The 57671-nt window shown below is 70.0% G+C and carries 46 protein-coding genes, 3 pseudogenes and 1 riboswitch (1 of these 50 only partly in view); of the genes and pseudogenes, 19 read left to right on the top strand and 30 right to left on the bottom strand.

Going from position 1 to position 57671, the window contains the following annotated elements; translation table 11 throughout:
• Together IE136_RS10955 and IE136_RS10950 are read left to right on the top strand one after the other, a co-directional pair.
• Positions 1–17: the final stretch of a hypothetical protein gene (locus IE136_RS10955; RefSeq protein ID WP_158985291.1), read on the top strand. Its footprint begins 178 nt before the window's first position; the window shows 17 of its 195 coding nt (coding positions 179–195); its start codon lies off the left edge, out of view; its stop codon occupies positions 15–17.
• 42 nt (positions 18–59) lie between these two features.
• Complete coding sequence (locus IE136_RS10950) at positions 60–1814, top strand: hypothetical protein (protein WP_158985293.1); 1755 nt, start codon at positions 60–62, stop codon at positions 1812–1814.
• Between the two features lie 77 nt (positions 1815–1891).
• Here IE136_RS10950 and IE136_RS10945 read toward each other — a convergent pair whose 3' ends face one another.
• Complete coding sequence (locus tag IE136_RS10945; protein WP_158985295.1) at positions 1892–3391, bottom strand: SCO1417 family PLP biosynthesis transcription factor; 1500 nt, start codon at positions 3389–3391, stop codon at positions 1892–1894.
• A gap of 64 nt (positions 3392–3455) precedes the next feature.
• Here IE136_RS10945 and yczE point away from each other — a divergent pair, with 64 nt between their 5' ends.
• From yczE to IE136_RS10925, 4 genes are all read left to right on the top strand, one after another.
• Positions 3456–4160: a membrane protein YczE gene (yczE, locus tag IE136_RS10940; protein ID WP_229818751.1), complete on the top strand. Its 705-nt coding sequence runs from the start codon at positions 3456–3458 to the stop codon at positions 4158–4160.
• The gene (locus IE136_RS10935; protein ID WP_158985297.1) at positions 4157–4921 is read left to right on the top strand and encodes a glycerophosphodiester phosphodiesterase family protein; all 765 of its coding nucleotides are present in this window, start codon (positions 4157–4159) and stop codon (positions 4919–4921) included. Before yczE ends, IE136_RS10935 begins: the two co-directional genes overlap by 4 nt.
• Positions 4922–4962: 41 nt before the next feature.
• Positions 4963–6318, top strand: a complete 1356-nt coding sequence (locus tag IE136_RS10930) for an MFS transporter (RefSeq protein WP_189600214.1) — start codon at positions 4963–4965, stop codon at positions 6316–6318.
• Between the two features lie 255 nt (positions 6319–6573).
• On the top strand, positions 6574–6948 hold the full coding sequence (locus tag IE136_RS10925; RefSeq protein WP_026278069.1) for an RNA polymerase-binding protein RbpA: 375 nt from the start codon (positions 6574–6576) through the stop codon (positions 6946–6948).
• Between the two features lie 117 nt (positions 6949–7065).
• On the opposite strand, the gene fxsA is transcribed toward IE136_RS10925, so the two are convergent.
• The 4 genes from fxsA to IE136_RS10905 all read right to left on the bottom strand — a co-directional run bounded on the left by fxsA (position 7066) and on the right by IE136_RS10905 (position 11015).
• Positions 7066–7659 (bottom strand): FxsA family membrane protein, encoded by a 594-nt coding sequence (gene fxsA, locus IE136_RS10920; protein ID WP_189600213.1) that lies wholly within the window; start codon positions 7657–7659, stop codon positions 7066–7068.
• A 47-nt stretch (positions 7660–7706) separates the two neighbouring features.
• A complete protein-coding gene (locus IE136_RS10915; RefSeq protein ID WP_189600212.1) occupies positions 7707–8486 on the bottom strand; it encodes a polyprenol monophosphomannose synthase in 780 nt (259 codons plus the stop codon).
• 455 nt (positions 8487–8941) lie between these two features.
• The gene (locus IE136_RS10910) at positions 8942–10564 is read right to left on the bottom strand and encodes an amidohydrolase (RefSeq protein ID WP_189600211.1); all 1623 of its coding nucleotides are present in this window, start codon (positions 10562–10564) and stop codon (positions 8942–8944) included.
• 10 nt (positions 10565–10574) lie between these two features.
• Entirely contained in the window at positions 10575–11015 is a 441-nt protein-coding gene (locus tag IE136_RS10905; protein WP_158985307.1) for an Lrp/AsnC family transcriptional regulator, read from the bottom strand.
• A gap of 227 nt (positions 11016–11242) precedes the next feature.
• Here IE136_RS10905 and IE136_RS10900 point away from each other — a divergent pair, with 227 nt between their 5' ends.
• Both IE136_RS10900 and IE136_RS10895 read left to right on the top strand, forming a co-directional pair.
• The gene (locus IE136_RS10900; RefSeq protein WP_158985309.1) at positions 11243–11611 is read left to right on the top strand and encodes a hypothetical protein; all 369 of its coding nucleotides are present in this window, start codon (positions 11243–11245) and stop codon (positions 11609–11611) included.
• Between the two features lie 218 nt (positions 11612–11829).
• Positions 11830–12102: a hypothetical protein gene (locus IE136_RS10895; RefSeq protein ID WP_229818750.1), complete on the top strand. Its 273-nt coding sequence runs from the start codon at positions 11830–11832 to the stop codon at positions 12100–12102.
• On the opposite strand, the gene IE136_RS10890 is transcribed toward IE136_RS10895, so the two are convergent.
• From IE136_RS10890 to IE136_RS10880, 3 genes and pseudogenes are all read right to left on the bottom strand, one after another.
• On the bottom strand, positions 12065–13237 hold the full coding sequence (locus IE136_RS10890) for an acyl-CoA dehydrogenase family protein (protein WP_189600210.1): 1173 nt from the start codon (positions 13235–13237) through the stop codon (positions 12065–12067). The genes IE136_RS10895 and IE136_RS10890 overlap by 38 nt on opposite strands.
• A 400-nt stretch (positions 13238–13637) precedes the next feature.
• Positions 13638–13784, bottom strand: a complete 147-nt coding sequence (locus IE136_RS10885) for an SCO1431 family membrane protein (protein ID WP_158985313.1) — start codon at positions 13782–13784, stop codon at positions 13638–13640.
• A gap of 75 nt (positions 13785–13859) precedes the next feature.
• Positions 13860–14000, bottom strand: a pseudogene (locus IE136_RS10880) (peptidase C39 family protein); the annotation flags it as partial.
• 227 nt (positions 14001–14227) lie between these two features.
• Between IE136_RS10880 and IE136_RS35510 the strand changes: the two are divergent.
• Positions 14228–14749, top strand: a pseudogene (locus IE136_RS35510) (transposase family protein); the annotation flags it as partial.
• Between the two features lie 161 nt (positions 14750–14910).
• Here the strand turns inward: IE136_RS35510 and IE136_RS10875 are convergent.
• Positions 14911–16380 (bottom strand): family 43 glycosylhydrolase, encoded by a 1470-nt coding sequence (locus IE136_RS10875; RefSeq protein ID WP_158985315.1) that lies wholly within the window; start codon positions 16378–16380, stop codon positions 14911–14913.
• 51 nt (positions 16381–16431) lie between these two features.
• Positions 16432–17847, bottom strand: coding sequence for a family 43 glycosylhydrolase (locus tag IE136_RS10870; RefSeq protein ID WP_158985317.1), 1416 nt, complete (start codon positions 17845–17847; stop codon positions 16432–16434).
• Between the two features lie 938 nt (positions 17848–18785).
• On the opposite strand from IE136_RS10870, the gene IE136_RS10865 reads away from it, so the two are divergent.
• Positions 18786–19769: an aldo/keto reductase gene (locus IE136_RS10865; protein ID WP_189600209.1), complete on the top strand. Its 984-nt coding sequence runs from the start codon at positions 18786–18788 to the stop codon at positions 19767–19769.
• A 117-nt stretch (positions 19770–19886) separates the two neighbouring features.
• Here the strand turns inward: IE136_RS10865 and IE136_RS10860 are convergent.
• The 5 genes and pseudogenes from IE136_RS10860 to IE136_RS10840 form a co-directional block, all read right to left on the bottom strand.
• Positions 19887–20267 (bottom strand): annotated as a pseudogene (locus tag IE136_RS10860) (transaldolase family protein); the annotation flags it as partial.
• Between the two features lie 157 nt (positions 20268–20424).
• A complete protein-coding gene (yjfF, locus tag IE136_RS10855) occupies positions 20425–21408 on the bottom strand; it encodes a galactofuranose ABC transporter, permease protein YjfF (protein WP_189600208.1) in 984 nt (327 codons plus the stop codon).
• Complete coding sequence (locus IE136_RS10850; RefSeq protein ID WP_189600207.1) at positions 21405–22412, bottom strand: ABC transporter permease; 1008 nt, start codon at positions 22410–22412, stop codon at positions 21405–21407. Before IE136_RS10850 ends, yjfF begins: the two co-directional genes overlap by 4 nt.
• On the bottom strand, positions 22409–23956 hold the full coding sequence (locus IE136_RS10845; protein WP_189600206.1) for a sugar ABC transporter ATP-binding protein: 1548 nt from the start codon (positions 23954–23956) through the stop codon (positions 22409–22411). The genes IE136_RS10850 and IE136_RS10845 overlap by 4 nt, the downstream gene beginning before the upstream one ends.
• Before the next feature lie 78 nt (positions 23957–24034).
• Positions 24035–25009, bottom strand: coding sequence for an ABC transporter substrate-binding protein (locus IE136_RS10840; RefSeq protein WP_229818749.1), 975 nt, complete (start codon positions 25007–25009; stop codon positions 24035–24037).
• A 369-nt stretch (positions 25010–25378) separates the two neighbouring features.
• Here IE136_RS10840 and IE136_RS10835 point away from each other — a divergent pair, with 369 nt between their 5' ends.
• The 3 genes from IE136_RS10835 to IE136_RS10825 all read left to right on the top strand — a co-directional run bounded on the left by IE136_RS10835 (position 25379) and on the right by IE136_RS10825 (position 30591).
• Complete coding sequence (locus IE136_RS10835; RefSeq protein WP_158994053.1) at positions 25379–26431, top strand: LacI family DNA-binding transcriptional regulator; 1053 nt, start codon at positions 25379–25381, stop codon at positions 26429–26431.
• 1225 nt (positions 26432–27656) lie between these two features.
• Entirely contained in the window at positions 27657–29090 is a 1434-nt protein-coding gene (locus IE136_RS10830) for a glycoside hydrolase family 43 protein (protein ID WP_189600205.1), read from the top strand.
• Between the two features lie 106 nt (positions 29091–29196).
• Complete coding sequence (locus IE136_RS10825; RefSeq protein WP_189600204.1) at positions 29197–30591, top strand: glycoside hydrolase family 43 protein; 1395 nt, start codon at positions 29197–29199, stop codon at positions 30589–30591.
• Between the two features lie 185 nt (positions 30592–30776).
• On the opposite strand, the gene araD is transcribed toward IE136_RS10825, so the two are convergent.
• The 3 genes from araD to araB all read right to left on the bottom strand — a co-directional run bounded on the left by araD (position 30777) and on the right by araB (position 34819).
• Positions 30777–31490 (bottom strand): L-ribulose-5-phosphate 4-epimerase AraD, encoded by a 714-nt coding sequence (araD, locus tag IE136_RS10820; RefSeq protein ID WP_158985332.1) that lies wholly within the window; start codon positions 31488–31490, stop codon positions 30777–30779.
• Between the two features lie 38 nt (positions 31491–31528).
• Positions 31529–33037 (bottom strand): L-arabinose isomerase, encoded by a 1509-nt coding sequence (araA, locus tag IE136_RS10815; RefSeq protein WP_189600203.1) that lies wholly within the window; start codon positions 33035–33037, stop codon positions 31529–31531.
• 75 nt (positions 33038–33112) lie between these two features.
• Positions 33113–34819 (bottom strand): ribulokinase, encoded by a 1707-nt coding sequence (araB, locus tag IE136_RS10810; RefSeq protein ID WP_189600202.1) that lies wholly within the window; start codon positions 34817–34819, stop codon positions 33113–33115.
• A gap of 845 nt (positions 34820–35664) precedes the next feature.
• Here araB and chvE point away from each other — a divergent pair.
• The 3 genes from chvE to mmsB are packed head-to-tail and all read left to right on the top strand — an operon-like array spanning position 35665 to position 39634.
• On the top strand, positions 35665–36774 hold the full coding sequence (chvE, locus tag IE136_RS10805) for a multiple monosaccharide ABC transporter substrate-binding protein (RefSeq protein ID WP_189600201.1): 1110 nt from the start codon (positions 35665–35667) through the stop codon (positions 36772–36774).
• A gap of 47 nt (positions 36775–36821) precedes the next feature.
• A complete protein-coding gene (gene mmsA / locus IE136_RS10800; protein WP_189600241.1) occupies positions 36822–38393 on the top strand; it encodes a multiple monosaccharide ABC transporter ATP-binding protein in 1572 nt (523 codons plus the stop codon).
• Positions 38390–39634 (top strand): multiple monosaccharide ABC transporter permease, encoded by a 1245-nt coding sequence (gene mmsB / locus IE136_RS10795; RefSeq protein ID WP_189600200.1) that lies wholly within the window; start codon positions 38390–38392, stop codon positions 39632–39634. The genes mmsA and mmsB overlap by 4 nt, the downstream gene beginning before the upstream one ends.
• A 76-nt stretch (positions 39635–39710) precedes the next feature.
• On the opposite strand, the gene IE136_RS10790 is transcribed toward mmsB, so the two are convergent.
• Complete coding sequence (locus IE136_RS10790) at positions 39711–40778, bottom strand: aldose epimerase family protein (RefSeq protein WP_189600199.1); 1068 nt, start codon at positions 40776–40778, stop codon at positions 39711–39713.
• 696 nt (positions 40779–41474) lie between these two features.
• Positions 41475–42842, bottom strand: coding sequence for a C39 family peptidase (locus tag IE136_RS10785; protein ID WP_158985344.1), 1368 nt, complete (start codon positions 42840–42842; stop codon positions 41475–41477).
• Between the two features lie 314 nt (positions 42843–43156).
• On the opposite strand from IE136_RS10785, the gene IE136_RS10780 reads away from it, so the two are divergent.
• Together IE136_RS10780 and IE136_RS10775 are read left to right on the top strand one after the other, a co-directional pair.
• Entirely contained in the window at positions 43157–43783 is a 627-nt protein-coding gene (locus IE136_RS10780; RefSeq protein WP_189600198.1) for a uridine kinase family protein, read from the top strand.
• A 365-nt stretch (positions 43784–44148) separates the two neighbouring features.
• Positions 44149–46065, top strand: coding sequence for an AAA family ATPase (locus IE136_RS10775; RefSeq protein ID WP_158985348.1), 1917 nt, complete (start codon positions 44149–44151; stop codon positions 46063–46065).
• 58 nt (positions 46066–46123) lie between these two features.
• Here IE136_RS10775 and IE136_RS10770 read toward each other — a convergent pair whose 3' ends face one another.
• The 10 genes from IE136_RS10770 to ribD form a co-directional block, all read right to left on the bottom strand.
• Positions 46124–47275: a hemolysin family protein gene (locus IE136_RS10770; protein ID WP_158985350.1), complete on the bottom strand. Its 1152-nt coding sequence runs from the start codon at positions 47273–47275 to the stop codon at positions 46124–46126.
• A complete protein-coding gene (locus tag IE136_RS10765) occupies positions 47272–48612 on the bottom strand; it encodes a hemolysin family protein (RefSeq protein WP_158985352.1) in 1341 nt (446 codons plus the stop codon). The genes IE136_RS10770 and IE136_RS10765 overlap by 4 nt, the downstream gene beginning before the upstream one ends.
• A 207-nt stretch (positions 48613–48819) precedes the next feature.
• Complete coding sequence (locus IE136_RS10760) at positions 48820–49272, bottom strand: PH domain-containing protein (protein WP_158985354.1); 453 nt, start codon at positions 49270–49272, stop codon at positions 48820–48822.
• Between the two features lie 81 nt (positions 49273–49353).
• Complete coding sequence (gene hisG, locus IE136_RS10755) at positions 49354–50202, bottom strand: ATP phosphoribosyltransferase (protein WP_158985356.1); 849 nt, start codon at positions 50200–50202, stop codon at positions 49354–49356.
• 60 nt (positions 50203–50262) lie between these two features.
• A complete protein-coding gene (locus tag IE136_RS10750) occupies positions 50263–50535 on the bottom strand; it encodes a phosphoribosyl-ATP diphosphatase (protein WP_053643769.1) in 273 nt (90 codons plus the stop codon).
• A gap of 35 nt (positions 50536–50570) precedes the next feature.
• A complete protein-coding gene (ribH, locus tag IE136_RS10745; protein WP_158985358.1) occupies positions 50571–51056 on the bottom strand; it encodes a 6,7-dimethyl-8-ribityllumazine synthase in 486 nt (161 codons plus the stop codon).
• A gap of 61 nt (positions 51057–51117) precedes the next feature.
• On the bottom strand, positions 51118–52395 hold the full coding sequence (locus tag IE136_RS10740) for a bifunctional 3,4-dihydroxy-2-butanone-4-phosphate synthase/GTP cyclohydrolase II (protein WP_158985360.1): 1278 nt from the start codon (positions 52393–52395) through the stop codon (positions 51118–51120).
• Positions 52392–52982: a nicotinamide mononucleotide transporter family protein gene (locus IE136_RS10735; RefSeq protein WP_158994059.1), complete on the bottom strand. Its 591-nt coding sequence runs from the start codon at positions 52980–52982 to the stop codon at positions 52392–52394. The genes IE136_RS10740 and IE136_RS10735 overlap by 4 nt, the downstream gene beginning before the upstream one ends.
• Before the next feature lie 44 nt (positions 52983–53026).
• Positions 53027–53635 (bottom strand): riboflavin synthase, encoded by a 609-nt coding sequence (locus IE136_RS10730; RefSeq protein ID WP_158985362.1) that lies wholly within the window; start codon positions 53633–53635, stop codon positions 53027–53029.
• A gap of 2 nt (positions 53636–53637) precedes the next feature.
• The gene (gene ribD / locus IE136_RS10725; RefSeq protein ID WP_189600197.1) at positions 53638–54720 is read right to left on the bottom strand and encodes a bifunctional diaminohydroxyphosphoribosylaminopyrimidine deaminase/5-amino-6-(5-phosphoribosylamino)uracil reductase RibD; all 1083 of its coding nucleotides are present in this window, start codon (positions 54718–54720) and stop codon (positions 53638–53640) included.
• Positions 54721–54913: 193 nt separating this feature from the next.
• Positions 54914–55043, bottom strand: a riboswitch (FMN riboswitch).
• Positions 55044–55286: 243 nt separating this feature from the next.
• Between ribD and IE136_RS10720 the strand changes: the two genes are divergently transcribed.
• Positions 55287–57656 (top strand): chitinase C-terminal domain-containing protein, encoded by a 2370-nt coding sequence (locus IE136_RS10720; RefSeq protein WP_189600196.1) that lies wholly within the window; start codon positions 55287–55289, stop codon positions 57654–57656.
• The last annotated feature ends 15 nt before the right edge of the window (positions 57657–57671 follow it).

Genomic DNA, 57671 nt, shown 5'->3' with positions numbered 1-57671 from the left:
GCGGGATCAACTTCTGACGCCCCCCATCACAGCCCCTTCCACAACTCCAGGAGTACGACGTGGCCCGGCGACCACTCCCCCGCATTCTGAGCAGCGGCAGCGACCGGATCGCTCGCAGTCGAGAGATCGCGCGCACGGCCGCCGACAGCGCCACCGATGTGCTCCATCCGCTGATCACGATCACGCGTGGTCTGCGGAGGCTCGCCGCGACCGGGCGTGCCAAGTGGGCCGCGACGCCCAAGGAACGGCGCGGTCCCACGCTGTTCCTGGTCGCGGCCTGCGTCCTTGCCGTCGCCCTCGTCCCGTACGGGCCGCTCCTCGCGCTCGTCTCGGTCATGGGCGCGGCGGCGTGGAAGGGGCGTGAGCGCCCGGTCGTGAAGGCGGGGCCCGACGATGCCGAGATCGAGCGGCTCAAGGGCCTCTACGAGGCGCTGGTGCCGTACTTCTCCGTTCCCGAGGACCCGGCCCCGCTGTTCGCCCACGGTGGCGACTGGAGCGGCGCCTTCGAGGAGTACGTCTTCGACGACGCCGGGCGCCTGACGCGGCTGCGGATCAAGTACCCCGCCTACTTCACGGACGGGGAGGCGTCCTCCCGCGCCCGGATCGAGCAGCTGCTGCACGCCAAGTCGGGGCGCGGCCGTGAGTACCTCTTCGACTGGGACGAGGAGGGCAACCAGCTCGTCATGAGCGTGCTGCCCGCCCTGCCCACCACGATCGCCGCCCAGCGTTTCGTCACCGTGCCGGGCGAGACGGTCCTCGGTTTCACCGACGCGGACGCCGTTCAGCGGACCGTTCCGGTCCTCGCCGCCGACGGGGCGAAGGACGCGCCGCCCGTGATCTGGCGCACCGGCCCCCGCTCGACCGAGCCGCATCTGCTCGCCGTCGGCCAGCCCGGCAGCGGCACCACGTCCCTGGTACGGTCCATCGCCCTGCAGGCGCTGACCCACGGCGACGTCCTCCTCATCGAGGGCAGCGGCACCGGCGAGTACGCCTGTCTGATCGGTCGTCCGGGTGTCCTGGCCGTGGAATGCGGTCTGGCGGGCGCGCTGGCCAGCCTGGAGTGGGCGGTCCACGAGACCGAGCGGCGGCTGATCGCCGCCAACCGGGCGCGGCAGGCGGGCCACCCCGCGCCCGAGGACACCAGACGCCCCCTGTGGATCCTGCTCGACCGGCCGAGCGTCCTCGGGCATCTCGCGGCGGCCGCCGGGCGCACCGACCCGCAGGACCTCCTTCAGGTGCCGCTGCGACACGGCAGGGCCGCGCACGTCACGGTCGTGGTGGCGGAGCAGTTCGACAGCGTGGACGCGCTGAACGAGACGGTACGGACGCACACCCGCGCCCGGGTGGTGCTCGGTCCCGCCTCCCCCGAGCAGATCGAGTCGGTCCTCGGGGTCGAGCCGCACACCACGCCGACCCCGGTCGTCCCTCCGGGCCGCGGCTACGCCCGCCTCGGTACGGGCCCGGTCCTGCGGCTGCAGGTTCCGGCGACACCCGACCCGTACGACGACGCGACGAGCGAGGCGCACCGCAGCGCGGTCCTGGAGCTCCTGCCTGAGCGCCAGACCGCCACGGCGGCGGTCGAGGCGGCCCCCGGCTCGGCCCCGGACCCGGGACTAATCCCGGAGTCCACCTCGGGCACGAGCCCCGTCCCGGACGCAGGGCACATCCCCAGCGCCGCCCCGGCCGTGGAGCCCGACGCCGCCCCGCCGGCCACCGCTCCCCTGCCCGTGAACGCATCCTCGCCAGCCGTCTCCGCGTCAGCCCCGGACCCGGGCCCGGTCCCGCGCCACGCCCCGGTTCCCGCGGAGGGCTGAGCACAGGACGCCACCGGGGCGGGTACGGCCAGCGGGCCCGTACCCGCCCCGGTGGCGGGCCGTACCGCGAACCCCCGCTACGCCACGAACGTCCGGTGCCCCTCGACGCCCGCCCCCGCACCGGACTCCACCAGCCGGGCCGCGGCCGCCAGCCGGGCAGCCGCCTCCTCGGCGACGGGGCCGCCGACGGTGAAGGGCAGCCGGACGTACCCCTCGAAGGCTCCGTCCACGCCGAAGCGCGGTCCTGAGGGCACCCGGACGCCGACCCGTTCGCCGACCTCCGCGATCCGCGAGCCCGACAGGCCGCCCGTGCGGACCCAGAGCGTCAGACCACCCCGGGGCACGTCGAACTCCCACTCGGGAAGCTCGGCGCGCACCGCCGCGACCAGCGCGTCGCGGTTCTCCCGGGCCTGGGCGCGGCGGATGGACACGGCCTGCTCCCAGCCGCCGGTCCCCATCAGCCAGTTCACGGCGAGCTGCTCCAGGACCGGGGTGCCGAGGTCCGCGTAGGCCCGCGCCGCCACCAGCGAGCGGATCACGTCCGGCGCGGCCCGGACCCAGCCGATGCGCATGCCCGCCCAGAACGCCTTGCTCGCCGAGCCGACCGTGAGCACCGTGGAGCCCGCCGGGTCGAAGGCGCAGACCGGCTTGGGCATCCGCAGGTCGTCCTCCAGATAGAGCTCCGACATGGTCTCGTCGACGACCAGGACGGTGCCTGCCGAGCGGGCCGCGTCCACCATCTGGCGCCGCTGGTCCTCGTCGGCCAGGGCGCCGGTCGGGTTGTGGAAGTCGGCGACGACGTACGCCAGGCGCGGCGCGGCGTCCCGCAGCACCTGCCGCCAGAGGTTCAGGTCCCATCCGGTCAGGCCCTCGGCCATCGCGATCGGCACGAGACGCGCGCCCGCCGCCCGCATGAGCTGGAGGATGTTGGCGTACGAGGGCGATTCGACGGCGATCCGCTCGCCGCGCCCGGCGAAGAGGTGACAGATCGCGTCGATGGCGCCCATCGCGCCGGTCGTGACCATGATCTGTTCGGGCATGGTGGGGATGCCGCGCCGGGTGTACCGGTCGGCGAGCATCTGCCGCAGCGCGGGCAGGCCGGCCGGGTAGTCCCCGTGCGTGTGGGCGTAGGGAGGGAGTTCCTCCAGGGCACCCTGGACGCTGCGGGTCAGCCACGGCTCAGGGGCCGGCAGGGCGGCGCAGCCGAGGTCGATCATGGAGCCGAGCGATTCGGGCGGCAGCGGTTCCAGTCCGCGCGAGGGCAGCGGGTTCCCTGCCGGTACGGCCGTCCAGCTACCGGCCCCACGCCGCGACTCCAGAAAGCCCTCGGCGCGCAGCGCCTCGTAGGCGGCGGCCACCGTCGTACGGCTGACGGTCAGCGCCACGGCGAGTTCGCGCTCGGCGGGCAGCCGGGCGGCGACCGGAACCCGGCCCTCCAGGACGAGGAGGCGGATGCCGTCGGCCAGCGCGCGGTAGGCGGGCGGCTTGCGCGCGCCCGGCCCCGCGGGGCGGGCCTGCTGCGCCTGGAGCTGGCGGGCGAGCTGCGCCGGCCCGACGGCTGAAGTCCACTGAGCCATGGAATTCAGTCCACCTTCCTCGAATTGGCCATGGTTGGCATCCAATCCCCCGCCACAGAGTGACATGAGTCAGTCCACTATCACCACAGGGGGCAGTCCTTTGTCCATCGCCTCCGGCCTTCGCGGCCGGCATCTGACCCGTCGGCTCACTCAGCTCTACGCCGGTCTCGCGCTGTACGGGATCAGTTCGGCGCTGCTGGTGCGCGGCGGACTCGGTCTGGAGCCCTGGGGCGTTCTCCACCAGGGTCTCGCCGAGAAGACCGGATTGACCATCGGGGTCGTCTCGATCGTCGTCGGCGCGATCGTGCTGCTGCTGTGGATCCCGATCCGGCAGCGGCCGGGCCTGGGCACGGTCTCGAACGTCTTCGTCATCGGCGTCGCCATGGACGGGACGCTGGCGGTGGTCCCGGACGCCCACGGGCTGCTCGCGCGGAGCGCCCTGCTCGTCGTCGGCATCGTCCTCAACGGTGTGGCGACCGGTCTGTACATCGCCGCCCGGTTCGGCCCCGGCCCGCGCGACGGCCTGATGACGGGCCTGCACCGGCTCACCGGCCGCTCGATCCGCCTGGTCCGTACGGGGATCGAGGTCGCCGTGGTCGCCGCCGGCTTCCTGCTCGGGGGCACGGTCGGCCTGGGCACAGTCCTTTACGCGCTGGCCATCGGGCCGCTCGCGCAGTTCTTCCTGCGCCGGTTCGCCGTCCCGGAGCGGGCCGGAAGCAGCACCGTGGTCGCCTCGGCGACACCGAAGCAGGCCATACTGCGGCGGTGACTCGCGTACGCCACCCCTATCTGGACCACCCGTCCCCCATCCCGTTCGCCCACCGCGGCGGCGCGGCGGACGGCCTGGAGAACACCGCGGCCGCCTTCCGGGGCGCCGCCGCGGCCGGGTACCGCTACTTCGAGACCGATGTGCACACCACCGCGGACGGTGCGCTGGTCGCCTTCCACGACTCCACCCTCGACCGGGTCACGGACGCCACCGGGCGGATCCGTGACCTGCCGTGGGACGCCGTCCGGGAGGCACGGGTGGCCGGCAAGGAGCCACTGCCGCTCTTCGAGGAACTTCTGGAGGAGTTCCCACAGGCCCGCTGGAACGTGGATCTCAAGGCGGAGTCGTCGCTCGTGCCGCTCGTCGACCTGATCCGCAGGACCGGCGCCTGGGACCGGATCTGCGTCGGATCCTTCACCGAGGGCCGGGTGGCCCGGGCGCAGCGCCTGGCGGGGGCGCGGCTGGCCACCTCGTACGGCGTGAAGGGCGTCCTCGGGCTGCGGCTGCGCTCGCTCGGCATCCCCGCCGCGCTGCGCGCGGGAGCGGTCGCCGCCCAGGTCCCGGAGAGCCAGGGCGGGATCCCGGTGGTCGACCGGCGCTTCGTGCGGGAGGCCCACTCCCGCGGTCTGCAGGTCCATGTGTGGACCGTGAACGACCCGGACCGGATGAACTCTCTCCTCGACCTGGGGGTCGATGGCATCATGACCGATCATCTGGAGACGCTGCGTACGGTGCTGACCGACCGGGGAGTGTGGGTCTGAGCGCGCGTCCCGCCACGGGGACCAACGAGGGGGCCGCGGCCTTGACCGCCAACACTGCCGAGCCGGAGGCGCACACCGCCGATCCCGCCGACCGCCGTCGCGAACAGCGCGGGTGGTACTTCTACGACTTCGCCTGCTCGGTGTACTCGACGAGCGTACTGACGGTGTTCCTCGGGCCCTATCTGACGTCGGTCGCCAAGGCGGCGGCGGACGCGGAGGGGTTCGTCCACCCGCTGGGGATCCCGGTGCGGGCGGGTTCCCTCTTCGCCTACTCGGTCTCGGTCTCGATCGTGGTGGCGGTGCTCGTGATGCCGCTGGTGGGCGCGGCGGCGGACCGTACGGGCCGCAAGAAGCCGCTGCTCGCCGTCTCCGCGTACACCGGCGCCGCCGCGACGGCGGGCATGTTCTTCCTCAGCGGTGACCGGTATCTGCTCGGGGCGTTCCTGCTCATCGTGGCGAACGCCTCGCTGGCGGTCTCGATGGTGCTCTACAACGCCTACCTGCCGCAGATCGCCGAGCCCGACGAGCGGGACGCGGTCTCCTCGCGTGGCTGGGCCTTCGGTTACACCTCCGGCGCCCTCGTCCTGGTCATGAACCTGGTCCTGTACTCGGGGCACGAGTCCTTCGGGCTCTCGGAGGGCGCGGCGGTGCGGATCTGCCTGGCCTCGGCGGGGCTGTGGTGGGGTGCCTTCACGCTCGTACCGCTGCGGCGGCTGCGCGACCGCCGGGTGCGGCCGCACGGCGAGGGCGCGGTCGGCAGCGGCTGGCGGCAGCTGCGGGAGACGCTGCGGGACATGCGCCGTCATCCGCTGACGCTCTCCTTCCTGCTGGCCTACCTCGTCTACAACGACGGGGTGCAGACGGTGATCTCGCAGGCGTCGATCTACGGCTCGGAGGAGCTGGGTCTGGAGCAGACGACGCTGATCACGGCGGTGCTGCTGGTCCAGGTCCTCGCGGTCGTCGGGGCGCTCGGCATGGGCCGGATGGCGCGTACGTACGGCGCCAAGCGGACGATCCTGGCGTCCTTGGCCGTCTGGACGCTGATCCTGGCCGCCGGCTACTTCCTGCCGTCCGGCGCGCCGGTGGCGTTCTTCTGTCTGGCGGCGGCGATCGGTCTCGTCCTGGGCGGAAGCCAGGCGCTGTCGCGCTCGCTGTTCTCACACCTGGTGCCACGCGGCAAGGAGGCCGAGTACTTCTCGGCCTACGAGATGAGCGACCGGGGCCTGAGCTGGCTGGGGCCACTGGTGTTCGGTCTCGCGTATCAGCTGACCGGCAGCTATCGGGATGCCATCATCTCTCTGGTGATCTTCTTCGCCGCCGGTTTCGTCCTCCTTGCGCGGGTTCCGGTCCGGGCCGCCGTGGCCGCCGCGGGCAACCCGGTTCCGGAACGGATTTAGACGCGGAAGTGAAAGGCCGGTAGTATACGCCTTTGGCCTGCCAGGCGGACCGTTACTGCGCGCTGCTTTAGTTCAAGCGGTGGGTGACATCTGCTGCCAGATGTGACAAACCGGGCACTGGTGGGTAGAACAAGGGGCGGCACGACGGGCGACGCATGACCCGGAACGGGAATCTTTACCGCCGACCGGACGTTGACCGGATGACGACGACAGCGACACCTGTCCTGTGGGCGACAAGCCCGGGAGGCACGATTCATGAGTGAGCGAGCTCTTCGCGGCACGCGCCTCGTGGTGACCAGCTACGAGACCGACCGCGGCATCGATCTGGCCCCGCGCCAGGCCGTGGAGTACGCATGCGAGAAGGGCCATCGTTTTGAGATGCCCTTCTCTGTGGAAGCGGAAATTCCGCCGGAGTGGGAGTGCAAGGTCTGCGGAAGCCAGGCTCTACTGGTGGACGGGGACGGCCCCGAGGAGAAGAAGGGCAAGCCGGCGCGTACGCACTGGGACATGCTGATGGAACGGCGTACGCGTGAGGAGCTGGAGGAGGTGCTGGCCGAGAGGCTGGCAGTCCTGCGGTCCGGCGCCATGAACATCGCCGTACACCCGCGAGACAGCCGCAAGTCCGCCTAGCGGACGGCGCGGCCGAAGCAACGCCGCGGGGCCCGGTACACCTTGTGTGTACCGGGCCCCGCGGCGTTCTCACGCGTCGGTTCGTCCACGGCTGGGTTCGTCCACCGCTGGCTTCGGCTACGGCGTCAGCGGCGGGCGCGGGTCCTGGGGGTCGCGCCGCCCCTGAGGAGCGTCGTCCCGCACCACCTCGCCCTGCACGACCTTGCCGTCCGGGCGGCGCATACGAGCCTGCTGGAAGGCGTCCTGCAGGCTGCTCTGCGGAGCGGCGCTCATCCGGCGCTCCACGGCCTTGTCCGCGGAGCGTCCGAGCATCGAGCGGACGGGCGGGACGAGCAGCAGCAGACCCAGCACGTCGGAGACGAGGCCGGGGACCATCAGCAACAGACCGCCGAGCATCAGGAAGCCGTTGCGGTCCTCCGCCCCGACCCGGTCGGCGGGGGTGGGCGCCACCCCGGACTGCGCCGCCGTCTGCGCCTTCTGGAAGGTCTCCGTGAGGTTTCTGAAGGCCCGTCGGCCCGCCCGCTTGATCACCACGGCACCGAGGACGGCGCCGCCGGCCAGCAGGCCGAAGACGATCAGCCCGCCGACCCCGCCCGCCACCACCGTCAGCAGCCAGATCTCGAGGACCAGCCAGGCGGCGAGGGCGAGCGGGAGGAACGTACGCGCGCTGGAGCGCTTGGGGGCGAGAGGGGGCGGTGCGCCTGTCGTCATGGTCCCCAGTGTGCCTGGAGCCCCGCAGGAACGCCGTAAAGGAGGGATCAGCGCGCGTGCCCGCGGCCGAGCAGCTTGCCGACCTTCCGCGCACGGTCCGTCAGACCCCAGCCGGTGACCCGCCACAACGCCTCGACCAGGATGTCCTTGCTCATCTTGGAGTCGCCGACCTCACGCTCCACGAAGGTGATGGGGACCTCCACGACGTGGAAACCGGCCGCGACCGCGCGGCGGGCCAGGTCGACCTGGAAGCAGTAGCCGGCCGAGGCCACGTCGTCCAGGCCGAGGCCCTCCAGGGTCTCCTTGCGGAAGGCCCGGAAGCCGCCGGTGACGTCACGGATCGGCACGTCGAGCATGAGGCGCGAGTAGAGGCTGCCGCCGCGGGAGATGAGTTCGCGGGACCTGGGCCAGTTCACGATCCGGCCGCCGGGCACCCAGCGGGAGCCGAGCACCAGGTCGGCGCCCTTGAGGGCGGTCAGCAGCCGGGGCAGTTCCTCGGGCTGGTGGGAGCCGTCGGCGTCCATCTCGACGAGGACGCCGTAGCCGTGCTCCACGCCCCAGCGGAAGCCGGCGAGGTAGGCGGCACCGAGCCCTTCCTTGCCGGCACGGTGCAGGACGTGGACGTGGTCGTCCTCGGCGGAGAGCTCGTCGGCGAACTTTCCCGTGCCGTCGGGGCTGTTGTCGTCGGCGACGAGGACGTGCGCCTCGGGTACGGCCGTCCGCACACGCGAGACGATGGGCCTGATGTTCTCCGCCTCGTTGTAGGTCGGGATGATCACCAAGGCACTGCCGAGCGGGCCGTACCGCCTCTGGCCACCGTCGTTCACTACTGCCCCTTCGGACGCCTACGCGAGCCCCCACCATAGCGAGCCGGCGGTGCGGATCGGGGCCCGGCGCCCTTCGGGCCGACCTGGGACCCGCTGGCTGCGGGTCGACCGAGAGCCGTTGTCTACTGAACGTCCGGGCCCCACCCGGGTCGCACCCTCCGCCGGACAAAACCTTCCCTCGCCCCCGAGGCGCGGGCGCTGAACCTGGTTCCCGGGGATGGCGCGCCGGTGCGGCACACCATTCCTTGACCCAGCGGCGTTCGACGACTGCGTGGAGGTTTGAATCCGGTCGGACGTCCTGTGGTGGACGCGCCGAACCTACCGGCCGGTGACGGCTAGCTGTCAACACCCGTTTGACCTGCGAAGATGATCGATACTGCCAGGTCAGTGGGGAAGATCCGCAGGTGATGAACGAGCCGGTTGATCATCGATCGGCGGTACGAAATGTCCCTACGTCACTCGTTCGGCCGTACGAACACCGTTTGTCCGAAGACCACCGTCCGAAGACAGACGGGGAGTTCGCGCCCGGGGGTCAGATCGGGCAGACCGGGCGTTCCGGAGCGCGGGTCGGTCGACCAGCGGGCCACGCGGTCGTCGGGCGCCTGCACCACGAGCTCGTCGGTGCGCCAGATCGCGAAGTCGGCGGGGGCGCCGGGGACGAGTGTCCCCGCGTCGTCGCGTCCGGCGGCCCGCCAACCGCCTCGGGTGTGCGCGGTGAAGGCGGCGCGGACGGAGATCCGGTGATCGGGGGTGCGGTGGAAGGCGGCGGCGCGGATCGTGCCCCAGGGGTCCAGCGGGGTGACCGGGCTGTCCGAGCCGAAGGCCAGCGGCACTCCGGCGCGGAGCAGGGCGGCGTACGGGTTGAGGGTGCGGGCCCGCTCGGCGCCGAGGCGTTCGGCGTACATGCCCTCCTCACCGCCCCAGGCCGCGTCGAAGGCGGGCTGGACGGAGGCGGTGAGGCCGAGTTCGGCGAAAGCCGCGATCGTCTCGGGGGTCAGCATCTCGGCGTGCTCGACGCGGTGCCGCGCGGCCCTGATGCGGGCGAGGCCGAGCTTCTCGGCGGCGGCGCGGACGCCCTCGACGACGGCGGTGACGGCCGCGTCGCCGATGGCGTGGAACCCGGCCTGGAGGCCGGCCTCGGTACAGGCCACGACATGGCTCGCGACAGTCGTGGCGTCGAGGTGGGCGACCCCGGTGTGGGCGGTGTCGGCGTGGTCGGCGTAGGCCTCGTGCAGACAGGCGGTGTGCGAGCCGAGCGAGCCGTCGGCGAAGAGGTCGCCGGCGGCGCCCACCGCGCCGAGGTCGCGGGCCCGGGCGACGTCGAGGTCGGCCCAGTAACCGACGACGCGGGGGCCCGGCTCGTCACGGGCGAGGTCGAGCAGGCCGGTGAAGTCGTCCTCCGAGGAGATCTCGGGTCCGCCGCACTCGTGGAGCGTGCCGATGCCGAGCGAGGCGGCGTGGGCGCGGGCCGCGCGCTGGGCCTCGGTGCGCTGCGCGGGCGAGATCGCCGCGTAGGCGGCGGCGCGGACGGCGTGGTGCGCGTCGCCGGTCAGCGGTTCGCCGTCGCGGAAGCCGGTGAGGTCGCGGACGCCCGGCACGAGGTCGAGCAGCGCGGTGGTGACGACGGCCGAGTGGACGTCGATCCGGGTGAGGTAGAGGGGACGGCCGCCGGTGAGGGTGTCCAGTTCCTCGCGGCGCGGCGCCCGGCGCTCGGGCCAGCGGGAGGCGTCCCAGCCGTGTCCGATCAGGATCCGGTCGTCGGGGCGGGCGGCGGAGTGGGCGCGGATCCGCTCCGCGGCCTCGGCGAGCGAGGCGGCGGAGGAGAGGTCGAGGCCGGTCAGGGCGAGACCGGTGGCGGTGGTGTGCACGTGCGCGTCGACGAACGCGGGGGTGACCAGGGCGCCTTGGAGGTCGATCACCTCGTCCACTCCGGCGGCGAAGGCGTCGGCCGCCCCCTCCGACCCGACCCAGGCGACGTGTCCGCGCTCCACCACCATGGCGGTGGCGAAGGGGTCGGCGGGGCTGTGGACTTCTCCACCGCGCAGCAGCACGGTGCGGTGTTCGTACTCGGTGGTCATGGTGACCAGCCTAGATACGCGGCGGCCGGGCTTCGTACGGGGTCGACAGGACGACCGTGGTCCGGCTGGAGACGCCGGCCTGCGAGCGGATGCGGCTGAGCAGGTGTTCCAGCTCCAGCGGGGTGGCGACGCGCACCTTGAGGATGTAGTTCTCCTCGCCCGCGACGCTGTGGCAGGCCTCGATCTCCGGGATGTCCGCGAGCCGGTCCGGAGTGTCGTCCGGGGCGCTGGGGTCGAAGGGTTTGACCGAGATGAAGGCGGTCAGCGGCAACCCGACGGCCTCCGGGTCGACGACGGCGGCATAGCCGCGGATGACCCCGCGCTGCTCCAGACGGCGGACGCGCTGATGCACGGCCGACGTGGACAGGCCGGTGGCCTTGCCCAGGTCGGTGTAGCTCATGCGCCCGTCTCTGACGAGCAACTCGACGATCTGACGATCCAGCTCCTCCATGCGGTCAACCTATTGCCCAGGGGTCGCATCGGCACAGCCGGGAGGCCGCCTCCTTTGGCCGTCTATGGGCATCCGCGGGGCACCTGCGAACGGCATGTGACGAACGCCACAGGTTTGCGGCCAGGGTCGGACGGGACCTCACGGTTATACGACGGTCCGCATGGGAATTGCTTGTTCTGGTCGAGGCCATACGTACTTGGTCGACCCACCCGAGGGGGAGATTGTCCATGCAGGAGCCTGTTGATTCGGTCGAGGCGGCCGACGAGCTCGACGCGTACGACACCTTTGAGATGTACCGGGTCATCTGCCCGGACTGCGTGCAGCCGATCGCGCTGCTCGCCGACGAGGACGTACTGCCCGAGCACGCGCTGTGCCCGACCCCGTGGAACCCGTTCGTCCTGACGGTCTGCTCGGGCACCGGCCGGGCGGCCTCCGACGCGAGCCCGGCGGACGAGACCCTGGAGGTGCAGGAGCAGGACACGGCGCTCCTGCTGACCCTTCCTCAGGGTCTCGACTGGCGGACGCAGCCCTTCTCGCACGTGGGCGGTCCGGGCTCCCGTCCGATCAAGGTGTCGCAGATGCGGCGCGCGGCCTGAGCCTGTCCCGCGAGGACCGGTCCGCCCCCGCCGTCCTCACCAGTGACGGTCCTGCTCGGCGAGCGGGAGTTGACGGCAGGACAGAACCGGCGCGGGAGGCCGGAGCCGTGCGCGAACCGGGCCCCGGCGGGCGGGCGGCCACCTCCGGGTAGCTACCGAATTCTCGCTCGAATGCGTCCGGCGGTGACCCCGGCCCGGCGGATCGCGTTGGAGCGGGCATGACCTCGCTGTACACCACCCCTGTCGGCAGCGGACGGCGGCGACTCGCCGAGCCGCGGCTTGAAGAATCGGTTCCGCACCCGGCGCCGCACCTGGCCGACCCGCCCATCTACAAGGCGCTGCTCACCCAGTGGGCGAGCCACGGCCGCTTCCTGCCGGGCCGCAGCGACCACGAGTGGAACCGGCTGACCGCGGCCCCCGTCTGGGCGGACCGTACCGTCCGCGTGAGCGGGGTCAGCGGGACTCTGGTCCGACAAGGTGACGCGCGATGACCATCCGCTGGATCTGATTGGTGCCCTCGACGATCTGCAGCATCTTCGCCTCGCGCATGTAGCGCTCCACGGGGAAGTCCGCGGTGTACCCGTATCCGCCGAGCACCTGGACCGCGTCCGTGGTGACCTGCATGGCCGCGTCCGTGCAGAAGAGCTTCGCCATCGCCGCCTGCCGGCCGAACGGCCTGCCCTCGTCACGCAGCCGCGCCGCCTCCAGGTACAGCGCCCGGCCCGCCTCGATCCGGGTCGCCATGTCCGCCAGCAGGAAGCGCAGGCCCTGGAAGTCGGCGATCGGCCGGCCGAACTGCCGGCGCTCGCGGGCGTACTCGACGGCCTGGTCCAGGGCCGCCTGCGCGAGCCCCACCGCACAGGCCGCGATCCCGAGCCGCCCGGAGTCCAGGGCGGAGAGCGCGACGGCGAAGCCCTGGCCCTCCTCGCCGATGCGGCGCGCGTCCGGGATCCGTACCCCGTCGAAGTGGAGCTGCGCGGTGGGCGAGCCCTTCATGCCCATCTTCCGCTCGGGCGCGGCCGCGCTCAGCCCCTCGGCGTCGCCCGGGACGAGGAACGCGGTGATCCCCTTGGGCCCTTCGCCGCCGGTCCGGGCCATCACCGTGCAGAAGTCGGCGATCCCACCGTGCGTGATCCACGCCTTGGTACCGGTCAGCATCCATTCGTCGCCCTCCCTGACCGCCTTGGTGCGCAGGGAGGCCGCGTCGGAACCGGAGGTCGGTTCGGAGAGGCAGTACGCGCCGAGGAGGCCGCCGCCGAGCATCGCCGGCAGATGGGCGGCCCGCTGTTCCTCGGTTCCGAAGCCGGCCAGCGCGTGGCAGGAGAGAGTGTGGACGCTGACGCCGAGGCCGACGGTGAGACGGGCGGCGGCGAGTTCCTCGAGCACCTGGAGGTAGACGGCGTAGGGCTGGTCGCCGCCGCCGTACTCGGAGGCGTACGGGAGGCCGAGCAGCCCCGAGGAGGAGAGCAGCGAGAAGAGCTCCCGGGGGAAGCGGCCCGCGTCCTCCTCCTCGGCGGCACGCGGTGCGATCTCGCGCTCGGCGATGTCACGGACCAGGGCGAGCAGTTCCCGGGCCTCCTCGGTGGGCAGCCGGCGTTCCACGGTCTGCGGGGCGCGGTCGGGCATGGCGGCGCACTCCTTCCCTGTCGGGCGCTGCGGCGACGCGCGCGAGGGGTCGGGCGGCTCCGCCGGTACGCACACGCTGAGCCGATGCTCCCCCGGCGGATCGCGCGAGGGGGCGCCCGCCACCCGTGGCGCAAGGAGTATGCCCGTTCGGCGGGCGCCGGTCACACGTCCGCCGCGCGTGCGGACGGCGGTCACGCGGGTTCCGGTCACGGGGGGCGCCGGTCACGTCCGCGGCCGGCCGGGCCCGCCGTCCGCTCAGGCGTCGTCGGCGTGCGGGGCCGGGTACCGCGGGGAGCCGTGGCCCTGACGATGCGCCCGGCCGTGCTCTGCGACTTCCTGACACGGACCCGTGACGACGGCGAGGAGCTCCTCTACGTGCCGGTCGCGTCGGACGCTCCGGTCACATCAGGCCGATCTGGGTGACGAACATGGCGAGGACGACGACCAGGGTCCAGCCGAGGACGTGTTCGAGAACCTTCGGGCCGTTGTCCTCGGGGCCGCCGGTACGGGCACGGGAACGGGCGATGGAGTGGGAGGTGGCGGTCATGGCCACCACAGTGCCAGCGAGGGGCGGCCCCGGGGTAGAGACGTTCGTCACGGCGCCCGGGGCCGGGGCGGCTCGTCAGCGGATGCCGACGGCCGCCAAGGCCTTGCGCTGGGCGGGTGTGGGGCGGTCGGGGAAGTAGAGGTAGCAGACGCCCCCTGTGCCGGAGGCCACTTTCCCGCTCGCGTTGTAGCGCTTGGTCCGCAGCCAGATGTTCTCCAAATGGGAGGGCGCCATATGCCACGCGGCACCCCCTCGCGCAAACATGCTGGTCAGAGGCGCGGGCCGCGCGAGACACATCGAGCGCAGATGCGCTGGTGCTGACCTGGTGTTGACTTCCGCCGGCGTCCGTTCCGGTCCGTTCGGGTGCGTCGTGCTGGATCCGTGCCGACCCCTCCCCCCACCCGGGGGCGTCCGCCCACTTGATACGGCCGCATTTCCCTGGGGTCCTGGTCGCGCTGGCTCCCAGCCTGGCCGACGCGATGCGGATCGTGAGCCGCCCGACCTTCGTGATCCTCGACGGGACGCTGCTGCCGATCGACCGGATCGCCGCCGACACCCCGTACCACTCGGGCAAACACGAATGTCACGGCATGAACGTCCAGGTCCTCACTGATCCCTTCGGACCTGCTGTGGGTCTGACCCGCGATACCCGGCTCCACCCACGACCTGACCGCAGCCCGCACCCACAGCCGTCGTCGACGCGCTCACCGAGATCGGACTCGAGTGCTGGGCCGACAAGGCGTATCAGGGCGCCGGCGACTCCATCCGGGTTGCCCTTCGGCGGCCGTCGCCTCAAGCGGTGGCAGCGTCGGCACAACAGCACGCACGCCAGGATTCGGAGCCTTGGCGAGCAGGCCATGGCCACGCTGAAGGGCAGGCGCCTCCTGCGGAAGCTCCGCTGCAGCACCGACCGCATCACCGCGATTGTCCAGGCCGTTCTCGTCCTTCACCGCGCGTCAGCGTGAGGTCGGAGAAGGCTCACTGTTCCGATCCCCTCTCGCGAACGAGGGGGGATCGGAACGATACGAACGCGTAGCACGCCTTCAGCGCAAGCGGTCACCTGTACCTGTGTGCACCGCTTACACGAGAAGCGCCAAGGCCCCGTGCGCGCTGAGCGCGTCGAGGGTCAGACGATGTTCCACTGCTGGGCGTTGTTGCTGTTACAGGTCCACTGGCGGACTTCGGAGCCTGGCGCTGTGCCCCAGTTGTAGTTGTCGAGGCACAGACCGCTGTGCCGGTTGACGAGGGTGGAGTAGCCGCCTGCGGTCGGCACCACTCTCCACTGCTGCACGGTTGCGCCGTTGCACGTCCACTGCTGGACGGGGGATCCGGCTGTGGTCGCGAAATCCTTGTTGTCCAGGCACAAGCCGCTGTGCCCGTTGCGGATTTGGTAGTAGCCGTCGGCCGTGGGTGTCAGGGTCCAGTTCTGGACCGCGGCGCCACTGCACGTCCACTGCCGTACCTCTGCCCCCGGCGCGGTCGCCCAGTTGTAGTCGTCCAGGCACAGCCCGCTGTGCCGGTTGCGCAGGGCGACCGGCGCCGCCGGCACAGGGGACTCTCCCGACGGGCCCTGGAGCACGGTCGACGTCGAGACCGGGGTTCCGAGGTTCGGGGTGCCGTCGGCGTTCCAGGAGATCTTCTGCACCCGCGTCGTGCGCGTGGTCCCGCATCCCTGCGACGCTGAGGAGTTCGCGTGGTAGGCGATCCAGGTCTCGGTGCCGTCGGGCGAGGTGAAGAAGGAGTGGTGTCCGGGGCCGAACACCCCGGCGGCGTCATTGCGTTGGAAGATCGGTTGGGGAGCCTTTGTCCACGACGCGGCGGCGAGCGGATCGCCTCCTGTGTACTCCAGCATCCCCAGCTTGTAGTTGGGTCCGTTGCAGTGGCTGGCCGAGTACGTGAGGAAGGTGCGGCCGTTGCGCTGCAGCGCGAAGGATCCTTCGTTGACCGCGCCGTCCTGCCGCTCCCAGGCCAGCGTCGGCGCCGAGATCCGCGTCCCGTGTGCGCTGGCGGTCCAGGGGTTCGACATGGGGGCGATGTACAGCGACTGCAGGTTGTCCGCCGGGGAGAAGGCGGAGAACGTCATGTAGAGAGAACCGTTGAGCCTCAGCAGGCTCGCATCGATGGCCCACCCGTTGTTCGGCATGAGGTTGACGATGCCGCGATATACGTACGGCCCGAGCGGATCGCTGCCGGAGCTCTCCAGGGCATGCGTTCGTCGAGGCCCGCCAGACTGCTCAACCGAGTAGTACAGGTACCAGCGGTCACCGACCTTCTCCAGATGCGGCGCCCACATTCCTGTCCCGGCCGTGCGGAAGACCAGCCGCTCCGGTGCGTTACGCAGACCGGCGATCGTGGGTGAGCGGCGCATCACGATGTCGGAGGACCAGGTCGTCGCGACGTAGTAGTAGAAGCCGCCGTGCTGGACCAGCGTCGGGTCGGCACTGTTGGGCACGTCGACGACAGGGTTGGTGAAGCTTGGGCCGGGCGCGGCCTCAGCGCGTTCCGCTCCGGTCAGGCTGATGCCGATCGCGGTGATGAACGCGATGACGAGAAGGGCCCCTCGTCCTACCGTTCCTCTGCCTTGGATGAAGTGCACGTCTACTCCTTGGGGGACGTCAACCACTTCGAGCTGACGGAGATCCGGAGATCACTGCTGGTAGAAGGTGGCGTCCTGACTGGCGAGCGTGCCGGCGACGGGCTGCACATGGAGCAGGAAGCCGTAGTGCCGGAGATACTGTCCCGGGAAGCGGTAGGCCTCGAACGAAACGCCTGCCGCATCGGCAAGCCCGGGGCGCCGGTAGAAGCTCGCGCTGTCCGCAAAGGCTGTGCTGCCGTCGTTCCTGTCCACCCACACCTCACCGTTCCTGGCACGCAGGTAATGGCCGGGGAAGTTGGCGGATTCCAGGGAGACCGTGCCGCTGCCGGCGAGCCCGCTCACCGTGCGGAACTGCGAGTCGGCAAGGTTGGTGACGTTCGCCTCCAGCTTGGCCCTGTAGTCCCAGTGCCGGAGGTAGTGGCCGGGGTAGTTGTAGGACGACAGCCGCTGGGGGGTGGCGCCGTCGGCGACGGGGATGCCGAAGTTCGGAGTGCCGTCGGCGTTCCAGTAGACCTTCTGGACGCGTGTCCTGCGGTTGGGGTCGTTCAGCGGATCGCCGCTGATGTCCTTGTAGTTGCGATCGTGGTAGACGAGTACGTCGCTCTTCCCGTCTTCGGACGTGGTGAAGGAGTTGTGCCCCGGCCCGTACTGCCCCGTCGCCGCATTGCTGGCGAAGACGGGCATCGGGCTCTTCGACCAGGCCGCGGGGTCGAGCAGATTCGCTGAGGCGGAGGCGGTGAGCATGCCGAGGCAGTAGTTGCTGTCCGTCGCGGACGCGGAGTACGTCATGAACACCTTGCCGCCACGCTGGATGACGGCCGGCCCCTCATTCACCTTGTAGCCGACGGTTTCCCAGCCATACGTGGGCATGCTCAGCCGCACGGGCGTGCCGGTGATGGTCCACGGGTTGGCCAGCCTGGAGATGTAGATGTTGGAGTTGTTGCTGATTTTCGGGTCCTGCTGAGCCCAGCTGAGGTAGCGGGTGCCGTTCACCACGAACGTGGTCGCGTCCAGCGAGAAGCTGTCCATCGGCGTGGCGATACGGCCCTTCTCGGTCCAGCCACCCGTGAGCGGGTTCGCGGCGGAGCTCTCCAGGACGTACATCCGGATTTTCCACACGTCGTCGGCGCGGCCGGCGGCGAAGTAGACGTACCACTTGCCGTCGATGAAGTGGATTTCAGGCGCCCAGATGTGGGCGCCCATCTCCCCGGTCGCGTGCTTCGTCCAGATCACCGTCTCCGGGGCGGCGGAGAGCCCCTGGATGGTGGTGGCTCTGCGCAGGATGATGCGGTCGTACTCCGGGACGGTCGCCGTGTAGTAGTAGAAGCCGTCCGTGTGCTTGAAAATGTGCGGATCGGCTCGCTGGTTCACAAGAGGGTTGGAGTACGAGACTGCCGGTGATTCGGGCGCGGCAGCATGGGCGGGAGACGGCAGCAGCAGAGCTGCCACCAGAGCCGCCCAGGCCATGAGAGCACTGCAGATTCTTCGCGGTCTCACTTCGTTCTCCTCGTGTGGTGGTAGTGAGGCCACTCGGGCACGATGCGCCGCCGACTGACGGACGTTTCGGCTTGCGCGACCTTGGTGCAGCGGATCGGCTGCCGGACCATCGGGCCCTTGCGACCGGCAGGATTCCCTCTCGTGTGGCGGCGAGCGGGTCGGGGTGGGCCGCCGGACACGGTGCCGTGACGAGGAGGACGGGTCTCGTCGCTTCGTACGGCCATGGGCGCTGACGCCCGGGGCGGCCGTGCGATATGGAGCCGACGGCACGCGTCCATACGGTCGCGCCAACTCCGGGTGTACACCGCACGACGAGATTGTTAGCGCTCACACCTGAGGGGTCAAGAACCTTGTCAAAATTGACTTTCACTACGAGCCGTCGGCCTGCGGCGCCGCCAGCGCGGAATCGGGTCGCCCACCCTCTTGAAGTGAGCGCGCACACCTCTCATACTTGCGGGGCCCGAGTCCCCGGCGGCATGCCTACGCTGACGGTAGCGGGCAGGACACCGATCCGGAATCTCCCCGAGCCGCACGGTCGAGGGGCCCCTGAAGCACAGCCGACCCCAAGACCTTTCCCGTCTCGCCGATGTGATCGATAACAACTTTTACCAGCCAACCTTGAGCAGGTCTCCGTCCACCGATGCACCGTCGGCGCACCGGTCAGTCACCATGAGAACCAGGGCGGCGGAGAAGCAGAACTGATGAGACGGCTTCTCGCCCGCACGGTGACGACAGTCCTTGGCCGCTGCGCCACTGCGACAGTGCGCTTGCGGTGGAGACCGTCGGCACCCCGACCGGCCGGCTGGAACGCAACCCACTTCGTAGAAGGTCCCCGAGACGGGTGACGGCCCGACGGGCCGTCACCCCTCCAGACCTGGAGCGAGCAGAGAACAGGAGAGTCGGAGCGCATGGAGCAACGCACCTTCGGCAGGAGCGGCCAGAGAGTCTCCGTAATCGGAACCGGCACCTGGCAGCTCGGAGCCGACTGGGGCCAGGTGAAGGAGGAAGATGCCCTTGCCGTGCTGGAAGCCGCCGTGGAATCCGGGGTTTCGTTCTTCGACACCGCGGACGTGTACGGGGACGGGCGCAGCGAGCGGTTGATCGGCCGGTTCCTGCGCGAGCGTCCGGACGCCGACGTGTTGGTGGCGACGAAGATGGGTCGCCGGGTGCCGCTGGAACCGGCTCTCTACACCCTGGACAACTTCCGCTCCTGGGTGGATCGTTCGCGCCGGAACCTCGGAGTGGACCGGCTGGACCTGGTCCAGCTGCACTGCCCGCCCACGCCCGTGTACTCCTCCCACGCTGTCTTCGACGCCCTCGACACACTTGTCGAGGAGGACCGCGTCGCGGCCTATGGTGTGAGCGTCGAGACCTGCGCGGAGGCGCTGACCGCCATCGCCCGGCCGGGTACGGCAAGCGTGCAGATCATCCTCAACCCGTTCCGGATCAAGCCGTTGGAGACGGTACTGCCCGCCGCCAGTGATGCGGGGGTGGGCATCATCGCCCGCGTTCCGCTGGCAAGTGGTCTGCTGTCCGGGAAGTACACCGAGACGACGGAGTTCCCGAAGGACGACCATCGCTCCTACAACCGCCACGGTGAGGCCTTCGACCAGGGTGAGACTTTCTCCGGGGTCGAGTACGCGACGGGGGTCGAGGCTGCCGTGGAGTTGGCGGCCCTGGTGCCGGAAGGGGCGACTCTGGCGCAGACCGCGCTGCGCTGGATCATTCAGCAGCACGGGGTGTCCACGGTCATTCCCGGAGCGCGCAGCCCTGAGCAGGTCCGTGCCAACGCGCGGGCGGCCGGCCTCGCTCCCCTGCCGGAGAAAACGCTCAACGGCGTGCGGGATCTGTACGACCGCAGGATCCGGGCCCAGATCCACCACCGTTGGTGAACACGTCGGCCCTCGTCAGTTGCTGAAAAGCACAGCCCGACGGCCCCGCGATGCGCGGGAGCCGTCGGTCTGCGGCGTCACGGAGCGGGTTGGCTCCGTGGACTGCGCTCAAGGTGCTTACGCCTCCGAAGGTGCGAGGCGCTCAAGCTCCGCCTCGGTCGACTTGAGCAGGTCGTTCCAGGACGCCTCGAACTTCTCGACGCCCTCGTCCTCGAGCAGCTGCACCACGTCGTCGTACGAGATGCCGAGCTTCTCGACGGCGTCCAGTTCGGCGCGGGACTGCTCGTAGGCGCCGCGCACGGTGTCACCGGTGACCTCGCCGTGGTCGGCGGTGGCCTCCAGGGTGGCCTCCGGCATGGTGTTGACCGTGCCGGGCGCGACCAGGTCCTCCACGTACAGGGTGTCCTTGTACGCCGGGTCCTTCACGCCGGTCGAGGCCCACAGCGGGCGCTGCCAGTTCGCCTGCGCCTTGTCGAGCGCGGCCCAGCGCTCGCCCAGGACCGGTTCTGCGCATGCGCATCCCGAGTCCCGTGCTTGCGGGCCGAGGGCGGGGTTCTCGCAGTTGTGCGGCAGTATCGGGCTGTACGTGGAACGCGCCCGGGGCGCGGGCGGTCCCGTGTTTGAGCACTGGGCCTCAGGCACGGCCCCTTGTTCCTCACTGCCGCTGCCGCACGATGAGACGCTGCAGGACGATGAAGGCCAGCAGGAGGACGCCGATGACGATCTTCGTCCACCAGGAACTGAGCGTGCCCTCGAAGGAGATCAGGGCCTGGACGGTGCCGAGAACCAGGACGCCGGCCATCGAGCCCGCCACGTAGCCGACGCCACCAGCGAGCAGGGTCCCGCCGATCACGACCGCGGCGATGACGTCCAGTTCCATGCCGACGGCGTGCAGTCCGTATCCGGAGAGCATGTAGAGGGCGAAAAGCAGGCCACCCAGAGCCGAACAGAATCCGCTCACCGCGTAGACACCCACCTTCGCCCTTGCGGTGGCCAGTCCCATCAGTCGCGCCGAGGACTCGCTGCCGCCCACCGCGTAGACGGTCCGGCCGAAGCGGGTGAGGTGAAGCACGTAAAGGGCGGCGGCGACGACAGCCAGGGCGACGAGCACGCTGTAGGTCAGTGTGACGCCGCCGGGCAGCGCGAGGGTGCCCGTGGCGAAGGTACGGAAGGATGTGTCGGTGATGGACACCGATTCCACGCTGATGAGGAAGCACAGGCCCCGGGCCAGGAACATCCCGGCCAGTGTGACGATGAACGGCTGCACGTCGAAGTGATGGATGACCAGGCCCATCAGCAAGCCGAGGCCGGTACCGACCACAAGGACGGCAAGGATGGACAGCAGCGGTGGCCAGCCTGCTTTGAGCGTGGCCGCGGCGATCATGGTCGACAGTGCCGCGACAGCACCTACGGACAGGTCGATACCTCCGGTGAGGATGACGAAGGTCATTCCCACGGCAAGCACGATGAGGAAGGCGTTGTCGATGAAGAGGTTGGCCACGACCTGGCCGGAGGCGAAGTCCTGGTAGCGGACGGAACCGATGCCGAAGGTCGCGACGAAGACCACGAGGGTCGCCACGACGGGCAGGAAGCGCTGGGGAAGACGCAGGCGTGTGGAGGCCAGGGTCGACGTACTCATCCGGCGGCCACCTTCTGGGATCGAGGGGCGAGGGTGGGGGACTTGCGCCGACCGCTGACGGCCCGCGCCACGCGCGGCGACTGCAGCAGGCATACGGTGATCACCACCACCGCCTTGAACAGCAGGGTGATGTTGGTCGGCACGCCGATGGTGTAAACGGTGGTGGTCAGGGTCTGGATCACGAGCGCGCCGACGAGCGTGCCGGTGAGGGAGTAGCGGCCGCCGGCGAGCGAGGTACCGCCGATCACCACCGCCAGGATGGCGTCCATCTCGATCCACAGACCCGCGTTGTTCGCATCGGCAGCGCTGACGTTGGAGCTGATCATCAGTCCGGCCACGCCCGCGCAGAGCGCGGCGAAGACGTAGACGGTCCAGGTGATCGTGCGTGAGCGGACCCCTGCGAGTCTGCTGGCCTCGGGGTTGACGCCCACTGCCTCGATCAGCATGCCGAGGGCGGTACGGCGGGTCAGCAGGGCGACCGCGAGGAGGACCGCGAGGCTGATCAGGATGGCGATCGGCAGGATGACGAATCCGGCGCCGATCTGCCGGTAGGTCGGGTTGCTGATGGTGACGATCTGCCCTTCGGTGAGCAGCATCGCGCCGCCGCGTCCGGCCGTCATCAGTACGAGGGTCGCGATGATCGGCTGGATGCCCAACACGGAGACAAGGAAGCCGTTCCACAGTCCGAGCAGGATGCACACGCTGAGGGCCAGCAGGACTGCTGTCGGGGCGTCCCCGCCGTCGGCGATCCACGTACAGCCGATCGCGCCTGCGATCGCGGCGACCGCGCCTACGGACAGGTCGATGCCCCGGGTGGCGATCACCAGGGTCATGCCCACCGCGATGAGCAGCGTCGGTGCGCCGTTGCGGAGGATGTCGACGAGGCTGCCGTACAGGTGTCCGTCCTGGATGCGCAGTTCCAGGAACGACGGGGTGAAGACGACGTTGAGCACGATGAGGCCGGCCAGCGCGATCAGGGGCCAGAGCAGACGTCCGCGTATCACGAGGCCACCGCCACGCCGTTGTGGGCGTTCTCGGCGATGGCCGACATCACGGAGTTCACGGAGATACCGGCACCGGACAGTTCGGCCACCTTGTGCCGGTCACGCAGAACGACGACCCGGTCGGACACGCGTACCACCTCCTCCAGTTCGGCGGAGATGAACAGCACCGCCATGCCCTCGGCCGCCAGTTCGGCGACCACCTTCTGGATCTGCGCCTTGGCGCCGACGTCGATGCCGCGCGTGGGCTCGTCGAGGATGAGGAGCCTGGGCCGGGTCACGAGCCAACGGGCCAGCAGGACCTTCTGCTGGTTACCGCCCGACAGGTTGCCCATGAGGGCGTCAGGATCGGCTGGACGGATGTCCAGTCTTTCGATGTACTCGGCCACCATCGCCTCGGCGGTGCGGCGGGCCACCGGTCGTGCCCAGCCCCGTGCCGCCTGGGTGGCGAGGATCAGGTTGGCGCGGACGCTCAGGTCCTCGACGACGCCCTCGGCCTTGCGGTCCTCCGAGCAGAAGGCAACGCCCTTGGCAATGAGTGAACGCGGTCCGCGGGACCGGATCGTTTCGCCGTCGACCATGAGGGTGCCCGTATCTGCGCGGTCGGCGCCGGACAGCAGCCTCGCGAGTTCCGTGCGCCCGGAGCCCAACAAACCGGCGAGGCCGACGACTTCTCCCTCGTGTATCTCAAGGTCGAAAGGTTCGATCGCACCAGTCCGTCCGAGTCCCTGGGCGACCAGGACGGGGGCGCTTCCGGGGGCCCGTTCCTCGGAGCGGCGCTCGACCTCGTCGAGGATGCCGGCCTCGCGGCCCAGCATGGCTGACACCAGAGCCATGCGGTCGAGGTTCTCGGGGAGGTACTCCCCCACGAGGGTGCCGTTGCGCAGCACCGTCATCCGGTCGGCTATCTCGTAGACCTGGTCGAGGAAGTGGGAGACGAACAGGATCGCCACGCCTTCGTCCCGTAGCACTCGTACGATGCGGAACAGTTCCTCGACCTCGTCACTGTCAAGGCTGGAGGTCGGCTCGTCCAGTACCAGCACACACGCGTCCACCACCAGTGCCCGGGTGATCGCCACCAACTGCTGTACGGCGATGGAGTGGCTGCTCAGCACGGAGGCCGGGTCGATGGAAAGGCCGATGCGAGCCATGAGTTCCGTGGCGCGGGCCCGCATGGCCCTTCCGTCGATGGCGCCCAGTCTGCGTGGCTCATGCCCGAGCAGGATGTTCTCGGCCACCGACAGGTTGGGGCAGAGGTTGACCTCCTGGTAGACGGTGCTGATCCCGGCGTTCCGTGCCTGGCCGGGGGCCGTGAACTCGACCGGCTCGTCCTTCAGGAGGATGGTCCCAGCCGTAGGCCGGTGAACCCCTGTGAGGGCCTTGATCAGGGTGGACTTGCCGGCTCCGTTCTCGCCCATGAGCGCGTGCACTTCGCCGGGAAACAGGCGGAAGTCGACGTCCGCGAGCGCCTTGACGCCGGAGAACTCTACGGTGATACCGCGCATGTCGACGACCGGGTTGTCGCCGGTCGCTGAGGAATCGGTCATGACCAGTGCTTTCGTCAAGAGAAGAAGAGCCCGCCACCGCGGCGTGATCGGCCCGTGATGGCGGGACTGCGGCTCGTGTCAGTACTTCCGGTCCTTGAGGACCTTCTTCGCCTGCTCCGTCGTGAAGCTGGTCTCCTCGGTGACCACGCGCTCAGGGACGCTCTCGCCCTTCACGACCTTCTTGGCAAGATCCATCAGCTGGTCGCCGAGAAGGGGGTTGCACTCGACGATGTAGTTGATCTCGCCGTCCGCCAGTGCCTGCATGCCGGCCTTGACCGCGTCCACTGTAATGATCTTGATGTCGGTGCCGGGCTTCTTGCCGGCCGCCTTGATCGCCTCGATGGCGCCCAGGCCCATGTCGTCGTTGTGGGCGTACACCACGTTGATGTCCGGGTGGGAGCGCAGGAGTGCCTCCATGACCTGCTTGCCGCCCGCCCGCGTGAAGTCGCCGCTCTGCGTGGCCACGATCTTGATGTCGGGCTTCTGGGCGATGGCCTCCTTGAAGCCCTTCTGCCGGTCGATGGCCGGCGCGGCCCCGGTGGTGCCCTGGAGCTCCGCCACGTTGACCGGGCCGTTCGCCGTCTCGGTCAGCCACTTGCCCGCCTTGCGTCCCTCTTCGACGAAGTCGGAGCCGAGGAACGTCTTGTACAGCGAGGTGTCCGTGGAGTCGATCGCGCGGTCGGTGAGGATCACCGGGATCTTGGCGCGCTTGGCTTCCAGCAGGACCGCGTCCCAACCCGTCTCCACGACGGGACTGAAGGCGATCACGTCGACCTTCTGCTGGATGTACGAACGGATGGCCTTGATCTGGTTCTCCTGCTTCTGCTGCGCGTCGGAGAACTTCAGCTCGATGCCTGCGGTCTCAGCGGACTCGCGCACCGACTTCGTGTTGGCGGTGCGCCAGCCGCTCTCGGCGCCCACCTGGGCGAACCCCATGACGATCTTGTCGCCGGCGGCCCCCTTGGAGCCGCCGGCGCTGCCGTCACCGGCCCCGCAGGCCGTCAGTGTGGCCAGCGCGAGGGCGCAACCAATCGTGGCTATCTTCTTGAACACAGCGTCGTCCTCCATCGTGAACCGTGCGGTGCTACCCAGCCGACCGGACGTGATCGGGGTCACGAGCGACAACAGTGAGCGCTAACATTTCTCACGTCAAGCCCTCGGGAAACCACAATTCAGCATCGGTAGACACTGGAGGACTTCTCAGTGTTAGCGCTCACTTCCCGTACGGCTCGGGTAGTATCCCTACGCTGGTGACGGCTGTGCGGTGCGCATCGACGACTCAACAGGCTTCGCCAACGCGCGACGGCGGCAGGCACCCGAGTGAGGCTCCTTCGGCCTGAGGGCCTTACCTTTACAAGGGCACGGCTGACCGTTGCATGCGTATCTCTCGCGGTCCCGACGGGTGGTCGGGGCGGGGCGATCATGTCAGGAGGAGATGGCGTGGAGGACCCCACGGTCACGAGCACAGTGGTGCGAGAGCCGGCGATGACCGATGTCGCCCGGCTTGCCGGCGTGTCCCATCAGACGGTGTCCCGTGTGCTCAACAGCCACCCCAACGTGCGGGAGCAGACCCGGTTGCGGGTACTGGCGGCGGTCAAGGAACTGGGCTACAGGCCCAACCGCGCGGCTCGCGCGCTGGTGACCGGACGGTCGCAGCTGATCGGCGTGATCGCCCAGAACTCCACTCTTTACGGCCCGTCCTCACTTCTGGCCGCTTTCGAGATCTCGGCCGCCCTCCAGGGGTTCGCGGTCAGCGTGCACCGGGTTCACGAACTGGGGCAGTCTTCGATCACTGCCGCCGTCGAGCGGCACCGCGACGAGCGTGTCGCCGGCATCGTCGCCATCGCTCCCACGGCCTCGGCGAACGAGGCACTGGCCGAGGTTCCCGCCGAGGTGCCTCTGGTGACCATCGACGGTGATCCTGAACGGCACGCGCCGATGGTGTCCGTGGACCAGGAGGAGGGCGCGTACCAGGCGACCCGGCATCTGCTGGAGGCCGGCCACGAGACGGTGTGGCACATCTCCGGCCCGCCGGACTGGTTCGATGCCGCGGGCCGAATCCGTGGTTGGCGCAGGGCACTGCAGGAGGCCGGCGCGGAGGTCCCTCCGATCAGCACGGGGGACTGGACCGCGGCTTCCGGATACCGTGCCGGCCAGATGCTGGCGCGCATGCCCGAGGTCACCGCGGTGTTCGCGGCCAACGACCATCAGGCCCTCGGTGCTCTTCGCGCCATGACCGAAAGGGGGCGTTCCGTTCCGGAGGAGGTCAGCATCGTCGGGTTCGACGACGTGCCCGAGGCCCCCTACTACTCTCCTCCGCTGACAACGGTGCGCCAGGACTTCGCCGCGGTGGCCAATGCGACGCTCCACCTCCTGCTCCGTCTGATGAACGAAGGCTCCACCGGCGGCTCTCAGGTGGTCATCGCGCCCGAACTTGTCCGGCGGGCGAGCGTGCAGTCGCCCACGCGCGGCTGATCAGGCGCGTGAGGCCCGGCTGCCAAGCGTGGTCCCGCCGACAGGATCGGGAACCCCGGAGCGGGCTTGGCCGACGGCAAGCAAACAGGGCCGCGGACCCGGCGACCGAGCCTCGGTCGGCCCCATGCTGATCGTGTGCGCGAAGCAGTCGCGACCCGCGCGAGGGCAGCCTCCTGTCGACGCCCGGGCTCCGGGCGACACTTCTGCCAGTAAGCGTGACGCGAAGTGGAGCACCAACCTCTTCCACAGCGAGCGGCAGGCGGCGCGGCCAACGCGGGGGCGGGGCAGATCAACCATGCCGGAAGTATTGATGTGAGCGCGCACACGACTCCATACTTACGGAACTCCAAGGCCCCGACTGCCCGCGGTTCTGCGGCAGTTGCGCCGCCACCCCATCCATACTGTCACCTTCCCCATCCTGCAGCAGAGCACTCTCGCCCCCTTGTAGCTGATCAGTAGTGAAGTCACCCGCTCCGCCCGCCTTCTGTTAACGCTCACATTGGAGGCGCCGAGCACAGACGTCCATGCAGGACGCGATGCGGTCCTCGGACCGCGCAGACGGTGTCGGTCGGATCCCGGATCGACCCTTCCTCACCGCACCTCGCTTCAGCACTGGCCTCTGCCGCTCCCCCACTCACGAACGCAGGAGTACCGATGCGTCATCGAGTACGAGCGCCCGACCTCGTGCCGGTTCTTTTCGCCACAGCTGTCGCCCCGTCGCCGGCCTGGGCGGCGGCCGCGCCCCTTCCCGCCGGGGGCCATGCGCTGAAGTCGCTGAACTGGCGAGGCAGGTTCCTCCGTCACAGCGACGGCGCCCAGGACTTCGGCACAACAGCCGGAGCGAGAGCCTGCACAGCCACAGGCTCCCCGGACGTGCGGGACCCGCCCACCGCAGGGGACACGGCGTTGACGCAGCGGCAGTGCCACGGCGGTCGCCGGCCGGCAGTCGAAGCACGAGCAGTCCGGCGACCACTGCCCTGTCGTCAACCGCCACAGCGGTGAGTGCCTGGCCGTCACCGGCGCCTCCACCGCCGAGGCCCCCCGGCCGGAGCAGCGCACCCGCACAACGGACGGCCACTTCCAGTGACAGGCCTCCTGCCCTACGGCGTCCGGCCCACCCTGTGCACCGAAGTCCTCCCCGTTCCTCGCGCGCGACCACGCCACACGCCCGGACCATCACCGCCGTTCCTTCCGATCACAGCCCCCGCGTCAGACAGGAGAAGCAATGCCTGCGGTACTCACCCGGCTGTCGGCGACACTGGTCGCCGCCTGCCTTCTCATTGCCGCACATGTCCTGGCCACCCCCCAACGGGCGTCCGCGGCCACTTCCGGCTATCTCATGACCCACTTCATCGGAGAGGGAAGTGAAGGCCAACAGATCTACTTCTCCCACAGCACGGACGGCGTGCACTGGAGCGACCTCAACGGTGGCGGGATGACCCTGCGTTCCACGGTGGGAACGCGCGGGGTGCGTGACCCCGCTCTGGTTCGCTCCCCCGACGGGGGCCGATACTGGATCATCGCGACGGACTTGTGCATCGACTGCGGGCAGTCGTGGAGCGACTCCCAGTCCAACGGCAGCCGCAACCTCGTCGTGTGGGAATCGACCGACCTGGTCACGTGGTCAGCGCCGAGGCTGCTCAACGTCGCCGGCGCCATTCCCGACGGGCGCAACGCATGGGCACCCGAAGCGATCTGGAACCCCGAGACCAACGACTACGTCCTGTACTGGGCGACGAACGCGACTCGCAACGGCGTGCTGAAGCACCGCATCTACTCCGCCCGCACCACCGACTTCCGCGCCATCACCACACCTCAGGTCTACATCGACCGCCCCGGCACCCAGAGCATCATCGACACTCAAATCGTGGAAGTCCCCCCAGGAACTGGCGGCTACCGCTACGTGCGCGCTTCCCGTGACGGTCAGATCACGCTCGAAGGCAGTAACTCGATCCTCGGACAGTGGACCGGTCTCGGCAACCTCTCCGGCATCGGCCTGACCGGTTCCCAGGTCGAGGGCCCCATGTGGATGAAGTTCAAGGACCGCGGCGAGTGGGCCCTGTACCTCGACCAGTACGCCACGGGGCGCGGTTACCTGCCGACGCACACGACCGATCCGTCCGGCCCCGCTTCCTACCGGATTCCGGCAGCGGGCAGCTACGACATGGGCGGCGTCAAGAAGCGTCACGGCTCGATCCTCGACCTCACCGCCGCCGAGGAGAGCCGCGTACAGGCGCGGTGGGCCCCCAAGCCGGCCAGCCGACTGCAGTCGCTCAACTACCCGGACCGCTACGTACGGCACGCCGACTTCGACGTGCGCATCGACGCGGGCATCAGCCCCGCCCAGGACGCCCGGTTCCGGCTCCGGCCCGGTCTGGCGGACTCCGGCGCCGTCTCCTTCGAGTCGGTGAACTACCCCGGGTACTTCCTGCGGCACGTGGACAGGGATTTCCGCCTCTCCTACAACGACGGCACCACCGCTTTCGGCCGCAGCGCCACCTTCCGGCAGGTCGCCGGACTGGCCGACCCGGCGCAGGCCTCGTTCCAGGCCCATGACAGCCCCGAGCTGTACATCCGGCACTACGCCTTCCAGCTGCGGCTCGACACCGTCACGACCGCTACGGGGCGCAGCGACGCCACCTTCCGCATAACGAGCTGACCGACGGTCGCCCGTACCGCCCCGACCCCGATCGGCCCTGCCGTGGCACAGCGGAGCCCGATCGGCCAGGACAGGGCCGAACCGCGTGCTTCCCGAAAGGAACGTCATGTTCGCACGATGGATCAGAAGGACCGTCCTGCTCGCCGCCCTCGTGGCGGTCGGTGCGGGAGTGGCCGCGCCCACGCAGGAAGCCCAAGCGGCAGAAGCCGACGCGGCCTATGTGATGGGCTACTTCAAGGAGTCGATCAGCGGGGCCGGCAACGTCAACGCCTTGCACCTGGCCGTGAGCGATGATGGACGGAAGTGGGAGCCACTCAACGGCAACAACGCCGTCCTGACGCCCACGGCCGGTACGAAGGGCATCAGGGACCCGTTTCTGTACCGGCTCCGTGACGGCCGCTGGGCCCTGCTGGCGACCGACATCCCCGCCGGGGGCAGCTTCACGAAGCCGAACCAGTACATCCACGTCTGGACCTCCCCGGACCTCGTGACCTGGTCACCGGACCGCCTCCTCAAGGTCAACGGCACCAACACCAGTTCGTACAGCTGGGCACCGGCACTGCACTGGGATGCCGCGCGCCAGGCGTACGGCATCACGTTCAGCACCGTGCCGCCCGGCTTCTCGCACTCGGTGATCGCCGTTTCGTACACGACCGACTTCGTCAGCGCCACCAACCCCGCGATCTTCCACGACACAGGATCGGGCATCATCGACTCCCATGTGGTCACCGGGGGCGACGGGGCGAACTACCTGTACTACAAGGACCACGCGTCGGGCCGGCTGGCTGGGGCCCGCTCGGCCTCGGTGCAGCCCGGCAGCTTCGCCAAGTACACCGACGGCGTCGCCGAGAACCCGTGCACCGAGGCACCCACGCTGGTGAAGTCGCTGACGTCCTCGACCTGGATGCTGTGGGGTGACACCTACTGCCCCAACGCGAAGTTCGACCTGTGGCAGGGCGACCTGCTGTCCGGCCAGTGGAACAAGGTCAGTCGGCAGGCGTACACGGCGCCGCTCAACGCCAAGCACAACACTGTCCACCCGATCACCGCGGCGGACCGCGATCGGCTGGTCGCCCGGTACGGCACGACGAGCTGGAGCCTTCTGAAGTCCTATAACCATCCTGGTCACTATGTCCGGCACGCGAACCTCGAAGGCCGGATCGGTGAGCTGCCCTTCGACCCGTATCAGGACGCTCAGTGGCGGCTGCGGACAGGTCTGGCGGGCGTTGGCACCGTCTCCTTCGAATCCGTGAACTACCCGGGCCACTACCTTCGGCACCAGGGCTTCGTGGTCGGTCTGGCCCGCAATGACGGTACGTCGGGCTTCGCGGCCGACGCCTCGTTCCAGCGCGTGGCCGGCCTCGCCGATGCGAGCTGGTCGTCGTTCCGTCCGGTGCAGTATCCGACGCGCTATCTTCGGCACTCGTCCTTCTCCCTGCGCATCGACGAGGTCACGACCGCGACAGATCGCGCCGACGCCACGTTCGACGTCGTCCAGTGACCGGTCTCCCGGGCCCGGCGTGCCGGGCCCGGGAGCAGGACGGCCGGCGCTCGTTCATCGGGTATCGGTTGTCTCAGGGGCAACGCGCAAAGGCGGGAGCCTTGTGTCCCATAGGAACTCGGGCTCCCGCCTTTGCGGGGGTCAGCCCCCGCTTCGGGAGCTGACGGTGCGACGCGTCGGTGCGGTCACGCGGCTCCGGGGTTGCCGTAGTAGGCGTCCGGGCCGTGCTTGCGCGTGAAGTGACGGTCCAGGAGGTGTTGCGGTGGTTCGACCGTGCCCAGGGTGATGGTGTGGAGGGCCATCTCGGCCACCGCCTCGCAGATGACGGCGTGCTCCAGGGACTTGGTGGCGTCGGCGCCCCAGGTGAAGGGGCCGTGGTGGGCGACCAGGGCGCCGGGGACTTCCCTGGCCCGGGTGTCGTCGCGGTCCAGGAGGTCCACGATGACCTGGCCGGTGTTGTACTCGTAGTCCGTGGCGCACTGCTGGGGGGTGAGGGCCTCGGTGACGGGGACGGGCCCGTTGAAGGTGTCGGCGTGGGTGGTGCCGAGCACCGGTATGGGTCGTCGGGCCTGGGCGAAGGCGACGGCGTGGGTGGAGTGCGTGTGGGTCACGCCTCCGATGGAGGGGAAGGCGAGGTAGAGGCTGCGGTGCGTCTCCGTGTCGGTGGATGGACGCAGGTGGCCCTCGACGACCTTTCCGTCGGTCAGGGAGACGACGACGAGGTCCTCCTCGGTCAGTGCTTCGTAGGCCACGCCCGAGGGCTTGATGACGAAGACGCCGGCTTGTCGGTCCACGCCGCTCACGTTGCCCCAGGTGAGGGTCGCCAGGCCGGCTCGGGGGATGCGGAGGTTGGCCTCCAGTACCTCTCGTCGTAGTTCCTTGGAAACGGCGGTGCTCACGGAGGGCTCCGTCCTGGTAAGGGTGGTGGCGGGGGTGCTCACAGGCTCTGGGCCAGACGGTGGTAGGCCTGGTTCCAGCGCAGCTCGCGCGTGAAGCGGCGGATGGTGGTGTCCTGGTCGATGACGGCGAGTTCGGTCCGCAGCATCTCGGCGAGGTCTTCGAGCTCCTCGCCGCCGAGGGCGGTGGTCAGAACGGTGTGGTGCGGTGCCCCGGCCGTGAGCCAGGCCTCGGTGGAGGTGCGCAGGTCGGGGCGGGGGCGCCAGACGGCCCGGGCGACGGGGAGCCGGGGCAGCGGCTCGGGCGGGGCGACGACGTCGATGTGGTTGGCGACGAGGCGGAACCGGTCGCCCATGTCGGCGAGGCCGACGACGACGGCCGGACCGGGGTCCGCGTCGAAGACGAGGCGGACGGGGTCCTCGCGTCCGCCGATGCCGAGCGGGTGGATCTCGCAGGTGGGCGTCGCCGTCGTGAGGGACGGGCAGACCTCGAGCATGTGGGCGCCGAGGATGAGCTCCTGGCCGGGCGTGAGGTCGTAGGTGTAGTCCTCCATGAAGGAGGTGCCGCCGGGCAGGCCGTGGGCCATCGCCTTCAGGGTGCGCAGCAGGGTGGCGGTCTTCCAGTCTCCTTCGCCTCCGAAGCCGTAGCCGTCCCCCATCAGGCGCTGCACGGCGAGGCCGGGCAGCTGGCGCAGGCCCCCGAGGTCCTCGAAGTTGGTGGTGAAGGCGCGGAAACCGCCTTCCGTGAGGAAGGTACGCAGGCCGGCTTCGATGCGGGCGGCGTAGCGCAGGGAGTCGTGGCGCTCGCCGCCGGGCCGGAGCTCGGGTGCGAGGGCGTAGAGGTCCTGGTACTCCTTGACGAGCGCGGTGACGGTGTCCTCGTCGGTGGCGTCGACCGCGGCGACGAGGTCGTTGACGCCGTAGGTGTTGACCGACACCCCGAACCGCAGCTGCGCCTCGACCTTGTCGCCCTCGGTGACGGCCACGTCGCGCATGTTGTCGCCGAACCGGGCGAGCTTGAGGGTGGTGAGTTCGGATCGGCCGACGGCGGCGCGGGCCCATCCGGCGATCCGGTCGACGACGTCGGGAGTGGAGACGTGGCCGGCCACGGTCTTGCGCGGGATGCCGAGACGGGTCTGGACGAAGCCGAACTCGCGGTCGCCGTGGGCTGCCTGGTTCAGGTTCATGAAGTCCATGTCGATGGTGGACCAGGGCAGTTGGCGGTTGGCCTGGGTGTGCAGGTGCAGGAGGGGCTTGTTCAGCGCGTCGAGGCCGGCGATCCACATCTTGGCCGGGGAGAAGGTGTGCATCCAGGCGATCAGGCCGATGCAGCGGTCGTCGGCGTTGGCCTCCAGACAGAGCGCGCGGATGGCGGCCGCGTCGGTGAGCACCGGCTTCCAGACGAGACGGACGGTCATCTGCGGCTGGCCGGCGAGGATCTCGCAGATGGCGCGCGACTGGTCGGCGACCTGGGCCAGGGTCTCGTCGCCGTAGAGGGCCTGGCTGCCGGTGAGAAACCAGATCTCGCGGTCGGGCTGGGCAAGCGTCATGTCGAGTGTGCTCCTCGAAGGTGCTGGAGTGGAGGGGGCGGGCCGTGGAGGGGGCAGGCCGTGGAGGCGGACCGGTCAGTCGGTGGTCGCGGTGCGCGCGGTGTTGCGGATCCGCCGCAGGCGGTGCAGGAGGAGGTCCGCGCCGGTGCCGAAGTGGTCGTGCAGGGCGCGGTACTCGTCGAAAAGCGCGTCGTAGGCGTCCGCCCGTGTGGGGTCGGGCACGTACGCGTGGCGCTGGACGCTGCCCATGACGGCGGCGGCGGAGCGGACGTCGGGGTAGGCGCCCGCGGCGACGGCCGCGTGGATGGCCGAGCCGAGGGCGGGTCCCTGTTCAGAAGTGCCCAGGGAGACGGGACGGCGGAGCACGTCGGCGTAGATCTGCATGAGCAGGGCGTTCTTCTTGAGACCCCCGGTGACGATGAACTCCTCGACGGGGACCCCGCCGTCCTCGAAGGCCTCGACGATCATCCGGGTTCCGTAGGCCGTGGATTCGAGCAGGGCCCGGTAGACGTCCTCGGGGCGGGTGTCGAGGGTGAGTCCGGCGATGACCCCGGAGAGGTGGTGGTCGACCAGGGTGGAGCGGTTGCCGTTCATCCAGTCCAGGGCGACCAGGCCGTGCGCGCCGACCGGCTGGCCGGCGGCCTTGCGGGTCAGGAGCTGGTGCAGGTCCTCGCCGGCCGCTGCGGCCTCGGCGCGGTAGTGGTCCGGGACGCCCTGGCGGAGCCACCAGGCGAAGATGTCGCCGACCGCGCTCTGGCCGGCCTCATAACCGTAGGCGCCGTCGACGATGCCGCCGTCGACCACTCCGCAGATGCCGGGGACCTCGGCGAGGGTGGCGCCGTTGAGGACGTGGCAGGTGGAGGTGCCCATGATGGCGAGCATCCGGCCGTTCTCCACGGCGCCCGCCGCGGGTGCGGCGACGTGGGCGTCGACGTTGCCGGCGGCGACGGCGATGCCCTCGGGGAGGCCGGTCCAGTGCGCGGCCCGGCTGCTCAGGGTGCCGACGCGGGAGCCCAGGGGTGAGAGCGGGTGTTCCAGGCGCGTTGCCGGGAAGTCGGCGAAGTCCGGGTGGAGCCGGGCCAGGAAGTCGGGCGAGGGGTAGGTGCCGTCCTGGTGGATGCCCTTGTAGCCGGCGGTGCAGGTGTTGCGCGACTCGGTGCCGGTCAGCTGCCAGACGATCCAGTCCGCCGCCTCGATCCAGCGGGCGCAGGCGGCGTAGACGGCGGGATCCTCCTCCAGGACCTGCAGCGCCTTGGCGTACTGCCACTCGGAGGAGATCTTTCCTCCGTACCGCCCGATCCACTTCTCGCCCCGGGCGTGCGCGAGGGCGTTGATGCGGTCGGCCTGATCCTGGGCGGCGTGGTGCTTCCACAGTTTCGGCCAGGCGTGCCGGCGGCCGGCCCACTCGGGCGTCAGGGCGAGCGGGGTGCCGTCCGGGGTGGTCGGCAGGACCGTGCAGGCGGTGAAATCGGTGGCGATGCCGATGACGTGGGCCGGGTCGACTCCGGCGTCGGCGAGCGCCGCCGGAACGGCGGTACGAAGGACGTCGCGCCAGTCCTCGGGGTGCTGCAGGGCCCAGTCGGGTGGCAGGGGGGCTTCGGCGGAGGGAAGGCGGTCCTCGATGACGGCGTGAGGGTACTCGTGGACCGCCGAACCGAGTTCGGCGCCGTCCCGGACCCTGACCACGACGGCCCGCCCGGACAGGGTGCCGAAGTCGACTCCGATCGTGCAGGCCTCGGGAGGGTGACCGTCGGCGGGGTCGGAAGGGGCGTGTGTGGTCACGATGCGGTCTCTCTCGTCATGGTGGATGGGGTGGCGGTTCGCCCTCGCCGATTGTTAACGTTCACAATCTGATTCGGCAAGGCCTGGGTGGACTTTGGTCGGTCGCGCGGGTGGGCAAGCAGCCGTTCACCTACCGGGTACCGCCCGGGACATCACGCCCAGCGCAGCTACGGCGGGAGGGCGCGGGCAGGATCAGGATCCAGGCGTCGGAGAGGACCCGGCATCACCATGGGCCCGGACGACGGACTTCGGCGGCGGGCCGGTGCTCCATGAGTGCGACCCGCCGGACGGCCTGGATTCCGGGATTCCGGTCGCCTCTGCAGTCGTTGACTGGCCCTGCGACGGGCGCACGACGCCACTTTCGACAGCTGGCCGCTTGTGTGCGCGCACCTCGGGCAGCCGTAGCGAGAAACGCTTCATGTCCCGGGCCACGAGACGGTCGACCGCGACTGCGGGGCATCGCACCTGCCGGGACGCGAACACGCGAGTATGTGGACATCCGGCGCTCGCTCAGGAGGTGCGCCCGGCACGTACAGCGGGCGGCGCCACTGCGTGACGCGCCTCCTCCCCGTGCGCGCGCCGTCACACCGGGGGTAGGCGTCCTGCGGCTCGCGCCGCATTCGCCCCCGCTTTCCCCCTGCTTACGGTTGGGTATCGATGCGAGAAAAAGAGTAGCGACTCTTGAACCAAGTTGATGCGAGCGCTAACAATCAGCTCGACCGAGGCTACTGAATACCGGCCACCCAGCCGGAACAGGGTCGTCCGGCGGCGCGAGGACGAGCGCCGCCCTCCGGACCCGTTCCGGGCAGAGCCGCACTCGACGACGGGATTGTCAGGTAACGCCCATGAAGAAGTTCCGATCCGTATCCGCCCTCCTTGCCCTGACCACCAGTTGTGCCCTGCTCCTGACCGCTTGCGGGCAGAACAGCGAGGGCGGCAGCCAGGAGTCGAAGGAGAAGAAGGACCTGACCATCGGCATCGCCATGCCCACCAAGTCCTCCGAGAGGTGGATCGCCGACGGCCGGAACATGACCGCGAGCCTGAAGAAGGCCGGTTTCTCCACGACCCTGCAGTACGGGGAGGACGACCCCGACCAGCAGGTCGCCCAGATCGAGAACATGATCACCCAGGGCGTCGACGCCCTGGTCGTGGCCGCCATCAACGGCGAGGCCCTGTCCAACGTTTTGCAGCAGGCGGCGGACGCCGACATCCCGGTGATCTCCTACGACCGGCTCATCCTGGGCTCCCCCCACGTCGACTACTACGCCTCCTTCGACAACGAGAAGGTCGGCGAGCTCCAGGCCACGTACATCGTCGAGAAACTGGGACTGAAGGCCGGCTCCAAGAAGGGCCCCTTCAACATCGAACTGTTCGCCGGGTCCAACGACGACAACAACACCAAGTACTTCTTCAACGGCGCCATGAAGGTGCTGAAGCCCTACCTCGACAAGAAGCAGCTGGTCGTGCGCTCGCAGCAGACCCAGCTCAATCAGGTCACCACACTGCGCTGGGACGGCGGGACGGCGCAGAAGCGCATGGACGACCTGCTGACCTCGGCGTACTCCACGGCCCGGGTCGACGCCGTTCTCTCCCCCTACGACGGCATCTCCATCGGCATCCTCTCCGCTCTGAAGTCCGACGACTACGGCAGCCCGGCCAAGCCGCTGCCGGTCGTCACCGGCCAGGACGCGGAGGTCGCGTCCGTGAAGTCGATCATCGCGGGCCAGCAGACGCAGACCGTATACAAGGACACGCGGGCACTCGCGCAGGTCGCCGCTGACATGGTGAGCGCCGTCCTCACCGGCAAGAAGCCCGAGATCAACGACGACACCACCTACCACAACGGCAAGAAGGTGGTCCCGGCCTTCCTGCTCGACCCGGTCAGCGTCGACAAGTCGAACTACCGGAAGATCCTGGTCGACTCCGGCTACATCGACGCCGGCGAGCTGCGGTGACCCCCGTGGAGTCCCCCGCCCCGGCCCCGGGCGGCCCCGTCCTCGAGATGCGGTCCATCGTCAAGACCTTCCCCGGGGTCAGGGCGCTCTCCGAGGTGACCCTGTCCGTGAAGCGCGGCGAGGTGCACGCCCTGTGCGGGGAGAACGGTGCCGGGAAGTCGACGCTCATGAAGGTCCTGTCCGGCGTCCACCCGCACGGGACCTACGAGGGCGAGATCCTCTTCGACGGCGAGCCGTGCCGTTTCAAGGACATCAGGGCCAGTGAGCAGCACGGCATCGTCATCATCCACCAGGAGCTCGCACTCGTCCCCTACCTGTCGATCGCCGAGAACATCTTCCTCGGCAACGAACCGTCCCGGCGGGGGATCATCGACTGGCGCGAGGCGCTGCGGCGGGCCTCCGAACTGCTCAGGCGCGTCGGTCTCGACGAACACCCCGAGACCCGGGTCGCCGACATCGGTGTCGGCAAGCAGCAGCTCGTGGAGATCGCGAAGGCGCTGGCGAAGGACGTCCGGCTGCTGATCCTCGACGAGCCCACCGCGGCACTGAACGACGAGGACAGCGCGAAGCTGCTGCGGCTGATGCGGGAGCTGAAGAGCCAGGGCATCACCTCGATCATCATCTCGCACAAGCTGAACGAGATCGCCCGGATCGCCGATTCCGTCACCATCCTGCGCGACGGGCGGTCCATCGAGACCCTGGACGTCAGGGACCCGGCCACCACCGAGGAGCGCATCATCCGCGGCATGGTGGGGCGGGACCTCGACAGCCGTTTCCCCGACCGCACGCCGTACGAGGGCCCGGCCGACGCGGCCCCTGTCCTGGAGATCCGGGACTGGACCGTGCGCCATCCCCTCGACCGCGGCCGCAAGGTCGTCGACGGGGTCTCGCTCCAGGTCCGCCGCGGGGAGATCGTCGGCGTCGCCGGCCTCATGGGTGCCGGCCGGACCGAACTCGCCATGAGCGTCTTCGGCCGTTCCTATGGCCACTACGAGCAGGGCGCCGTACTCAAGGACGGCCGTGAGGTGCGGACACGTACGGTTCCCGAGGCGGTCGCCCACGGCATCGCGTACGTCACCGAGGACCGCAAGCACTACGGGCTCGACCTCGGCGACTCCGTCAGCCGGAACATCTCGCTCGCCTCCCTCAGCTCCCTCGCCCGCCGGGGCGTCGTCGACGGTCACGAGGAGCGCAAGGTGGCCGAACAGTTCCGGCGGACCATGAACATCAAGGCTCCGAACGTCCTCGAACCGGTCGGCCGCCTTTCCGGCGGCAACCAGCAGAAGGTCGTCCTCAGCAAGTGGATCCTCGCCGGACCGGACGTCCTCATCCTCGACGAGCCCACGCGCGGAGTCGACGTCGGAGCCAAGTTCGAGATCTACACCGTGATCGACCGGCTCGCCGCCGAGGGCAAGGCGATCCTCCTCATCTCTTCCGAGCTGCCCGAACTGCTCGGCATGTGCGACCGCATCTACACCATGGCCGCAGGACGGCTGACCGGCGAAGTCACCCGCGAGGACGCCACCCAGGAAGTGCTGATGCGGCACATGACGCAGGACACCCCCGCACCACCGGCGGTCACCGCAGATGCCGCCTCCAGCGAAGGACACCAGGCATGAGCACCGAAGTCGGCACGAAAACGACCACCCCGGCGCCCCCGGGCAGCGGGTCCCCGTCCACCGGGACACCGGTGGTCCGGGTGTTCCTGGACGGCGTCCGGCGCAACATGCGCCAGTACGGGATGCTCTTCGCGCTCGGCCTGATCGTGCTCCTGTTCCAGATCTGGACGGGCGGCGACCTCCTGCTGCCGCGCAACGTCTCCAACCTGGTGCTGCAGAACAGCTACATCCTCATCCTGGCCATCGGCATGATGATCGTCATCATCTCCGGGCACATCGACCTGTCGGTGGGCTCTTTGATGGCCCTGGTGGGCGGCATCGGGGCGGTGCTCATGGTCGAGCACCAGGTGTCCTGGCCCGTCGCGGTGCTCCTCACCCTGCTCCTCGGAGCGGTCGCCGGCGCGCTCCAGGGCTTCTTCATCGCGTACGTCGGCATACCGTCGTTCATCGTGACGCTCGCCGGCATGCTGCTGTTCCGCGGACTGACGGAGATCTTCCTCAAGGGTCAGACGCTCGGTCCCTTCCCGGACGGGCTGCAGAAGGTCGCCAACGGTTTCCTGCCGGAGGTGGGGCCGGAGACCAACTACCACAACCTGACCCTGCTCCTGGGCCTGGGACTGATCGCCTACGTGGTCTTCCAGGAGGTCCGGGACCGCCGCCGCCAGCGGGAGTTCGCCCTGGAGACGCTCCCCACGGGCCTGTTCGCGCTGAAGGTGACGGCGCTGGTCGCCGCGGTCCTGGTCACGACCCTGCTGCTCGCCAGCTACAAGGGCGCCCCCGTGGTTCTCCTGATCCTGGCCGTGCTGCTGGTCGGTTTCGGTTACGTGATGCGCAACGCGGTGATCGGCCGCCACGTGTACGCGATCGGGGGGAACCTGCCCGCCGCGAAGCTGTCCGGGGTCAAGGACAAGAAGGTCACCTTCGCGGTCTTCCTCAACATGGGAATGCTCGCGGCGCTCGCCGGACTCGTCTTCGCGGCCCGCTTCAACGCGGCCTCACCGAAGGCCGGCGTGAACTTCGAACTCGAGGCCATCGCCGCCGCGTTCATCGGCGGGGCGTCGATGAGCGGTGGCGTGGGCACCGTGCTGGGGGCCATCATCGGCGGCCTGGTCCTCGGCGTGCTCAACAACGGTATGAACCTCGTCGGCGTGGGCACCGACTGGCAGCAGGTCATCAAGGGCCTCGTCCTGCTCGCGGCGGTCGGCTTCGACGTGTGGAACAAGCGAAGGGCAGGCGCCTGACGCCGCTCCGGACATGGCTGTGCCCGCCGGTTCCTCCACCGGCGGGCACAGCCGCGTCGGGGTCTTTCGTACGCGGTCAGTCGCGGGTACTGAACCGCAGGACCGTCCTCGACCCGTACTCCTCCCCGGGGCGCAGCACCGGAGAGGGGTCATCGGGGCGGTTCGGGGAGTCGGGGAAGTGCTGGGTCTCCAGCGCGATGCCGGCGCCCGCCCGGTAGGGCGTACCGCTCTTGCCGACGACGGTTCCGTCGAACTGCCCCGCGGTATAGACCTGGAGTCCCGGCTCGGTGGTCAGCACCTCCATGGACCGCCCCGTGGCCGGCGCGTAGAGGGAGGCGGCGCGGCGGAGCGTGTCGTCGCCGTGCGGGCGCAGTACGAAGTTGTGGTCGTACCCGCCGCCCGCGCCGGGGCGGGACAGGGCCTCGGCGATCCTGGTCGGCCGACGGAGGTCGAACGCGCTGCCGTGGACCGGGCGGTGGTCGCCGTGGGGGATGAGGTCCTCGTCGACCGGCGTGTAATGGGTAGCGTCGACGACCAGTTCGTGGTCGAGGACGTCGCCGGCGCCCTCGCCCTCAAGGTTGAAGTAGGCGTGGTTCGTCAGGTTGACCGGGGTGGGCGCGTCGGTCACCGCCGCGTACGAGAAGGAGAGTTCGTCGTTCCGGCCGATGAGAACGCCGACGGTGACGTCCAGGTTTCCCGGGAATCCCTGGTCGCCGTCGGGGCTGCGCAGGTGCAGGAGCACACCGGCCCACTCCGGGGTGTGCACGCTCTCGGCTTCCCAGAGCCGGGTGTCGAAGCCGTCGGTGCCGCCGTGCAGGCAGTGGCCGTCCTCCTGCGTGGTCAGCTGGTACGGCCTCCCGTCCAGGGTGAACCGGCCGTGTGCGATGCGGTTGGCGTAGCGGCCGACCGTGGCGCCGAAGTAGCGGGCGCCGGTGGCCGTCCGGGCCGGATCACGGGGAGCGAGGACGACGTCCGCCGGGGTGCCGTGCCGGTCCGGCGCCCACAGGCCGTGGAGGCGGGCGCCGCGGGTGTGCACCTCCGCCGTGAGTCCGCCGGGAAAGCCGAAGGTCCATCGTTGCCCGGAGTCCGGGTCGGGACGGCAGGCGGGCGGGCCTCCGGCGAAGAGGGACAGGGAGGAGGTCATGGAAGTTGCTTCAGGCTTATGCACGTCTCATTGTGAGCGCTAACTTGAGCACTCCTCAAGAGGTCGTGGCTCGTCACTCGCCCTTGTTGCGCGGGAGCGCTGCGACGACTGTGCACGTCAAGCGAGAGGCCAGGGCCCACCCGGCAGTTCTCCTGCCAGGGGCAATCAGTCGTCGAGGACCCCGTCGGGCCCCGCCCCGACCGAGAGCTTCTTTCATCAACACCTCTCGTCCGACGAACCGGGCTCCAGTCTCATTCCCGTGACGTTAGCGCTAACACTCGATGTCGCGAACGGTCACGTCGCCCGCGTCGTCGTGACCTCGGTTCGCCGAGTGGCCGAAGGGCGGAGTGTGGGCGAAAGAAGGCGAGTGGCGGGACATACCCGCCTGCCTCCCCTGCGCCGTTCATCGATCGGCTCCCGATCCGCAATGCAAGCTTCGGATTCCGTATCCCGGCCTCCTTGGCAAGGCATGGGACCGGCGCCATCAGGTGGCTCGATCTCCCGCATGTGACCTGCACGTCTTGCGCCACAAACGGACCACCGCGGCCCTGACCGACGGAGTGTCCGTTCACGAAGTATCTCGCCGGCTCGGACATCGTTCGATCAGGGTCACGGTGGACCGGTACGGCCACCTCACGCAGGACGGTCAGGAGCGCTGCCGTCAGGTCGTCGAGACGGCCGTCGGGCCGCACATGCTCACACCAGGTCGAGCGACCGCAGCGCGCGGCGCTGACTTGGTGCTGACCTGACCGGCCAGAAGATGTAGCAGACCCCGCCCGTAGCGCTTCTGACCTTGCCGTTTGCGTCGTACCTCTTCGTACGCAGCCAGATGTTCTCCCACTCGCGCCGCCGGTAGACGCGGCGCACGGCCTCGTTGCCGGGCGAGGCGGGGTCGTTGGCGATCACGTCGCCGTCCGCGGTGAAACCGATGACGGTCATCAGGTGGCCGGCGGTGCCGTAGCCGGCACCGGTCAGCTCCTCCTTGCGGAAGGACTGCGACGTGATGGCCGGAATCCCGGCCCGGATGAGGGTCTCCAGGTCCGTGAGCGAGCGCAGGCGGGTCACCACGGCGTTCATGTCCGGGTAGGTGGCGGCGTAGGCGGCGTTGAAGGGCCAGTTGCCGCAGCCCTCGTACTGGTGGTCGAAGGTGAAGCGGGCCGCGTGACACACCTGGGGGTCGGTGAAGGCCGGGTTCACCCAGGCCAGCTGCTCCGGGCTCGGGCGGCGGCCCCAGTACTCGATGATCATCTGCGAGGAGGTCGGACTGCACCACGCCTCGCCGCCGTTGTCGTACTCGGGGTACCGCCCGACGTGAGTGTTCTGCGAGTAGCGCGGGACGGTCAGCTCGCGGTCGAGGCCGGGCGTCGAGGCGGGCACGGTGAACCGGTCCGGGATGTCGGACGCCATCGCGCCGAGTCGCCACACGGTCGGGGTCAGAGCGGTGCCGGGAGTCCGGTGGAGCGTCAGCCTCAGCTGGTACGAGACGAGCCGCAGCCCGCTCGTGGTGTCGTCCACGGAGAAGGTGTCGGTCCAGACGGAGCTCTTGCCGTCGGTCTGGTCGTCGACGGAGGTACGGCGGATGTCGCCGTCGCCGGCCGCCCAGCGGCCCATCACGTACCAGGGGGTGGTGGTGGCGTCGTTGTACGTGCCGCGCAGCTCGATCTGGATCCAGGTGCCGGGCGGGGTGTCGGCGTTCCAGGAGGCGATGACCTCGGTGGCGGGCACGGTGGAGGTGTGAACCGGGGAGGTCCAGGTCGCGTACTCCCAGGTGGAGGTGCGGCCGGTGTGGGGGTCGGCGTAGTCGAGGCGGCCCGCGGGGGCGTCGATCTCCAGGCCGGGCCGGTGGCCCGCGACGGCCCGGGTCCCAACGGAGGCGCCGCAGCGCCAGTCCGTGTACGAAGTCCAGAAGCGGTTGTCGACGAGACCGGACGCGGCGACCTCGGCGACCTCCTCCGCGTCGGCCAGGGGCCGGGCGGTCGCCGGGGCGGCGGAGGCCGCGGCCGTACCGGCGGCTGCCGCGAGGGCCGCGGCGAGAACGGTTCTGCGCGGGGTGGAACTGGTCATGGGCGGTGACCCCCTGTCGGAGAACGGCGGTGGCGTACGGACGGCGGGTGGGGCGGCGAGGCGCACGGCAGGCATCACCGGGCGGGGTGGAGCGGTGCCCGGGCGTGCTCACTATCGCGGCTCGCGGAGCGCTTCTGCCAGCGATTCGCCTCGCGTCGAGCGACCAATATTGGTCTCGACCAGTGACGGTCCCACCCCGGTCGGCCAGCGGCCGGACAAGATCCAGAAGTCACTCCCCAGGCCGGGTCCGTCACGTCCCGCCCGGCCCGCGGGCAGACGGCGCTTCCTTCCGGACACGACCTAGGCTGGAGTCCATGGACTCCCTCGACCGCGCCGCCGATGCGCTGCGCCGCCGTCCGCCGACCTGTGGGCCGGTGCGGCTGGTCGCGGTGGACGGGCACGCGGGCTCGGGAAAGTCGACCTTCGCCGCGCGGCTCGCCGCCCGACTGGCCGCGCCGGTGCTCCATCTCGACGACCTCGCCTGCCACGAGGAACTGTTCGAGTGGACGGAGCGCATGCGGACGCAGGTGATCGCGCCCCTCGCGCGGGGCGATGTCGCGCGCTATCACCCGTACGACTGGAATCTGCGGAGCTTCGGGCCGCCGAGGGAGCTGCTCCCGGCGCCGGTCGTGCTGGTCGAGGGCGTGGGGGCCGGGCGCCGGGCGCTGCGTCCGTATCTCGCCGCGCTGCTGTGGATGGAGCGGGGGCCCGAGGAGTCCTGGGCACGCGGCCGGCACCGGGACGGACCGGCCCAGTCGGCCTTCTGGGACGGCTGGACGGTGGCGGAGACACGCCATTTCGCCGCGGACCCTTCCCGTCCCTTCGCCGACGCCCTGGTACGGGAGTGCCCAGAGGGTTATGAGTGGCTTCCCGGGCCGCAAGTGACAGCAGGCCCGAACCAGATCATCACGGAACGTGACGGCGCTCGACACATGATCTGAGCAGCCGGAACTCGACGTCCGCAAGTGCCTCAAGTCCGCTTGACCCAAGGGGCGTACAGGTCTTACGTTCTCAATGTGCGGCTTTTCGGAGCCGCCGCGGACACGAAGCCCCCGGTTGTTCCCCCGTGATCGGGGGCTTCGTTCTGCCCCGATCGACCCCTTCACCGGCCCGCCGCGAACCCCTGACGCTTACCCAGGGTCACCGCCGCCGGATCATGCGCTTCTCCTTCGTCGCGCCCCCTCTGCGCAGGTACGATGCCCCTCGGTGGGGTCATATCCCGTCCACGAGAAGGCGGTTCTGTACGGCTTCCGGCGGGCGCCCGCCCGCCGGGACAGCAACGGGGGCACGTTTTGTGGGGGACCCGATGGACATCGGCACGCAGGGCGGACAGACCCCTGCCGAACTCGCCTGGCTGCGGGGGGTGGACGCCTACACGATGGGCGCCTATCCGCAGGCCGAGGAAGAGTTCCGGACCGCGGTACGCGTCGATCCCGGCATGGCGGACGCCTGGCTCGGGCTGCACGCGTTGCGCGTGGACACCACCACGGCGCTGCTGCGGATGTACCGCAATCGCGAGCGGTTCGGCGAACAGCGCGCCCGGCACCGCCGGACCCTGAACTCCTGGTACTGGCTGGGCTGGTGGGTCCAGCCCGTCCTCGAAAGCCCGCGCGACCTCCTGCTCGCGCACGCGTCACACTGGCTGGACGGGCGCCATGTGCCGGAGCTGGATCGGGCCTTGGCGGGGCTGCCGCCGGTCGACACCGATCCGCAGGTTCGCTTCCTGCACGCCTGCCGGTCCTATCTCGTCAAGGACTGGGAGCAGCTGGTGCGGCACACCGAGCCGCTGGTGGACGATCCGCTGCTCGGGATCGAGGCCGGGCTCTTCGGCGGGATGGCCCGCGTCCGCCTGGAGATGTACGGCCAGGCGGAGCCGCTGCTCTCGGCGGCGCTGATGCGCTGCCGCAGCGAACAGCCGCAGCGCAAGGAGCTGCGCTACTGGCTGGCCAGGGCACACGAGGGCACCGGGCGGAGCGCCGCCGCCCTGCCGCTCTACCGGGCGGTGCACCGGATCGACCCGGCGTTCATGGACACGGCCGCCCGGCTGGCGGCGATCACCGAGTACGACGGGTTCGAAGGACCGGAGGACGCGGCCGGGCTCGCCTCTGTCGCCCTGAGCGGCGTGGGGCAGGACACCGCCGACGCGGCCCAGGGCGATCTCGACGGCCCGGTGGTGGACGGCCTGCGGCTGGGCACGGAACCCACGCCCACCGTCTCCCCCGCCGTCCCCGTCTCCCCCGCCGGCCCGCCCGAGCCACCCGACGGTGTGCGCCAGAAGGCCGCCGTCCCCCGACAGCCCGCTCCCCCGCGCTTCCCCGCCAGCCCCACCGACCCGGCCCTGCTCGCGCAGGCGCTCGCGGAACTGGAGCGCATGGTCGGGATGGAGCCGGTGAAACGCCAGGTCAAGGCGTTGTCGGCACAGTTGGAGATGGCCCGGCTGCGGGCGGGACAGGGCCTTCCCGTCCAGCCTCCGAAACGTCACTTTGTCTTCTCCGGTCCCTCCGGCACCGGGAAGACCACCGTCGCGCGGATCCTCGGCCGGGTCTTCTACGCGCTCGGCCTGCTCGGCGGCGACCATCTCGTCGAGGCCCAACGGGCGGACCTGGTGGGCGAGTTCCTCGGCCAGACGGCGGTCAAGGCGAACGAGCTGATCGACTCCGCGATCGGCGGGGTCCTCTTCGTGGACGAGGCGTACTCCCTCTCCAACACCGGTTACAGCAAGGGCGACGCGTACGGCGACGAGGCGCTCCAGGTGCTGCTCAAGCGGGCGGAGGACAACCGCGACCACCTGGTGGTGATTCTGGCCGGTTATCCGGAGGGCATGGACCGGCTGCTCGCCGCCAACCCCGGGCTCTCCTCCCGCTTCACGACCCGGGTCGACTTCCCCTCGTACCGCCCGCTGGAGCTCACCTTGATCGGCGAGGTGCTCGCCGCGGCGAACGGGGACGGCTGGGACGAGGAGGCACTGGAGGAGCTGCGCTCGATCAGCGGCCATGTCGTCGACCAGGGCTGGATCGACGAGCTCGGCAACGGCCGTTTCCTGCGCACGTTGTACGAGAAGTCCTGCGCCTACCGGGATCTGCGTCTCTCCGGCTACCCGGGCACGCCCACGCGCGAGGACCTGGCCACCCTGCGCCTCGCCGACCTCATGCAGGCCTACGGCGAGGTGCTCTCGGGCCGTGGTCCGTCCGCCCGGGGCTCCCAGGAGCCGCCGGGGCTGTGAGGGCGACGAGCGCCCCGGTCCGCCGACCGCGATCGGCGGACCAGGGGTCCGGGACCGGTCAGCGGGCCAGGGCCTGGGACGCCTGCCCTGGGCGCTGCTCGCCCAGCGAGCCGACCTCGCCCAACGGCAGCGCCTCTCCCGGCGGCAGGGCGGTGAGCGCGTCGGCGCGGTGCGCGGGGTGGCGGTGCGCGGGGTCGCGGACCTCACCGACCAGCGTCTCCAGGACGTCCTCCAGCGCGACGAGGCCGAGGACGCGCCCCGAGCCGTCCGCGACCTGGGCGAGGTGGGTGGCCGCGCGGCGCATCACGGTGAGGGCGTCGTCGAGCGGTAGCTCGGCACGGAGCGTCGCCATCGGGCGCCACACCTGTTGTGGCACCGCCCGTTCCCGCTCCTCCAGATCGAGGACGTCCTTGACGTGCACGAAGCCCATGAAGGTGCCGGACGTCCCGCGCCCCTCGGCGCAGACCGGGAAGCGGGAATAGCCGGTGCGGACGGTGAGCTCCTCGATCTCGCGCGGGGTGACGGCCGGTGTAACCGTGACCAGCGCCGAGCGGGCTATGAGGACGTCCGTCACCGGGCGGCTGCCCAGTTCGAGGACGTCCTCAAGGCGCTCCTGCTCGCCCGGGTCGAGCAGTCCCGCCTGGCCGGCGTCCTCGACGAGGCGGCCGAGCTGCGCACTGGTGTAAACGGCCTCCACCTCGTCCTTCGGCTCCACCCCGAAGGCTCGCAGCACCAGTCGGGCGCAGGCACCCAGCGCGGTGGTCACGGGCCGGCAGAGCCGGGCGAAGCCGACGAGGCCGGGGCCGAGCAGCAGTGCGGTCCGCTCCGGCGCCGCCATCGCGAGGTTCTTCGGGAGCATCTCGCCGATGACGAGGTGCAGGAAGACGACCGCCGCCAGCGCCACGACGTACCCCAGGGGGTGGATCAGCCCCTCGGGCACCCGTACGGCGTGGAAGACCGGTTCGAGGAGGGCGGCGACGGTGGGCTCGGCGACCGCGCCGAGGGTCAACGAGCAGACGGTGATGCCGAACTGGGCCGCCGCCATCATCTGCGGCAGGTGTTCGAGGCCGTACAGCACCTGTGCGGACCGTTTGGAGTCGAGCGGTTCGATCTGGCTGCGGCGCACGGAGACGAGTGCGAACTCGGCCCCGACGAAGAAGCCGTTGGCCACCACGAGGAGCAGGGCGAACAGCAGGGGGAGCAGGCTCATCGGACCGCCTCCGCGGCGAGGGGCCGCTCGGCCGTCCGTACGATCCGAACACGTTCGGCGCGATAGCGGTCCACCTGCCGGACCGACAGCCGCCAGCCAGGGAGTTCGGCCCGGTCCCCGGGCGCGGGGATGCGCCCCAGGAGGCCGGCGACGAGCCCGGCGACCGTTTCGTACGGGCCGTCGGGCACGTCGAGTCCTATCCGGTGCAGGGTGTGCACCCGGCACGAGCCGTCGGCCTCCCACGCGGGGTTGCCGTCCTCGGCGGCCACGGCGGCCAGCTCGGGCCGTTCGTCGGCGGCGGTGTCGTGCTCGTCGCGCACCTCGCCGACGAGCTCCTCCACGATGTCCTCCAGGGTGACGACCCCGGCCGTGCCGCCGTACTCGTCGACGACGACGGCGATCGGCTGTTCGCGCCGGAGCCGTTCCAGGAGCGCCTGGGCCGGCAGGCTCTCGGGGACGAGCAACGGCGGGACGGCGATGCGTCCGACCGGCGTACGCCCCCGCTCGTGCGGGGGTACGGCGAGCGCGTCCTTGAGGTGGACCATGCCGACGATCTCGTCGATGCGCTCGCGGTACACGGGGAAGCGCGACAGGCCGGTCGCCCGGGTGAGGTTGAGGACGTCGGCCGCGGTGGCGTCCGACTGGAGGGCGCTCACCTTCACCCGCGGTGTCATGGCGTGCTGCGCGGTGAGTCCGCCCAAGGAGAGGGAGCGTACGAACAGCTCGGCCGTGTCCTGTTCCAGCGCGCCGGCCCGGGCCGAGTGCCGGGCCAGGGAGACCAGCTCGCCGGGGGTACGGACGGAGTCCAGCTCCTCGGTGGGCTCGACGCCCAGGAGCCGTACGAGCCGGTTGGCGACCCTGTTCAGCAGGGCGATCACCGGTCGGAAGACGGTGGAGAAGAGGTGCTGCGGACCGGCGACGAAGCGGGCCACCTGGAGCGGCCGGGAGACCGCCCAGTTCTTGGGGACGAGTTCGCCGATCACCATCTGGACGGCGGAGGCGAGGAGCATCCCGATGACCACGGAGATCCCGGAGACGGCGCCGCCGGGCAGTCCGGTGGCGGTCAGCGGTCCGTCGAGGAGCTGGGCGAGCGCCGGCTCGGCGAGCATGCCGACGACGAGTGAGGTGAGGGTGATGCCGAGCTGGGTGCCGGAGAGCTGGAACGAGAGCTCGCGCAGTGCCTTGACGACTCTGCGGGCGCGCCGGTCGCCGGCGGCCGCGGCCCGTTCGGCGTCGGCGCGTTCCACGGTGACGAGACCGAACTCGGCCGCCACGAAGAAGCCGTTGGCGAGGATCAGCAGGAAGGCCGCGGCGAGCAGGAGAAGAGGGATGATCATGCCGCCGCCTCCGTGGAGGGGGCGGCGCTTGTACTACCGGACGATCCGTCCATTGCCGGAGGGAGTCACTCCTCGGGTCGCAGGGGGCCCCGCGGGCCGCGGCGGCGGCCCTGCACATGCGAGGCGGTGGTGCCGCTCGGCACCACCGCCTCCAGAGTAATCACGCCGACCCGGCGCGGGGCAGGGGGTCGGCCCCGTATGGGGGACTCAGCCCGCGTCGGGGCCGGTGCCGCGGCTCTCGGCGAGGGCCCGCAGGGCGCGGGCGTCGCGGATGGCCTGCTGCTTGGCGATGCCGGGCTGGATGCCGAGGGCGGGCATGCTGGTGCCGTCGCTCAGGTCCAGGAAGACCCAGGGATCGCCGGGCCGCAGGTTGACCCGCAGGATCTCCGCCCACGCCAGTCGGCGCGTCCGGGTGATGTTGACGACCGTGACGCCGTTCTCGTCGGCGACGACCTTGGGCCGGCTGAGCAGCGCGAGGACACCGAGGAAGAGCGCCGCGGTGAAGATGAAGCTGGCCCGCTCGCCGGGGCCGAGCTGCTCCAGCATGAGCGCGACGGCGGTGATGACGACGAACATCACCGTCCCCACGGTCAGCAGGACCGCACGGGTTCGGCCCGGCCGGAAGGTGACCGGGAGGGCGGGCGTAGGTGACTCGGTCATGCTGTTCCTCTGTGCCTCGTGCGTGCCGCGTGTGCCTCGGGTGCCGCGCGGTGCCGCGTGCCGTGGGTCGTCGTCGGAGACTCAGAGACGGCAGGCGTGGATGGCCGTCGTCAGAATGGCGCGGGCACCCAGTTCGTACAGGTCGTCCATGATCCGCTGCGCGTCCTTGGCCGGCACCATGGCCCGGACCGCGACCCAGCCCTCGTTGTGCAGGGGCGAGACCGTCGGCGACTCCAGGCCCGGGGTGAGGGCAACGGCCTGCTCCAGGTGCTCGGCACGGCAGTCGTAGTCCATCATCACGTAGCTGCGGGCCACCAGAACGCCCTGGAGGCGGCGCAGGAACGTCTGGACCCCGGCGTCGTCGGTGGTGGCGCCGGCGCGCCGGACGACGACGGCCTCCGACTTGAGGATCGGCTCGCCGATGACCTCGAGGCCTGCGTTGCGCAGGCTGGTGCCGGTCTCGACGACGTCGGCGATGATCTGGGCGACGCCGAGCTGGATCGCGGTCTCGACCGCGCCGTCGAGGTGGACGACGGAGGCGTCGATGCCCTGGTCGGCGAGGTGCTTGGCGACGATTCCCTCGTACGAGGTGGCGATCGTCATCCCGCCGAAGTCCTCCGGGCCCTTCGCGGTGCCGGGGCGGGTGGCGTAGCGGAAGGTCGACCGGCCGAAGTTCAGCGGGAGGATCTCCTCGGCGTTCGCGCCGGAGTCCAGCAGCAGGTCACGGCCGGTGATGCCGATGTCGAGCTTGCCCGAGGCCACGTAGATCGCGATGTCCTTGGGGCGCAGGTAGAAGAACTCGACCTCGTTCTCGGGGTCGATGACGACGAGTTCCTTGGACTCCTTGCGCTGGCGGTAGCCGGCCTCATGGAGCATCGCCGACGCAGGTCCGGACAGTGAACCCTTGTTGGGGACGGCGATGCGCAGCATGGGGTGGGCTTCCTTTGCCTGAGAGTGTGCCGGGAGTGGGGAAGGGTGTGACGGGGGTGCTCAGAGGTGGGCGTAGACGTCGTCGAGCGAGATCCCGCGGGCGACCATCATCACCTGGACGTGGTACAGCAGCTGCGAGATCTCCTCGGCGGCGGCTTCCTTGCCCTCGTACTCGGCGGCCATCCAGACCTCGGCGGCCTCCTCGACGACCTTCTTGCCGATGGCATGGACGCCCTTGTCCACCAGTTCCGCGGTGCGGGAGGTGGCCGGGTCGCCGTTCTCGGCCTTGAGCTTGAGCTCGGCGAAGAGCTCTTCGAAGGTTTTGTTCGCCATGATGGTCCTAAGAGTACGGGGTAAGGGTCACGCACTCAGCGCCAGGGTTCGCTGACCGTGCGCAGCGTGGTCGCGGTGGCGACGGCGGCGGTGACGGCCTCGTGGCCCTTGTCCTCGCTGGACCCCTCGAGGCCGGCCCGGTCGAGGGCCTGCTCCTCGTTGTCCACGGTCAGGACGCCGAAGCCGACGGGTACGCCGGTGTCGATCGAGACCTGGGTGAGGCCGTGGGTGACGCCCTGGCACACGTACTCGAAGTGCGGGGTTCCGCCGCGGATGACGACGCCGAGCGCGACGATGGCATCGTAGCCGCGACCGGCGAGAACCTTCGCCACCACCGGGAGTTCGAAGCTGCCCGGGACGCGCAGGAGCGTCGGCTCGTCGATGCCGAGCTCGTGCAGGGCCCGCAGCGCGCCGTCGACGAGTCCGTCCATGATCTTCTCGTGCCACTGCGCCGCGACGACCGCGACCCGGAGGTCGCCGCAGTTCTTCACGCTGAGGACGGGTGCGCCCTTGCCGCTCATGTCTCTCCCTGCTCGGATTGCTCGGTACCGACTGCTGACTCGCTGTTGCTGACTAGCTGACTTACTGGTTGCCGCAGGTGGTGGCCGTGGAGGCCTCCAGCCAGGGCAGGTCGTGCCCCATCCGGTCCCGCTTGGTGCGCAGATAACTGATGTTGTGCTCACCCGCCTGGACCGGCATGGCCTCGCGGCCCTCGACCTTCAGGCCGTACCGCGTGAGGGCGGCGATCTTGTCGGGGTTGTTGGTCATCAGCCGCAGGCTGCGGACGCCGAGGTCGACGAGGATCTGCGCGCCGGCCGCGTAGTCGCGGGCGTCGGCCGGCAGACCCAGCTCCAGGTTGGCGTCGAGGGTGTCGCGCCCGCGCTCCTGGAGCTCGTACGCGCGCAGCTTGGACAGCAGGCCGATGCCGCGGCCCTCGTGTCCCCGCAGATAGACGACGACGCCACGGCCGGCCTCGGTGATCCGGTCCATGGAGGCCTGCAGCTGGGGGCCGCAGTCGCAGCGCAGCGAGTGGAAGATGTCGCCGGTCAGGCACTCGGAGTGGACCCGGACCAGGACGTCCTCGCCGTCGCCGATCTCACCGTGGACGAGCGCGACGTGCTCGACGCCGTCGACGGTGGAGCGGTAGCCGTACGCGGTGAAGTCGCCGTGCGCGGTCGGCAGCCGGACCTCGGCCTCGCGGCGGACGGTCGGCTCGGCGGAGCGCCGGTAGGCGACGAGGTCCTCGATCGAGATGATCGTGAGGCCGTGCTTGCGGGCGAACGGGACGAGCTCGGGCAGGCGCAGCATGACGCCGTCCTCGCCGGCGATCTCGACGATCGCGCCGGCCGGTCGCAGGCCCGCGAGGCGGGCCAGGTCGACGGCGGCCTCCGTGTGGCCGTTGCGGACGAGGACGCCGCCGGTCTTGGCACGCAGCGGGAAGACGTGGCCGGGGCGGACGAAGTCGGACGGCTCGTACGCGCCGCTCGCCAGCATCCGCAGGGTGGTGGCCCGGTCGGCCGCGGAGATGCCGGTGGTGACGCCGTGCGCGGGGGCCGCGTCGACGGAGACGGTGAAGGCGGTGCTCATCGACTCGGTGTTGTGCTCGACCATCTGCGGGAGCTGGAGGCGCTCCAGCTCCTCGCCCTCCATGGGGGCGCAGATCAGGCCGCGGCACTCGCTCATCATGAAGGCGACGACTTCGGGGGTGGCCATCTCGGCGGCGATGACGAGGTCGCCCTCGTTCTCGCGGTCCTCGTCGTCGACGACGACCACGGGCCGGCCGGCGGCGATGTCGCGAATGGCCTGCTCGACCGGGTCGAGGGAGAGGTCGGTGGCGTCCCACAGGGGCAGCGCGCTCATGAGAGGGCTCCTTCCAGAGCGGGAGCCGTACGCGTCCGGAGCCACCAGTCGCGCATGCCCCAGATGACGAGGGCGAAGTAGATCACGTAGACCAGACCGGAGAAGGCGAGGCCGCTGTTGAAGGCGAGGGGGACGCCGACCAGGTCGACGAGGAGCCAGGCGAACCAGAACTCGACCAGGCCGCGGGCCTGGGCGACCATCGCGACGAGGGTGCCGACGAAGATGTACGCGTCGGCCCACGGGCTCCAGGAGAGCGAGGGGTAGAGCGTGAAGAGGCCGCCGACCGCGAGGGTGCCGAGGACGGCGCCGGTGAGGAGCAGGCCGCGCTCCTTCCAGGTGGCGAAGCGGACGGCGATGGAGCCGTCCTGGGCCTGCTGCCTGCCCCGGTTCCACTGCCACCAGCCCCACGCGGCGACGCCTATGACGAGGAGCTGCTTGCCTACGCCGCCGCTGAGGTGGGCGGAGGCGTAGGCGCCGACGAGGATGACGCCGGAGAGCAGCTGGGCGGGCCAGGTGAGGATGGAGCGCCGCCAGCCGAGCGCGAGGGCGATCAGACCGATCGTGTTGCCGATCATGTCGGACCACATGATGTGCTGCCCGAAGGCGCTGAAGGCCTCGGAGTTGAGCCAGTTCACTTGACGTTCTCCTGGGCGTTCGGGCCGAGCAGCCGCTCGACGTACTTGGCGATGACGTCGACCTCGAGGTTGACCGGGTCTCCGGGCTGCTTGATGCCCAGGGTCGTCAGGGCGAGGGTCGTGGGGATGAGGCTGATGGTGAACCAGTCGGCCGCGGCCTCGACGACGGTGAGGCTGACGCCGTCGACCGTGATCGAGCCTTTCTCGACGACGTAGCGGGAGAGCTGGGCGGGCAGGGCGATCTTGACGATCTCCCAGTGCTCGGACGGGGTCCGGTCGAGGACGGTGCCGGTGCCGTCGACGTGTCCCTGGACGATGTGGCCGCCGAGACGGTCGCCGACGGCCATGGGCCGTTCCAGGTTGACCCGGGAGCCGACCTCCAGGGCGCCGAGGCTCGACCGCTTGAGGGTCTCGGCCATCACGTCGGCGGTGAACTCCCCGTCGCCGAACTCGACGACCGTGAGACAGACACCGTTGACGGCGATGGAGTCGCCGTGCTTGGCGCCTTCCGTGACCAGGGGGCCGCGCAGGCGGAAGCGGGACGCGTCGTCCAGCTTCTCGACGGCGGTGACCTCACCCAGTTCTTCGACGATTCCGGTGAACACGCTCAGCGCTCCTTGTTCGTGACGGGAGTGGCGGTGATACGAAGGTCGGGTCCGATGCGGACGGTCTCGGTGACGTGGAGCCGCAACGCGTCGGTGATGGTGGTGATTCCGGCGTCGGCGAGGGCGTTCGGGCCCGCGCCCAGGAGGACCGGGGCGAGGTAGCCGACGACCTTGTCGACGGCCCCGGCGGCGACGAAGGCGCCCGCGAGGGTGGGGCCCCCTTCGAGGAGGACGGAGCGCACCCCCCGCTCGTGCAGCGCGTCCAGGAGGGCCGGCACCGAGAGGCCCCGGTCCGCCCTGGGCAGTCGTACGGCATCGGTCAGCGGGGTCTCGGCGTCCTCGGCGACGGCGATCAGGGTGGGTGCGGCGTCGTCCAGGATCCGGGCGCCCGGCTTCACGGCCGTGGCCTCGGTGTCGACGACGACCCGCAGCGGCTGGACGGCCTCCTCGATGCCGCGTACCGCCAGGTGGGGATCGTCGGTCCGGGCCGTGCCCGACCCGACCACGACGGCGTCGGCCTCGCCCCGCAGCCGGTGGACGTCGGCGCGGGACTCGGCGGAGGTGATCCAGCGGGAGGTGCCGTCGGCGGCGGCGATCCGGCCGTCGAGGGTGGCGGCGTACTTCCACGTGACGTGGGGCCGACCGAGGCGTACGGACGTGAGCCAGGCGATGTTGCCGGCCTCGGCCTCGTCCGCCAGAAGGCCTCCCAAGACCTCCACGCCGGCCGCCCGGAGGGTGTCGGCACCGCCTGTGGCCTGCGGGTTCGGGTCACCGACGGCATAGAAGACCCGGCTGATGCCGGCCTCGAGGAGGGCCTCAGCACAGGGGCCGGTGCGGCCGGTGTGGTTGCAGGGTTCGAGGGTGACGTAGGCCGTGCCGCCGCGGGCGAGGACGCCGGCCTCGCGCAGGGCGTGGATCTCGGCGTGCGGTCCGCCGGCGCGCTGGTGCCAGCCCTCGCCGACCTGGTGACCGGAGGCGTCGAGGACGACGCAGCCGACGACCGGGTTGGGGCTGGTGGAGCCGAGTCCGCGGGCGGCGAGCACGATCGCTCGGCGCATGGCGGTGATGTCGGCCTGCGTGGCCACCGGGTCCTCCTGCCTCTTCGGGCACGGACTCCGGGGCTGTCGATGACGACAGGGAGCGGGAACACCGACCTCGCGAGGGGACACCGAGGCCGCATACAGCGGTCGCCACGAGTGCCGGGGAAACCGGCGGCGCCGGAGAACCGGCGGCGGCGACCAGCGGAATACGGCCGGCACGCCCGTGAAGGGTCGCCCGCCGCGCACTGCCTCCCATCCGGACTTTCACCGTCGGTCCAGGAATCTCACCTGGTCAACCGGCCGCTGGCTGCGGACGGGTCGCGGACTATACCGCCGGTTCGGAATTACACCGACCCCGGAGTGCGCTGCTGCTGATACAGAGCCAGTGTGCCACGGCTGATCGCGGGCCAGGCGGGTGATGCCCTGTGGGCTGGCTCACAAGCAGGGACCACCGCTTCGATGGTCCAGACCTATTGACGCACTGGTCTAGTCCTCTTAATCTCCGTGTCACCTCCGAGGTACGGCCCGCCGGTGTGCGCACTCCACGGGCCCAACACGACCCACCCCCTTGTTCGTTGTGTGCCGACCGACCTCCCAGGAGGAAACCGATCGTGCTGTCCCCCACCAAGACGAGAGCCTCGCTGCTCGCGACCGGCGCGGCCGTCGCCGGGCTGCTGATCAGCTCGCTCTCCGGCGGCGTCTCGCACGCGGCCGACAACGAGAGCTGTCGCCCGGACGGGCTGTACAAGACGCCCGGCGTCGACGTCCCGTACTGCTCGGTCTACGACACCGAGGGCCGCGAGAAGATGGGCGCGGACCACCAGCGCCGGGTCATCGGCTACTTCACCGGCTGGCGCACCGGCAAGAACGGCGAACCCGCCTACCTCGCGAACAACATCCCGTGGGGCAAGATCACCCACATCAACTACGCCTTCGGGCACATCGGTTCCGATCACAAGCTGTCGGTGGGCACGGAGGGGCCGAACAACGCGGCCACCGGGATGACCTGGCCCGGCGTCGCGGGCGCCGAGATGGACCCGGCGTACGCCTACAAGGGCCACTTCAACCTGCTCAACAAGTTCAAGAAGCAGCATCCGGACGTCAAGACGCTGATCTCGGTCGGCGGCTGGGCGGAGACCGGCGGCCACTTCGACGACAACGGCGACCGCGTGAACTCCGGCGGCTTCTACTCGATGGCCACCAACGCCGACGGTTCGGTCAACCAGGCCGGGATCGACACGTTCGCGGACTCGGCCGTCGCCTTCATCAAGAAGTACGGCTTCAACGGCGTCGACATCGACTACGAGTACCCGACGACCATGAAGGACGCGGGCAACCCACTCGACTGGCAGCTCTCCAACGCCCGGCGCGCGGGCCTGGTCAAGGGCTACGACGCGCTGATGAAGTCACTGCGCGAGAAGCTCGACCGGGCGGGCGCCGCCGACGGCAGGCACTACCTGCTGACCGTCGCCGCGCCCTCCTCCGGCTACCTGCTGCGCGGCATGGAGACGTACCAGATGCAGAAGTATCTGGACTACGTCAACATCATGTCCTACGACCTGCACGGTGCGTGGAACGAGTACGTCGGCCCCAACGCCTCGCTCTTCGACGACGGCAAGGACGCCGAGCTGGCCGCCGCGAACGTCTACGGCTCCGCGCAGTACGGCTCCATCGGCTACCTCAACACCGACTGGGCGTACCACTACTTCCGCGGTTCGATGCCGGCCGGCCGGATCAACATCGGCCTGCCGTACTACACCCGCGGCCACAAGAACGTGCAAGGCGGTACGGACGGCCTGTGGGGCAAGGCCGCCGCGACCACCTGCCCGGCGGGGGCGGGCCTGACCAAGTGCGGCGACGGCGCCGTGGGCATCGACAACCTGTGGCACGACAAGGACACCAACGGCGTCGAGTCGCCGGCCGGCTCCAACCCGATGTGGCACGCCAAGAACCTCGAGAAGGGGATCGTCGGCGACTACGTCACCCGGTACGGCTTCCCGGCGAACACCACGCTGACCGGCACCTACGCCCGTAAGTACGACTCGACCCTGGTCGCGCCGTGGCTGTGGAACGCACAGAAGAAGGTCTTCCTCTCCACCGAGGACGAACAGTCGGTGGCGGCGAAGGCGGACTACGTCGTGAACCGCGGCATCGGCGGCACGATGGTCTGGGAGATGGCCGGCGACTACTCCTGGAACGCCGTCAAGGGCCAGTACGAGATGGGCTCCACACTCACCTCGCTGATGTACGACAAGTTCAAGGCGGCCGCTCCGTACGGCGCCGAGAAGTCGAACGCGACGATGCCGACGAAGGCCGTGAACGTCGGCGTCGAGTTCACCGACTTCAAGCTGGGCGACTCGAACTACCCGATCACCCCCAAGATCAAGATCACGAACAACACGAAGACCCCGCTGCCCGGCGGCACGGAGTTCCAGTTCGACTACGCGACCGCGGCCCCGAACAACGCCTCCGACCAGTCCGGCTTCGGTACGAAGGTGATCAGCAGCGACCACACCGGCAGCAACGTCGGCGGCCTGAAGGGCGACTTCCACCGGGTGTCGCTCAAGCTCCCGGCCTGGCAGTCGCTGGCTCCGGGCGCGACCGTGGACCTGGCGTTCAACTACTACCTGCCGGTCTCCACGCCGTCGAACTGGACGGTGAACATCAGCGGGACGACGTACGCGCTCGCCGGCGACCTGGCGCGCGGGACGACGGTGGTGGAGCCGGGCGGCTCGACCCCGACGCCGACCCCCACGCCGACGGGGCCGACGCCCACGCCCACGCCCACGGGCCCGACCCCGACGCCGACCAGCCCGGGTGGCACCTGCACCGCTCCGGCGTACGTGGCCGGCACGGTCTACAACGCCGGCAACGAGGTCTCCCACAAGGGCCGCAAGTGGAAGGCCCAGTGGTGGACGCAGAACGAGGAGCCCGGCACGACCGGCGAGTGGGGCGTCTGGAAGGACCTCGGCACCTGCTGAGCGGGGCCTCCTGAA

The organism is Streptomyces lateritius (genome assembly GCF_014649715.1).
In the GTDB taxonomy this organism is placed as follows: Bacteria; Actinomycetota; Actinomycetes; order Streptomycetales; family Streptomycetaceae; genus Streptomyces; species Streptomyces lateritius.
Note: the sequence above shows the minus strand (reverse complement) of the source record. Positions and strands in the feature narration are given on the sequence as shown.

Coding starts and splice junctions, on each gene's coding strand:
- IE136_RS10945 (WP_158985295.1), bottom strand. CDS start 3,391: ATGGCTCAGTGGACTTCAGCCGTCGGGCCGGCGCAGCTCGCCCGCCAG.
- yczE (WP_229818751.1), top strand. CDS start 3,456: ATGAGTCAGTCCACTATCACCACAGGGGGCAGTCCTTTGTCCATCGCC.
- IE136_RS10925 (WP_026278069.1), top strand. CDS start 6,574: ATGAGTGAGCGAGCTCTTCGCGGCACGCGCCTCGTGGTGACCAGCTAC.
- fxsA (WP_189600213.1), bottom strand. CDS start 7,659: ATGACGACAGGCGCACCGCCCCCTCTCGCCCCCAAGCGCTCCAGCGCG.
- IE136_RS10910 (WP_189600211.1), bottom strand. CDS start 10,564: ATGACCACCGAGTACGAACACCGCACCGTGCTGCTGCGCGGTGGAGAA.
- IE136_RS10905 (WP_158985307.1), bottom strand. CDS start 11,015: ATGGAGGAGCTGGATCGTCAGATCGTCGAGTTGCTCGTCAGAGACGGG.
- IE136_RS10900 (WP_158985309.1), top strand. CDS start 11,243: ATGCAGGAGCCTGTTGATTCGGTCGAGGCGGCCGACGAGCTCGACGCG.
- IE136_RS10895 (WP_229818750.1), top strand. CDS start 11,830: ATGACCTCGCTGTACACCACCCCTGTCGGCAGCGGACGGCGGCGACTC.
- IE136_RS10890 (WP_189600210.1), bottom strand. CDS start 13,237: ATGCCCGACCGCGCCCCGCAGACCGTGGAACGCCGGCTGCCCACCGAG.
- IE136_RS10885 (WP_158985313.1), bottom strand. CDS start 13,784: ATGACCGCCACCTCCCACTCCATCGCCCGTTCCCGTGCCCGTACCGGC.
- IE136_RS10870 (WP_158985317.1), bottom strand. CDS start 17,847: ATGGCCTGGGCGGCTCTGGTGGCAGCTCTGCTGCTGCCGTCTCCCGCC.
- IE136_RS10865 (WP_189600209.1), top strand. CDS start 18,786: ATGGAGCAACGCACCTTCGGCAGGAGCGGCCAGAGAGTCTCCGTAATC.
- yjfF (WP_189600208.1), bottom strand. CDS start 21,408: ATGAGTACGTCGACCCTGGCCTCCACACGCCTGCGTCTTCCCCAGCGC.
- IE136_RS10845 (WP_189600206.1), bottom strand. CDS start 23,956: ATGACCGATTCCTCAGCGACCGGCGACAACCCGGTCGTCGACATGCGC.
- IE136_RS10835 (WP_158994053.1), top strand. CDS start 25,379: ATGTCAGGAGGAGATGGCGTGGAGGACCCCACGGTCACGAGCACAGTG.
- IE136_RS10830 (WP_189600205.1), top strand. CDS start 27,657: ATGCCTGCGGTACTCACCCGGCTGTCGGCGACACTGGTCGCCGCCTGC.
- IE136_RS10825 (WP_189600204.1), top strand. CDS start 29,197: ATGTTCGCACGATGGATCAGAAGGACCGTCCTGCTCGCCGCCCTCGTG.
- araA (WP_189600203.1), bottom strand. CDS start 33,037: ATGACGCTTGCCCAGCCCGACCGCGAGATCTGGTTTCTCACCGGCAGC.
- chvE (WP_189600201.1), top strand. CDS start 35,665: ATGAAGAAGTTCCGATCCGTATCCGCCCTCCTTGCCCTGACCACCAGT.
- mmsA (WP_189600241.1), top strand. CDS start 36,822: ATGCGGTCCATCGTCAAGACCTTCCCCGGGGTCAGGGCGCTCTCCGAG.
- mmsB (WP_189600200.1), top strand. CDS start 38,390: ATGAGCACCGAAGTCGGCACGAAAACGACCACCCCGGCGCCCCCGGGC.
- IE136_RS10790 (WP_189600199.1), bottom strand. CDS start 40,778: ATGACCTCCTCCCTGTCCCTCTTCGCCGGAGGCCCGCCCGCCTGCCGT.
- IE136_RS10785 (WP_158985344.1), bottom strand. CDS start 42,842: ATGACCAGTTCCACCCCGCGCAGAACCGTTCTCGCCGCGGCCCTCGCG.
- IE136_RS10780 (WP_189600198.1), top strand. CDS start 43,157: ATGGACTCCCTCGACCGCGCCGCCGATGCGCTGCGCCGCCGTCCGCCG.
- IE136_RS10775 (WP_158985348.1), top strand. CDS start 44,149: ATGGACATCGGCACGCAGGGCGGACAGACCCCTGCCGAACTCGCCTGG.
- IE136_RS10770 (WP_158985350.1), bottom strand. CDS start 47,275: ATGAGCCTGCTCCCCCTGCTGTTCGCCCTGCTCCTCGTGGTGGCCAAC.
- IE136_RS10765 (WP_158985352.1), bottom strand. CDS start 48,612: ATGATCATCCCTCTTCTCCTGCTCGCCGCGGCCTTCCTGCTGATCCTC.
- IE136_RS10760 (WP_158985354.1), bottom strand. CDS start 49,272: ATGACCGAGTCACCTACGCCCGCCCTCCCGGTCACCTTCCGGCCGGGC.
- hisG (WP_158985356.1), bottom strand. CDS start 50,202: ATGCTGCGCATCGCCGTCCCCAACAAGGGTTCACTGTCCGGACCTGCG.
- IE136_RS10750 (WP_053643769.1), bottom strand. CDS start 50,535: ATGGCGAACAAAACCTTCGAAGAGCTCTTCGCCGAGCTCAAGCTCAAG.
- ribH (WP_158985358.1), bottom strand. CDS start 51,056: ATGAGCGGCAAGGGCGCACCCGTCCTCAGCGTGAAGAACTGCGGCGAC.
- IE136_RS10740 (WP_158985360.1), bottom strand. CDS start 52,395: ATGAGCGCGCTGCCCCTGTGGGACGCCACCGACCTCTCCCTCGACCCG.
- IE136_RS10735 (WP_158994059.1), bottom strand. CDS start 52,982: ATGTGGTCCGACATGATCGGCAACACGATCGGTCTGATCGCCCTCGCG.